We start from the raw sequence: 56,893 nt of genomic DNA, 5'->3' as shown, positions 1-56,893 counted from the left end.
CCCCATAAAAAACGCCCCGTTCTCCATGAGAGCGGGGCGTTTTTTATGGGTGACGTTTTGTGGCGAGGGAGCTTGCTCCCGCTGGCCTGCGAAGCAGGCCCATGATCAATCAGCCACGCGCCTTCTCGATCAATTCGATGTATTCCTCGGCGTTGCGCTGGTCCTGGACCAACGCCACGAAGTCGTTGCCGTGCTCATCCTTGCCATGGAGGTCGTAGCCGGCTTCGACGAAGAAGGTCAGGAACCGCTCGAAATCATCGACCCGCAGGCCGCGGTAGCCCTTGATCAGTTTGTGCAGCGACGGCGAAGTGGCATCGACCGGTTCGAAATTGAGGAACAGCTTGATCTGTTCGTCGCCAATCTCGTCACCAATCACCTGTTTCTTGTCTTTACGCATTGCCGGCTCCAACTCGCACGATTCACGGGGCGGGCAGTTTACCCCCGGCAGGCCCCGAGGCTCAACGCGAGCGTTCGGCCCTGGTGTGCAGATCGGCCCAGATGTGGCCATTGGCGTAGGTGAGGAACTGCACATACACAGTGTTGTTGCGCAGCAGATCAATGACCACCCGGTATTGGGCCTGTGGATAAGTCAGGGTGAGGGTCTTGCTGGCCTCGTCGAAAACCGGCTTCTTCAGGCTTTTGCTTTCGCCGTCGAAGTTGAGGATCACCTGGTTGAGGCTGGCGCCCTTGTTCAGTGGCTTGCCCTTGAGGCGCACCAGCAAGGGTGAGGTGACCGGGATCGGCTGTTGATTGGATTGACGCTGATTGCCCAGCACCACCGAATATTCGGTGACCTGCAGCAATTGCTGCTGTTCGGGCTGTTCCTGGCGCGCCACCAGGTCGTCGGGGGGCAGGAACTGGCTGTGCATCGGTGCGGCCATCGCCGTCAAAGGCAGGCTGGATATCAGCAGTACAGCGGCGCAACGGCGAATCGAGACAGGCATGGCAAGCTCCGGGGTCTTGGCCGGGCACTCTAGCATGAGCCTGGGCGGTAAAAATAACGATCCAGATCAATACATCCGCGCAACGAGCACGGCATACTCAAAGAGCCATCAGCCCCGGTTTAGCGGTGCATGCCTTTGTGGCGAGGGCCAGTGCCAGCCCCTTGCGAGGAGTATTCATGTCTTTCTCCGCCCCACCGTTGTTCGCCGCCTGGCGCCAGAGCTGGCGGGCTGGTTATACCCTTGCGCGCCTGCGCGGCGACCTGGTGGCCGGGCTGACCGTCGGGATCATCGCCATTCCGTTGGCCATGGCCCTGGCGATCGCCGTTGGCGTGCCTCCGCAGCATGGCCTGTACACCGTGCTGGTGGCGGCGCCGCTGATCGCCCTCACCGGTGGCTCGCGCTTCAACGTGAGCGGGCCGACGGCGGCGTTCGTGGTGATCCTGTTGCCCATCACCCAGCAATACGGCCTGGGCGGCTTGCTGTTGTGCACGATGCTGGCCGGCCTGATCCTGATCGCCTTGGGCCTGATGCGGGCCGGACGGCTGATCCAGTACATCCCCTACCCGGTCATCCTGGGCTTCACCGCCGGGATCGGCGTGGTCATCGCCACGTTGCAACTCAAGGACCTGCTGGGCCTGAGCAACGTCGGCCAGGCCAGGCACTACATGGAACAGCTCGGCGAACTGCTCATCGCCCTTCCCGGCGCCCGCCTGGGCGATAGCCTGATCGGCGTCACCTGCCTGGCGCTATTGATCATCTGGCCGCGCTGGGTGCCGAAAGTCCCCGGGCATCTGGTCGCTTTGCTGGTGGGCGCACTGCTGGGGCTGGCGATGGAGCGCTGGGGCTTGCCGGTCGCGACACTGGGCGAACGCTTTGGTTACGTGGTGGAGGGCGTCACCTACCCGGGCATCCCACCGTTTCTGCCAAGCTTCGACTGGCCCTGGCATCTGCCGGACGGCCAGGGCCACCCCCTGAACCTTTCCTATGACCTGATCCGCCAGTTGCTGGGCCCCGCCTTCGCCATCGCCATGCTCGGCGCCATCGAGTCACTGCTGTGCGCCGTGGTGGCGGACGGCATGACCGGCAGCAAGCACGACCCCAATGCCGAGCTGATAGGCCAAGGCCTGGGCAATCTGGTGGCGCCGCTGTTCGGCGGCATCACCGCCACCGCCGCGATTGCCCGCAGCGCCACCAATGTGCGCAGCGGCGCGTCGTCACCGTTGGCCGCGATCATCCACAGCCTGGTGGTGCTGCTGGCGATGGTGCTGCTGGCACCGCTGTTCAGCTACTTGCCCATGGCCGCGCTGGCGGCATTGCTGGTCATGGTTGCCTGGAACATGAGCGAAGCCGGGCATGTGCTGCACACCCTGCGCATCGCCCCGCGCAGCGACGTGCTGGTGCTGCTGACCTGCCTGGGCCTGACGGTGCTGTTCGACATGGTGCTGGCCGTCGCGGTCGGTCTGTTGCTGGCCGCCGGGTTGTTCATCAAGCGCATGAGTGAACTGACCGACAGCGCCGAACTGCCCCGCCACTTCCACCAGGCCTTGCTGGACATGCCCGAGCATGTGCGCTGCTATGGCATCCGCGGGCCACTGTTCTTCGGCGCCGCCGAAAAGGCCTTGGATGTGCTACGCCGTTTCGACCCGGGGGTTCGAGTGGTGATCGTGGAGATGAGTGCCGTGCCGATGCTGGACATGACCGCACTGGCCGCGTTTGAAAACATCCTGAAGGATTACCGCAAGCAGGGCATCGGCCTGATCCTGGTGGCGACCGCGCCGCGGGTACGCCTGAAACTGCGCCGCGCCGGCATCCACCGCGAACAGCGCCAACTGGCCTATGTGAAAACGCTGGAGCAGGCGCGGATCAAGAGTGAGCGCTGGCTGCAAGCCCACTGCGCCTGACCTGTGGCGAGGGGGGCCGCTTCGCAGCCCAGCGGGAGCAAGCTCCCTCGCCACGAAAACGAGCTCCCCCTCGCCACAAAACCTTCGCTGCCTGTGCCCGATGCGGTGCTCAGTCGAACTGCGCCCGCATCCACGACTGGTACTCAGCCACGCCGGCCTCGCCTTCGCGGGGTGCCCAGTGGGCCAGTTCGCCGTCGCCCACCGGGCGGTAGGGACCGGCCTTGCATTCGAACATCAGACTGTCGGCTTCCAGCACCACCAGACCGTGATACACGCCAGCCGGCAGGTCGACGCCCAGGCAATCGCCGCCGGCCTGCAGGACGCGCTTGTCCACCACCGCACCGCCTTCATCGAAGATCAACACCCCCAGCCGCCCTTTGAGCACCAGCAGGGTTTCCGCCTTGTCGGCACTCAGGTGACGGTGCGGAGGGATGTATGTCGAAGGCTGCAAGCCTACCGCCATGCGATGGCAAGGTTCGTCCATCTGATGAAAATTGTGGTGCTGCCGCCCACGCGCGCTGGCGGCGGCTTTCCCGGCCACTTCATCAAACAACGCTTGATCCAGAAAGCTTGGCCGGTTCATCGATTACATCCCCTTGACCGCGAAAATACCGTTCGCGTTGCGCCAGTAGCCTTTGTAGTCCATGCCGTAGCCGAAGATGTAGCGGTCGATGCACGGCAGGCCGACGAAATCGGCCTTCAGGTCCGGACGGGCCTTGCGGTCGTGGTCTTTGTCGATCAGCACGGCGGTGTGCACCGCACGGGCGCCGGCATGCTTGCAGAAGTCGATGATGGCGCCGAGGGTGTGGCCCTCGTCGAGAATGTCGTCGATGATCAGCACGTCGCGGTCGATGAACGAGACTTCCGGCTTGGCCTTCCAGAACAGGTCGCCGCCGCTGGTCTCGTTGCGATAACGGGTGGCGTGCAGGTAGGACGCTTCCAGCGGGAAGTTCAGGTAGGTCAGCAGCTTGCCGGAGAAAATCAGCCCGCCGTTCATGACGCAGAACACCACCGGGTTGGACTCGGCCAGTTGCTCGTTGATCTGTGCGCCGACACGGGCGATCGCCGCTTCGACTTCGGCTTCGGTGTACAGGCAGTCAGCCTCTCGCATGATTTGACGGATATGCTCGAGATCAGCGGACATGGCGCTCTCCAAGGGGGTTGAGGGGGCGGGAGGTTCAGAAAAGCGGGCAAAGGTACGCATCCCGCCCGGCCAGATCAAGCGTTTGTGGACTAACGTTCTGTATTGTCTATAGGACAACACCCTCGGATAGATTAATCTAGGCCGGTTTTTTTGCCCGCCGCCGGAGCCTTCCCCATGCCCATCCTCGAGATCCGCCATCCGCTGATCAGACACAAACTCGGCCTGATGCGCCGCGCCGACATTAGCACGAAGAACTTCCGGGAGCTTGCCCAGGAAGTCGGTGCCCTGCTCACCTACGAAGCCACCAAGGACCTGCCCCTGGAGTCCTATGAAATCGACGGTTGGGCCGGCAAGGTCCAGGTCGAGAAAATCGCCGGCAAGAAAATCACCGTGGTGCCGATCCTGCGCGCCGGCATCGGCATGCTCGAAGGCGTGCTGAGCCTGATCCCGGGCGCCAAGGTCAGCGCCGTGGGCGTGGCGCGCAACGAAGAAACGTTGCAGGCCCACACCTACCTGGAAAAACTGGTGCCGGAAATCGACGAACGCCTGGCCATGATCATCGACCCGATGCTCGCCACCGGCAGTTCCATGGTCGCCACCATCGACCTGCTGAAAAAAGCCGGTTGCCGGGACATTCGCGCGATGGTGCTGGTGGCCGCGCCCGAAGGCATCCAGGCCGTGCAGGACGCGCACCCCGACGTGACCATCTACACCGCGTCCATCGACCACAAGCTCAATGAGCATGGCTACATCATCCCGGGCCTGGGCGATGCCGGCGACAAGATCTTCGGCACCAAGCAGAAGGACGCCTGAGCATGCAGGATGAGTTCAACGATCCGCTCTGGCGCCAGGTACTGTCCGGCGCGCAGATGCTGTTCGTCGCCTTCGGCGCGCTGGTGCTGATGCCCTTGATCACCGGGCTGGATCCGAACGTGGCGCTGTTCACCGCCGGCCTGGGCACGATCCTGTTCCAGGTCGTCACCGGGCGCCAGGTGCCGGTGTTCCTGGCATCGAGCTTCGCGTTCATCACCCCGATCATCCTCGCCAAGGGGCAGTTCGGCCTGGCCGAAACCATGGGCGGGGTGATGGCGGCCGGTTTCGTCTACACCTTCCTGGGCCTGGCGGTGAAGATCAAGGGCACCGGCTTCATTGACCGGTTGTTGCCGCCGGTGGTTATCGGCCCGGTGATCATTTCCATTGGTCTGGCGATGGCGCCGATTGCCGCGAACATGGCGATGGGCAAGGCCGGCGACGGCACCGAACTGATCCACTACCAGACGGCGATGATGATTTCGATGCCCGCCCTGCTCACCACCCTGGTCGTCGCGGTGTTCGGCAAAGGCATCTTCCGCCTGGTGCCGATCATTTCCGGCGTGCTGGTGGGCTTTGCCATGGCCTTTTTCTTCGGTGTCGTGGACACCGCGAAAATCGCCGCCGCGCCTTGGTTCGCCCTGCCGAACTTCACCGCACCGGCGTTCAACTGGCAGGCGATCCTGTTCATCGTCCCGGTGGCCCTGGCGCCGGCCATCGAGCACATCGGCGGCGTGATCGCCGTGGGCAGCGTGACCGGTCGCGACTACCTGAAAAAACCAGGCCTGCATCGCACCCTGTTCGGTGACGGCATCGCCACCACCGCAGCCGGCCTCTTCGGCGGCCCGCCCAACACCACCTACGCCGAAGTCACCGGCGCGGTGATGCTGACCAAGAACTACAACCCGAAGATCATGACCTGGGCGGCCATCTTCGCCATCAGCCTGGCGTTCATCGGCAAGTTCGGCGCACTGCTGCAAAGCATCCCGGTGCCGGTGATGGGCGGGATCCTCTGCCTGTTGTTCGGTTCGATTGCAGCGGTGGGCATGAACACGCTGATCCGCCACAAGATCGACCTGGGCGAAGCCCGCAACCTGGTGATCGTGTCGGTGACCCTGGTGTTCGGCATCGGCGGCGTGCTGGTGGGCACCGGCACCGGCCCGGACGACTTCGGCCTCAAGGGTATTGCGCTGTGCGCGGTGGTGGCGATTGCGCTGAACCTGCTGCTGCCGGGCAATGACGGCTGGAAGCACAAGAAACCGGATGAGCCGCTGATCTGATAGAGGTGCTGTCGGGTCGGGCCTCTTCGCGAGCAAGCCCGCTCCCACAGTGGAACTCGGGTGTACACACATTCTGTGACCATCCAGAATCCACTGTGGGAACGGGCTTGCTCGCGAAAGCGCCCTTGAACTTTATAGCGCCATCGGCGCCCGTTCACACAGAGTGCTCAATGCCTTCGCCCACTGCGGGTCGTCATTGAGGCAGGGCACCAGCACCAACTCCTCCCCGCCCGCCTCGCGGAACTGCTCGCGCCCACGATCACCGATCTCTTCCAAAGTCTCGATGCAATCGGCCACGAACGCCGGGCACATCACCAGCACTTTCTTCACGCCACTTTTGGCCAGTTCTTCCAGGCGCGCTTCGGTGTAGGGTTCGATCCACTTGGCGCGGCCAAGGCGGGACTGGAACGACACGGACCACCGCCCTGGCTTGAGCCCCATCTGCTGGGCAAACAGCTCGGCCGTGCGGATGCACTGGGCGCGGTAGCAGGTTGCAATGACTTCCGGTGGAGCGTTCTTGCAGCAGTCGGCGTCCTTGAAGCAATGAAACCCCGTCGGGTCGAGCTTGGTCAGGTGCCGCTCCGGCAAGCCGTGGAAACTCAACAGCAGATGATCGTGATCCTGCATCAGGTAAGGCTTGGCGCTGGCGACCAGGGCGTCGAGGTATTCCGGCTGGTCGTAGAACGGCTGCAAGACCGAGAACTGCACGTTGAGTTTCTTTTCCCGCACCACTCGCCTGGCTTCCTCGACCACCGTGGTGACGGTGCTGTCGGCGAACTGCGGATACAGCGGCGCCAACGTGATTTTCTGGTGCCCCTGGCTCGCCAGGCGCACCAGCGTCGACTCGATGGACGGCTCGCCGTAGCGCATCGCCAGTTCCACGGGGCCTTGGGTCCACTGGGCGGTCATGGCTTGTTGCAGGCGGCGGCTGAGCACCACCAGCGGCGAGCCCTCGTCCCACCAGATCGAGGCGTAGGCGTGCGCGGACTGCTCGGGACGCTTGACCAGGATCAGCGACACCAGCAAGCGGCGCACCAGCCATGGCAGGTCGATGACGTAAGGGTCCATCAGGAATTGATTGAGGTAACGGCGCACATCGGCCACCGAGGTGGAAGCAGGCGAACCCAGATTAACCAGCAGCAACGCGTGATCGGTCATGCAACGTCCTATTTCAAAGGCGGCTGGACAAGTCATCCAGGGCCGCGGGTAAATCGGTGAAGCGGAATGTGAAACCTGCCGCCTGCAATCGGGCCGGCGTGGCGCGCTGCCCGCCCAGCAACAGCAATGACAACTCCCCCAGCATGACTTTCAACGCCAGCTCCGGCATCGGCACCACGGCTGGCCGGTGCAACGCGCGCCCCAAGGCCTTGGCGAAATCGCGATTGCGCACCGGGTTCGGCGCGCAGGCATTATAAGGACCGCTGGCGTCGTCCTGGTGCAGAAGAAAATCAATCAGGGCGATTTGATCGTCGATATGAATCCATGGCATCCACTGCCTACCATTGCCGATTCGCCCGCCCAGCGCCAGTTTGAACGGCAGCGACAGCCGCGACAAAAGGCCGCCCTCGGCGGACAGCACCAGGCCGGTCCGCACCAGCACCACGCGCAGGCCCAGGGCCTCGGCACGTTGCGCGGTTTCTTCCCAGGCGATGCACAACTGACTGGCGAAATCCTCGCTCACCGGCCCGCAAGCCTCGGTCAACTCGCGTTCGCCGCCATCGCCATACCAGCCCACGGCGGAACCGGACACCAGCACCCGCGGTTTCTGCTCGCAACGTTCCAGCCACGCCAGCAATACTTCGGTCAGGGTGATGCGACTGCTCCACAGCAACATCTTGCGCTTGTGGGTCCAGGGGCGGTCGCCAATCGGCGCACCGGCCAGGTTCACCACCGCGTCCACGGGCTCGACGATGTCATCGAGCCGGGCGATGCCCTTGACCTGCGCCCCGCAGATTTTCGTCACCTCTTCGGGGCGACGACTCCAGACCGTCAAGCGATGCCCCTGTCCCAACCACAGGCGGCAGAGCTGACGCCCGATCAAACCAGTACCGCCGGTCAGCAATATGTGCATGAGATGTTCCTCGCATCGCGTTTTACCCAGCCCATTAGTCTATTTTTATAAGCAGGGATTTTTCGTATCGGACAGGGTCTGTGTTTAACAATAGGACAACCTATCCGAACGCGAACGGTAAAACTTATACCAAAAACCCGAATTGTACAGGTTTAAACGACGGCGTAGTCTGTACAGAAAAGGTAAACGAGGCCCTCATGACTGTACCTATCGCAATCATCGGCACCGGCATCGCCGGACTCTCAGCCGCCCAGGCCCTGACGGAGGCCGGGCACATCGTTCAACTCTTCGATAAAAGCCATGGCAGCGGCGGACGCATGTCCAGCAAGCGCAGCGACGCCGGCGCGCTGGACATGGGCGCCCAGTACTTCACCGCCCGCGACCGGCGCTTCGTCACGGAAGTGCAGCGCTGGCAAGCCAACGGCTGGGCCGCGGAATGGAACCCGCAACTCTACAATTTCCAGGGCGGGCAACTGAGCCCCTCGCCGGACGAGCAGACCCGCTGGGTCGGCACGCCCCGCATGAGCGCCATCACCCGGGCCCTGCTCGGCACGCTGCAAGTGCAGTTTTCCTGCCGGATCACCGAAGTGTATCGCGGCCAGGAACACTGGCATCTGCAGGACGCCGAAGGCTTCACCCACGGCCCCTTCGGCCAGGTGGTGATCGCCACCCCGGCGCCCCAGGCCACCGCACTGCTGGCGGCCGTACCCAAGCTGGCCGGCGTGGCGGCCGGCGTGAAGATGGACCCGACCTGGGCGGTGGCCCTGGCCTTCGAAACGCCGCTGGACACCCCCATGGAAGGCTGCTTCGTACAAGACAGCCCCCTCGACTGGTTGGCTCGCAACCGCAGCAAGCCAGGGCGCGACAGCGCGCTCGACACCTGGGTGCTGCACGCCACCAGCGACTGGAGCCGGCAGCACATCGACCTGTCCAAGGAGGCCGTGATCGAGCACCTGCACGGCGCCTTCGCCGAACTGTTGCACAGCGCCATGCCCGCCCCACACTTCAGCGTGGCCCACCGTTGGCTCTACGCCCGTCCCGCCGGCAGCCATGAATGGGGCGCCCTGGCCGATGCCGACCTGGGCCTGTACGTGTGCGGCGACTGGTGCCTGTCCGGCCGGGTCGAAGGTGCCTGGCTCAGCGGCCAGGAAGCTGCCCGTCGCTTGCACGCCAGCCTGCAGTAAACCGCCTCATCCGCTCCCACCCGCTGCTGTCGAAACGGACAGCAGCCCCTCTTTGAAAAACCATCGCCCATGCCCGCCTGCTCAGGAAAACCGGGTGGGAGCGAGCTCGCCCCACACGTACGAGGACGCCTGGCTGCCCTCAGGTCGGCAAAACCGTTTGACTTGTACAACTTCACCTCTATGATGAAACATATTGTACAAATTTAATAACCTGTACAAGATTATGTCATCCGAGGTGCCCATGCCCAACGAAGCCGTCACCAAACCCAAAATCGCCATCAGTGCCTGCCTCATGGGCGCTGAAGTGCGCTACAACGGCGGGCACAAGCAATCGCCGTTGTGCAGTCGCACCCTGGTCGATTACTTCGATTTCGTGCCGGTGTGCCCCGAAGTCGCCATCGGCCTGGGCATCCCCCGTGAGCCTATCCGCCTGGTAGGCAACCCCACAGCGCCAAATGCAGTGGGCACGGTCAATCGCGAGCTCGACGTCACGCAACCGCTGGCCGATTACGGGCGGCAGATGGCCGGGGAGCTGGATGACATCTGCGGCTACATCTTCATGCAGAAATCCCCATCCTGCGGCTTGGAACGGGTCAAGGTCTACGCCCCCAGCGGGGCGCCTCAGGACGGTGGCGGGCGCGGTGTCTACGCCCAGGCCTTCTGCGAACGCCATCCCGACTTGCCGGTGGAAGAAGACGGTCGCCTCAACGACCCCGTGCTGCGGGAGAACTTCCTCACACGGGTGTTCGCCTATGCCGCCTGGCAGCCCTTGCGTCGCCAGGGCCTGACCCGCCGCGACCTGATCGACTTCCATTCGCGCCACAAATACCTGCTGATGGCCCACAACCCGGCGCAATACAAAGCCCTGGGCAATTGGCTGGGCAACATGGGCAAGGAAGACCCCGATGAACTGGGCCGACGTTACTTCAGCGCGCTGATGAGCGCCCTGAAAAAATGCGCCACCCGCCGCACCCACACCAACGTGCTGCAACACCTGAGCGGCTACCTCAAGCGGGCCATCGGCACGGAGGACAAACAGGAGGTGCAGCACCTCATCGGGCAGTATCGCCTCGGCATCGTCCCCCTGGTGGTGCCGCTGACCCTGCTCAAGCATCACTTGCGCCTGCATCCCGACCCATACCTGGCGCAACAGGTCTACCTGCAACCGCACCCGGAAAACCTCAGCCTGCGAAACGCCATCTGATGAAACGCCCAACCGATTCCAGTGCCAGCGAAGACCTCGGGACGGATTTCGCCGAAGCCTTGGCGCAAGGCTGGCTGCCGATCCGTGAAGTCGCCCGGCAAACCGGCGTCAACGCCGTCACGTTACGTGCCTGGGAGCGTCGCTACGGCTTGATCGTGCCGCACCGCACGCCCAAGGGCCACCGACTGTTCAACGCCGAGCATGTCCAGCAGATCCAGAGCATCCTCACCTGGATCAATCGCGGCGTGGCCGTCAGCAAGATCAAGCCCTTGCTCGACACCCCGCAGCCGGCCGCCGAACCGTTGGAAAACGACTGGCAACGCCAGCGTCACGCCCTGGTGCAGGCGGTAACACAATTGGCCGAGCGGCAGATCGACGACCTGGTCAACCAGGCCATGGCCCTCTACCCGCCCCGGACCGTGTGCGAGCAATTGCTGTTGCCGTTGTTGGCCGAACTGCAGCTGCGCTGGCAGGGCCAGTTCGGGGCGCAACTGGAACGGGTCTTCCTGCACTCGTGGCTGCGCAGCAAGTTCGGCAGCCGGATCTACCACAACAACCGCCAGGTGCGCGGTGCGCCGTTGCTGCTGGTCAACCATTCGGACCAGGTTCTGGAGCCGCACCTGTGGCTTACCGCCTGGCTTGTCAGCAGCGCCGATTGCCCGGTGGAAGTGTTCGACGGGCCGATCCCGCCAGGCGAACTGGCCCTGGCGGTCGAGCGCCTCGGGGCTCGCGGCGTGCTGCTGTACGCCAGCAACGCCATCAACCTGTCGCAACTGCCCCGGCTGCTGGTCGGTGTCGCCTGCCCGATCATCATTGCCGGCCCGGCCGCTTCGATTCACCACGCGCGGTTATCCACCGGTGTGTCGGCGATTGACGTGGCCTGGGCCGAAGACCCGCTATCGGCCTACCACGAACTGAGTCGCCGAGAACTTCTTTGAATGGAAAACAACATGCAATTGATCTGGCTACGCAGTGACCTGCGCCTGCACGACAACACCGCCCTGGCGGCCGCTGCAGCCAAGGGCCCCGTTGTGGCGGTGTACCTGCTGAGCCCGGAGCAATGGCGCGCCCATGACGATGCCCCGTGCAAGATCGATTTCTGGCTGCGCAACCTCGCGTCGCTGGGCGCAGGCCTGGACAACCTGAACATTCCCTTGCTGATCCGCACCGCTGCGCACTGGGACCAGGCGCCGCAGGTGCTGCTCACGCTGTGCCGGGAATTGAAGATCAGCGCCGTTCACGTCAACGAGGAGTACGGCCTGAACGAAACCCGGCGTGATGCCGAGGTCGCCCAGGCCCTGGCCGGGGAAGGCATCGACTTCCACAGCCACCTCGATCAGGTGCTGTTCAAGCCCGGCAGCGTACTGACCAAGACCGGCAATTACTTCCAGGTGTTCAGCCAGTTCCGCAAGGTGTGCTACAGCCGTCTGCACTTTTCGCTACCGGGCCTGGTGCCTGCACCGGTCCGCCAGGCCCCCACCGGCATTGTCAGTGACCCGGTGCCGACGCACGTCGAAGGCTTCGAGCGTCCCGGCCAGGCGCTGAGGACACTCTGGCCCGCCGGTGAGCAGGAAGCCCGGCGGCGCCTCGATACGTTTGTCGATCAGCAGATCGACTATTACCAGAGCGAACGGGACTTTCCCGCCAAACCCGGCACCAGCCAACTGTCGGCCTACCTGGTGGCCGGCGTGGTTTCGCCGCGCCAGTGCCTGCACGCCGCGTTGCAAGCCAATCGGGGCGAGTTCGAGAGCGGCAGCGCCGGCGCGGTCACCTGGATCAATGAACTGCTCTGGCGCGAGTTTTATAAACACATCCTGGTGGGCTACCCACGCGTCTCCCGCCATCGCGCGTTTCGTCTGGAAACCGAAGCCTTGACCTGGCGCGACGCCCCGCAGGAACTGGCCGCCTGGAAGCAGGCCCGCACCGGCCTGCCGATCATTGACGCGGCCATGCGCCAATTGCTGGAAACCGGCTGGATGCACAACCGCTTGCGCATGGTCGTCGCCATGTTCCTGACCAAGAACCTGCTGATCGACTGGCGTGAAGGCGAGCGCTTCTTCATGCAGCACCTGATCGACGGCGACTTGGCGGCCAACAACGGCGGCTGGCAGTGGAGCGCATCCACCGGCACGGATGCGTCACCCTGGTTCCGCATCTTCAACCCGTTGAGCCAGTCGCAGAAGTTCGACTCTGAAGGGCGGTTCATCAAGCACTGGCTGCCGCAACTGAACGATCTGGACAACCAGCAGGTCCATAACCCAAACCGCCGGAACGGGGGCGATCTATTCAGCGCGGTGGACTATCCCGCGCCAATCGTCGATCTTGGCCAGTCCCGCGCGCGGGCCCTGGCAGCGTTCAAGAACCTGCCGAAAAGGCAGGACACTGCCGTTTAGTCGCTGTGCGATTAGCGAACATAAATAATTGGCGTAAACAGTGTTTATTTAGGGCCCAGGCTTATAGTCTTACTAATCACATGGACTTCACGCGAGCCCCCCTATCAACCAGCACGCGGCCTTTCGAAAAAAGGAGTATGGAATGGATCGAAGTTCGCTCCCTCGGTATTGGTTGACCGGTGCCGGCAACGGCATTGGCGCTGCATTGGCCGAAGCGATACTCGAAACCGGCGCCCGCGTGGCAGTCAGTGCCTGCTCGGCACAAGCGTGCGAAGCCCTTTCGGCCCGTTATCCAGGACAAGTCCTCGCCGTGCCCGGCAACCTCAGTGACAGCCAGACCGTACGCGAGATCGGCGAGACAATCGCCCGGCAATGGGGCGCCCTGGACCGGGTGATCCTAAACGCCGGGACCGCCGAATACGTCCACGGGCAGCCCTTAGAACAGACGATGATCGAGCACATCGTGCGCAGCAACCTGCTGGCCGCCAGCTTCTGCATCGAGACGGCCCGGCCATTGCTGGGCACTGGCAGCGATCCGCATCTGGTGGGCCTTACCAGCCCCGTGACCGACCTGACGTCCTTGCAAGCCGCCGGTGGCAGTTCGTTGCGCGAACTGTTCGAGACGGCTCGCCAGACATTGGTGGCCGAGGGGATCGACGTGACGCTGGTCACTCCAGGGGTCGACAGTGCGTCACTGAGCGTCGACGACTGCTTCCCCAAGCCGGCCCATTGGTCGGCGGGCGATGCCGCGGCCTACCTGCTCGGCCAATTGGCAGAACGCCCGGCCGAAGTGACACTCTCGGTCTCGTCCGTGTCGTCACTCTGGCCGCTATCGACTGCCGCCAACGGCCGCCAGGCCCAGGCCGCTCCCGGGGACTCGACGAACCGGTCGCCGATCAAGGGTCAACCCTGAGCGCCCCCGGTTGCCTTACACTGCGCCCATGAAAACCATCCCCCTCCACGACATCGCCACACCCGCCGTCACGTGTTCGACGTGTGCGGCATGCTGCTGCCAGTTGGAAGTGATGCTGATCACCGACACCGGGGTGCCGGCGCGTTTCATCGACACCGATGATTGGGGCGGGGAAGTCATGCGGCGGCTCGACGACGGCTGGTGCGCAGCCCTGGACCGCGACAGCATGATGTGCACGATCTACGAGAAACGCCCACTGATCTGCCGCGAGTTCGAGATGGGGGCACCGGAGTGCATTGAAGAGCGCAAGGCAATTGCGACGGCGTATCGCTAGGACAGACTTATCTAGCCTGGGGCGATAAACCTGTGGCAGCGGGCCTGCCCGCGAAGAGGATTCGCCAGGCACCCTGACGGTGCCTGATCCAACCTCTTCGCGAGCAGGCTCGCTTCCACAGTGAGGGTCTTGCGGTATGACGTTACAGCGGCATTGTGTAGTGAAGCGCGAAGCTTTCCACACCGTCGTTGGTCGACTTGATGCCAGCGTTGGAGTAATGCGTGGCGCGAATGCCCACTTCATGCCCGCCATTGAAGCGCAGGCCGAGGCCGATACGGTCTTCGAACTGGAATGCCGTGCCGAGCTTGTTGCTCTCCAATTCGGTGTTGGCAAACAACGCAACGCCGACACCTGCCTCGATGTAAGGCTTCACACTCTCACCGGCGAATTCATAAACGAATACCGGCGAGAACGACAGGCTGTGGTTGCTGGAAGTCTCGTCACCTTCCCAATAGGTGTAGGCACCGCTCCAGTAGCCGGTAAGACGGCCGACATCGCTCTGCAACCAGCTTTTATCCCAATCGAACTGCATCCCCAAACGATACGTCATGGTCGAATCGCTGGTCTGGCCAATGCCAAACTCCACGCCAGCCGCCTGTGCGGTGTAGGTGTGCCCCAGTAGTGCAGCCGCAAGCGCGGCAAAGCAGAATAAGCGCTTCATTAGAAACATCCTTTTCCGAACAGACTTAGTAGTTAGTTTTTTTGTTACAAACAGACAAAGCTATAGAAATCCGCACTGAAACAGAAGTTCAGCACTTTTTACAGAATTTTCACATTTTCTTACAGGCCGAAGCTTCGCACAACGCCAGACGATTGCCATAGCATTGGTAGGATTTTTCCTAAATGTGTCGGGTCTGCGCTACTCCAGAATTGAGTTTCGCTGGGCGGCCCTTCGGCCAGCAGCGCCCGATCCGCCAGCAGGCGCTGGAGCTGACGGGCCACGGCGGCACCGGTGTCGATCAGGCTGATGTGCGGCGCAATCATTTCCTGGAGCAGCGGCTTGAGGAATGGATAGTGGGTGCAGCCCAGGATCAACGTGTCGCATCCGGCGGCGAGCAACGGTTCGACGTAGTGTTGCAACAGTTGCCGCAGGGCCGGGCTGTGCAGGTCCCCCGCCTCGATCATTTCCACCAGCCCCGGGCACGGCTGGGTGATGACACGCACATCGGCGGCAAAGCGGTCGAGCAGCGCCGCGAATTTGGCGCTCTGCAAGGTGCCCGTGGTGGCCAGCACACCGACGATGCCGCTGCGCGTGGCCGCCGCCGCCGGCTTGACCGCCGGCTCCATGCCGACGATGGGCCACTGCGGGAAGTCGCGACGCAGGTCGGCCACCGCCGCCACCGTTGCAGTGTTGCAGGCCACCACCAGTGCCTTGGCGCCTTGGTCCAGGAGAAAGTCCGCAATGACCGCGCAGCGCTGGCGGATGTATTCCGGGCTCTTCTCGCCGTAGGGAATATGCCCACAGTCGCCAACGTAGAGCAGGGATTCATTGGGCAACAGCCGCCGGATCTCCCCCAGCACCGAGAGCCCGCCAACACCGGAGTCCATCACGCCGACCGGCGCTTCACTCATGACGGCCACCGCAGACGCTGCAACCCGGATCGCGCTTGACCCGCAGTTCGCGAAACCGCGAGCCCAGGGCATCGATCAGCAGCAAGCGACCCACCAGCGGCTCGCCAAAGCCCACCAGCAGCTTCAAGGCCTCAAGGGCCTGCAGGCTGCCGACCAGCCCAACCAGCGGCCCCAGCACCCCGGCTTCGCTGCACGTCAGCTCGGCTTCGCTGCCGTGGCCGTAGAGGCAGTGGTAGCAAGGGCTTTCGGCGCGCCGTGGGTCGAAGACCGACAACTGCCCTTCCAGGCGAATCGCTGCACCGCTCACCAGGGGCTTGCCTGCCGCGACACAAACGGCGTTCACCGCTTCGCGGGTGGAGAAGTTGTCGGAGCAGTCGAGTACCAGATCCACGGTAGCGACCGCGGCGGCCAGGCTGTCGGCATCCATCGCTGCCCGGTGCGGCACCAATCGAACCTCGGGATTGATCGCCGCCAGGCGCCGCATCGCCGAATCGACCTTGCCCAGACCGACGCTGTCGGTGTCGTGGATGACCTGGCGTTGCAGGTTGGTCAGGTCAACCGTGTCGAAATCCGCCAGGTGCAGTTCGCCAACGCCGGCGGCCGCCAGGTACAGCGCCACCGGAGCGCCGAGACCGCCAAGGCCGACGATCAATACACGGCTCTGCTTGAGGCGCAACTGACCGTCGATGTCGACGTGTTGCAGCAGAATCTGCCGGCTGTAGCGCAATAATTCCTGATCGTTCAGCACGGCAGGCACCCCAGGCTGATGCGTTCATGGCCACCCAAGTCCTTGCGGCTGTGGACCTCGCGCAAGCCTTGGGCCTGCAACAGGTCTCGCACCGCCGCGGCCTGGTCGTACCCGTGCTCGAGCATCAGCCAGCCGCCGGGTTCGAGATGGGCCGGTGCCCGGGCAATGATGTCGCGCAGGTCATCCAGCCCGTCCTGGCCGGCCACCAGCGCACTGGCCGGCTCGAAACGCACGTCGCCTTCGGCCAGGTGCGGATCGGTGGCGGCAATGTAGGGGGGGTTGCTGATGATCAGCCCGAACCGCTCGCCTTCCAGCGCACTGAACCAGTGGCTGCTCAGCACCGTGACGTTGCGCAGGTCCAGGCGCTGGCGATTGCGCTCGGCCAGGGCCACGGCCTCCAGCACCCGGTCTACCGCTGTCACCTGCCAGGCCGGGCGCTCGCTGGCCAATGCCAGGGCGATGGCGCCGCTGCCGGTGCCGAGGTCGAGGACCCGCGCCGGTGCGGCCGGCAACAAGGCCAGCGCGGTTTCCACCAGCAGTTCGGTGTCGGGACGCGGGATCAATGTATGGGGGGCGACTTCCAGGTCGAGTTTCCAGAAGCCCTGTTGCCCCAGGATGTAGGCCACCGGCTCGCCGGAACGGCGGCGGCGCAGGTATTCGGAGAACAGCAGCGCGGCTTCGCTCGGCACGATCCGCTCGGGCCAGGTGTGCAGGAAGCTGCGGGACTTGCCCAGCGCAGCCGCCAGCAACAACTCGGTATCCAGGCGCGGCGTGGGTGAATCCGGCAACTCGGCGGCGCGTAACAAACTGGCGATGATGGTCATGTGTTCACCTGTGCTTAATCGCCAATCGCCGCCAACTGGTCGGCCTGGTACTCGGCCAGCAACGGCTCGATGACCGCATCGACCCCGCCGGCAAGAATGTCGTCGAGGGAATACAGGGTCAGGTTGACGCGATGGTCGGTGACCCGGCCCTGGGCGAAGTTGTAGGTGCGGATCCGCTCGGAGCGATCCCCGGAGCCCACCAGCAATTTTCGCTCGCTGGCGATGGCGTTGGCGGCGGCGCTGGTCTGCTGGTCGTTGAGCTTGGCCGACAACCAGGCCATGGCCCGCGCCCGGTTCTTGTGCTGGGAGCGCTCTTCCTGGCACTCGACCACGATGCCCGAGGGCAAGTGCGTGATGCGGATCGCCGAGTCGGTCTTGTTGACGTGCTGGCCGCCCGCCCCGGAAGAGCGGTAGGTGTCGATCCGCAGGTCCGCCGGGTTGATCTCGATGGCTTCCTGCTCGTCCGGCTCGGGCAACACCGCCACGGTACAGGCCGAGGTGTGGATGCGGCCCTGGGATTCGGTGGCCGGCACGCGCTGCACGCGGTGGGCGCCGGATTCGAACTTGAGCTTGCCGTAGACGTTGTCGCCCTCGACCCGGGCGATGACTTCCTTATAGCCGCCGTGTTCGCCTTCGTTTTCCGAGAGGATCTCCACGCGCCAGCCGCGCCGCTCGGCGTAACGCGAATACATGCGGAACAGGTCGCCGGAAAAGATCGCCGCTTCGTCGCCACCGGTGCCGGCGCGAATCTCCAGGAACACGTTGCGCCCGTCGTTCGGGTCCTTGGGCAACAGCATGCGTTGCAGGCGGCTTTCCAGCTCGATCAACTGTTCCTTGGCCTCGCGGACTTCCTCCACCGCCATTTCCCGCAGGTCCGGGTCGCTGTCCTTGAGCAGCGCCTGGGCGCTTTCAAGGTCGCCCTGCACTTTGAGCAAGTGCTTGTAAGCCACGACAATCGGCTCGACCTCCGCGTACTCCTTGGAATAGGCGCGGAATTTGTTCTGGTCGGAAATGACTTCGCCGTCGCCCAACAAGGCGGTCAGTTCTTCGAAACGGTCCTGGAGAATGTCCAGCTTGTTGAGCAGTGACGCTTTCATTGCGTTTTTTTATCCGAAAAGCTATCCGGTGAACCCTCACCGAGGGCAAACAGTTCCTGGGCCATGGCCAGCGCATCGAGACGGCCCTCGGCGGTCAGCTTCTTGAGCTGGACACTGGGGGCATGGAGCAGTTTGTTGGTCAGGCCGCGCGCCAGTTGCACCAACACCTCTTCGGCACTGCCGCCGTTGGCCAGCAGGCGCTGGGCCTTTTGCAGTTCTTCGTCGCGCAGGCGTTCGCTCTGCTGACGGTACGCCTTGAGCACATCCACCGCCGCCAGCTCGCGCAGGCGCACCATGAAGTCCTCGGCGCCGACGGTGATCATCTCTTCCGCCGCCTGGGCCGCGCCCTGCCGGCTCTTGAGGTTCTCGGCCACCACCTCGTGCAGGTCGTCGACGCTGTAGAGGTAGACGTCGTCCAGCTCGCCGACTTCCGGCTCGATGTCCCGGGGAACGGCGATGTCGACCATGAAGATCGGTTTGTGCTTGCGCAGCTTCAGGGCGCTTTCCACCGCGCCCTTGCCCAGGATCGGCAATTGGCTGGCGGTGGAACTGATGACAATGTCGCTGTGCACGAGCTCGGCGGGAATGTCCGACAGCAGCACCGCGTGGGCGCCGAACTGTTCGGCCAGGATACTGGCGCGCTCCAGAGTTCGGTTGGCGACGACGATGCGCTTGACCCCCAGGTCGTGAAGATGACGGGCGACCAGGGTGATGGTCTCGCCTGCGCCGATCAGCAGCGCCTGGCTGCGTTGCAGGTCGCTGAAAATCTGTTTCGCCAGGCTGACGGCGGCAAACGCCACGGACACCGGGTTCTCGCCGATGGCGGTGTCGGTGCGCACCTGCTTGGCGGCGTTGAACGTGGCCTGGAACAGCCGCCCCAGCAGCGGGCCAACGGTTCCGGCCTCGCGGGCCACGGCGTAGGCCGACTTCATCTGGCCGAGGATCTGCGGCTCGCCCAGTACCAGCGAATCGAGGCCCGAGGCCACGCGCATCATGTGACGAACGGCCGCATCGTCTTCGTGCACATAGGCACTGGCACGCAGCTCTTCGAGGCTCAGGTCGTGAAAACCGGCCAGCCAGCGCAGCACCGAATCGGCCGAAACGTGATCCTGTTCTATATAAAGCTCGCTGCGGTTGCAGGTGGAGAGGATCGCGGCTTCGCGGCTGTCGGTCAGTCGGCAGAGCTGCTGCAGGGCCTCAACCAGCTGCTCAGGCGTAAAGGCCACGCGCTCGCGGACGTCTACTGAAGCAGTCTTGTGGTTAATACCAAGTGCAAGGAAGGCCATTCAAGGTCGCTGATGGTGACGTGAAGCCGGCAATTGTCCTACTTCGCCAGATTCAGAACAACCACTCGATCTCTATCGCCCGACACCCGCGCGTAAATCGACGGGGCGGTTATGTTTGACCGAAGGCTTGTGTCATGATGATCCGACCGCAGGTTAGTCGTCCTCTTCCTATATGAATAGATCTTCCGCGTTATTCCTCGCTCTTGCCTTGCTCAGCGGCTGCCAGTCCATGGCCCCCGTGTCGACAGACGGTTCCCCACCGGTCGAAGACAGCACGCAAGCCCCTGAAAAGCCCAAGGTCTACGGCTCGTTCAGCGAAGAAACCATCTTCAGCCTGTTGAGCGCCGAACTGGCAGGCCAGCGCAATCGCTTCGACATTGCGCTGGACAACTATGTGACCCAGGCCATCAATACCCAGGACCCGGGCATCTCCGAGCGGGCGTTTCGCATCGCCGAGTACCTGGGCGCCGACCAGCCCGCGCTGGATACCGCACTGATCTGGGCCAAGAATGCCCCGGACGACCTGGAAGCGCAGCGCGCCGCCGCCGTGCAACTGGCGCGGGCCGGGCGCTACGACGACTCCATGATGTACATGGAGAAAGTCCTGCTGGGCAAGGGCGACACCCATTTCGACTTCCTGGCGCTGTCGGCAGCCGACACCGACCAGGAAACCCGCAACGGCCTGATGAAAAGCTTCGATCGGCTGTTGCAGCGTCATCCGAACAACGGCCAGCTGATTTTTGGCAAGGCCCTGCTGATGCAACAGGATGGCGACACCCAGGGTGCCCTCAGCCTGCTGGAAGACAATCCGCCGGAAGCCGGCGAAGTGGCGCCTATCCTGCTGCGCGCCCGCCTGCTGCAAGGCTTGAATCGCGGTGACGAAGCCCTGCCTCTGCTGGAAAAAAGCATCAAGAAATACCCGGACGACAAGCGCCTGCGCCTCACCTACGCCCGCATGCTGGTAGAGAACAACCGCATGGACGACGCCAAGGTGGAGTTCTCCAGCCTGGTCCAGCAATACCCGGAAGACGACGACTTGCGCTATTCCCTGGCGCTGGTCTGCCTGGAAGCCAAAGCCTGGGACGAGGCCAGGGGCTATCTGGAAGACCTGATCGCAAGGGAAAGCCACGTCGATTCGGCCCACCTGAACCTGGGCCGCATCGCCGAGGAACGCAACGACCCCGAAAGCGCATTGATCGAATACGCCCAGGTCGGCCCGGGCAACGACTACCTGCCGGCCCAGTTGCGCCAGGCCGATATCCTGATGAGCAACGGCAAGACCGCCGAAGCCCAGAGCCGGCTGGCCGTGCAGCGCGACGCCCAGCCGGACTACGGCATCCAGTTGTACCTGATCGAAGCCGAGACCCTGTCGGCCAACAATCAGGGCGACAAGGCCTGGAATGTGCTGCAACAAGCCTTGAAGCAGTACCCGGACGACCTGAACCTGCTGTACACCCGCGCCATGCAGGCGGAAAAACGCAATGACCTGGGCCAGATGGAGAAAGACCTGCGCCTGATCATCCAGCGCGACCCGGACAACGCCATGGCCCTGAACGCCCTCGGCTACACCCTGTCGGATCGCACCACCCGCTATGACGAGGCCAAGTTGCTGATCGAACAGGCCCACCAGATCAACCCGGAAGACCCTGCCGTGCTCGACAGCCTGGGCTGGGTGAACTTCCGCCTGGGCAATCTCGACGAAGCCGAACGCCTGTTGCGTCAGGCCCTGGAGCGTTTCCCCGACCAGGAAGTCGCCGCGCACCTGGGCGAAGTCCTGTGGGCCAACGGCAAACAACGCGAAGCCCGGCAGATCTGGAGCCGCTTCCTCAAGGAGCAGCCCGACAGCCCGATCTTGCGCGGTACCATCAAACGCCTGACCGGATCAGAGACCCTCTAAGACCATGTTTTTGCGCCACTTCATCGTTTTCAGCTTCATCGCCCTGCTCGCCGGTTGCGCGGGCTTCGGTGCCCGTGAATCGGTCCAGGGCCATGGCAACCCGGCCCAGTGGCGCGAGCACAAGACCCAACTGAGCGGCCTCGACGGCTGGCAGATCGACGGCAAGATCGGCATCCGCGCACCGAAGGATTCGGGTAGCGGCACGCTGTTCTGGCTGCAGCGCCAGGACTACTACGACATTCGCCTGTCGGGCCCGCTGGGTCGCGGCGCGGCCCGCCTGACCGGCCGGCCGGGCCAGGTGGCACTGGAAGTGGCCAACCAGGGGCGCTACGAGGCGCCGACGCCCGAAGCCTTGCTGGAAGAGCAACTGGGCTGGAAATTGCCGGTTTCCCACCTGACCTGGTGGGTACGCGGTTTGCCGGCACCGGACAGCAAGAGTCGCCTGACCCTTGACGCCGACAGCCGCCTGTCCAACCTGGAACAGGACGATTGGCAGATCGAATACCTCAGCTATGCCCAGCAGAACGGCTACTGGCTGCCCGAGCGCATCAAACTGCACGGCAGCAACCTCGACGTGACGCTGGTGATCAAGCAGTGGCAACCACGCAAGCTGGGGCAATGACATGACCGCTTCACGCCTGACCCTGCCCTCGCCGGCCAAGCTCAACCTGATGCTGCACATCCTCGGGCGTCGCCCGGACGGTTATCACGAACTGCAAACGATCTTCCAGTTTCTCGACTACGGTGACGAGATCACTTTTGCCGTGCGCGACGACGGCGTGATTCGCCTGCACACCGAGTTCGAGGGCGTGCCCCATGACAGCAACCTGATCGTCAGGGCCGCGAAAAAACTCCAGGAACAATCCGGCTGCGCGCTGGGCATCGACATCTGGATCGAAAAAATCCTGCCCATGGGCGGCGGAATCGGCGGCGGCAGTTCAAATGCGGCGACGACTTTGCTCGGGCTCAACCACCTCTGGCAACGGGGTTGGGACGCCGATCGACTGGCGGCGCTGGGCCTGGAACTGGGGGCCGACGTCCCGGTTTTCGTGCGTGGGCACGCCGCTTTTGCCGAAGGCGTCGGGGAAAAACTCACGCCGGTAGAACCCGAAGAACCCTGGTACCTGGTACTGGTGCCGCAAGTCTCTGTAAGTACAGCAGAAATTTTTTCAGATCCACTGTTGACACGTAACTCTCCTCCCATTAAAGTGCGCCCCGTTCCCAAGGGAAACAGTCGAAATGACTGCTTACCGGTGGTAGCGAGGCGTTATCCAGATGTTCGTAACGCTTTGAATTTGCTAGGTAAATTTACCGAAGCAAAACTCACCGGAACTGGAAGTTGTGTGTTTGGGGGCTTCCCAAGCAAAGCTGAAGCTGATAAAGTCTCGGCCCTTCTTACAGAGACCCTTACAGGGTTTGTAGCAAAAGGAAGCAACGTTTCGATGTTGCACCGCAAGCTGCAAAGCCTGCTCTAAAAGGAATCGAGTGCTGGGCACTCGCAGCAACAGATACAGGGGCGTCGCCAAGCGGTAAGGCAGCAGGTTTTGATCCTGCCATGCGTTGGTTCGAATCCAGCCGCCCCTGCCATTTTCCTATACTCATCCAGGTATACCCTCAGCCTTCAGGTACTGCGCGTGTCCAAGATGATGGTCTTTACGGGGAACGCCAACCCCGATCTGGCTCGGCGTGTCGTACGTCAGCTGCATATCCCTCTCGGTGACATTTCTGTCGGTAAGTTCTCCGACGGCGAAATCACTGCCGAGATCAATGAAAACGTTCGCGGTAAAGACGTCTTCATTATTCAGCCGACCTGCGCTCCGACCAACGATAACCTGATGGAACTCGTCGTGATGGCTGATGCCTTCCGCCGCTCCTCGGCTACTCGTATCACTGCTGTTATTCCTTACTTTGGTTATGCCCGCCAGGATCGCCGTCCGCGTTCCGCACGTGTGGCCATCAGCGCGAAAGTCGTGGCTGATATGCTCACCGTCGTTGGCATCGACCGTGTTCTCACGGTTGACCTGCACGCTGACCAGATCCAGGGCTTCTTCGATATTCCCGTGGACAACATCTACGGCTCCCCCGTTCTGGTGGATGACATTGAAGACCAGCGCTTCGAAAACCTGATGATCGTCTCCCCGGACATTGGCGGTGTCGTGCGTGCACGTGCCGTTGCCAAATCCCTGGGCGTGGACCTGGGTATCATCGACAAACGTCGTGAGAAGGCCAATCACTCCGAAGTGATGCACATCATCGGCGACGTCGAAGGGCGTACCTGTATCCTGGTCGACGACATGGTCGATACCGCCGGCACCTTGTGCCACGCGGCCAAGGCCCTGAAAGAGCATGGCGCAGCCAAGGTCTTTGCCTACTGCACACACCCTGTGCTGTCGGGTCGGGCGATCGAGAACATTGAAAATTCCGTGCTGGACGAACTGGTGGTGACCAACACCATCCCGTTGTCCGCAGCAGCACAAGCCTGTGCGCGTATCCGTCAACTGGATATCGCACCGGTTGTTGCCGAAGCGGTTCGCCGCATCAGCAATGAAGAATCGATCAGCGCGATGTTCCGCTAAGGGCCCTGCCCTCGCGATGACATCTCGTTGACGAAAAGCGCCCCGCCCCGGCATTCACTGTCGGGGCGGGGCTTTTTTGCCCATATCGCCTTTAGCGCTGGTCGCAAACGCTGGGGCGAGTATGGTTATCCTGGAGATACAACATGAACGATTTTACTCTGAATGCTGAAGTGCGTTCCGACCTGGGGAAAGGTGCGAGCCGCCGCCTGCGTCGTCTCGCAAGCCTGGTTCCAGCTGTAGTCTACGGTGGCGACAAAGCCCCTGAGTCCATCAGCATGCTGGCCAAAGACGTTGCCAAACTGCTCGAAAACGAAGCGGCCTACAGCCACATCATCGAGCTGAACGTAGGTGGTTCCAAGCAGAACGTCGTGATCAAGGCCCTGCAACGTCACCCAGCCAAAGGCCACGTGCTGCACGCCGACTTCGTCCGCGTTGTTGCCGGTCAGAAGCTGACTGCTGTTGTTCCAGTGCACTTCATCAACGAAGCTGCTCCGGTCAAGAAAGGCGGCGAAATCTCGCACGTGACTTCGGAAATCGAAGTGTCCTGCCTGCCGAAAGACCTGCCTGAATTCATCGAAGTCGACCTGGCTGACGCCGAAATCGGCACGATCATTCACCTGTCCGACCTCAAGGCTCCTAAAGGCGTTGAGTTTGTTGCCCTGGCACACGGCGATGACAAGGCTGTTGCCAACGTCCACGCTCCACGTGTTGCTCCAGAAGCTACCGAAGAAGGCGCTGCAGAGTAATTTCACTCTGTCGCCGGAGTGACCGGAACCATCGCGGACTGGAACGTAGCGAGACAGCGGGCGAGAACGCGAAGTTTACTTAACGGTAGATCCGCACTGTTCATCCACTGTCGCTTCGAACTGACCGCGACGTTATCCACACTCCAGGAAGGGCCCCTATCGTGACTGCCATAAAACTGATCGTTGGCTTGGGAAATCCAGGCGCTGAATACGAACAGACCCGGCATAACGCAGGGGCCCTTTTTGTTGAGCGCATCGCGCACGCACAAGGCGTCAGCCTGGCAGCCGATCGCAAATATTTCGGCCTGACCGGGCGCTTCTCGCACCAGGGTCAGGATGTTCGCCTGTTGATTCCCACCACCTACATGAACCGTAGCGGCCAGGCCGTGGCGGCATTGGCTGGTTTCTTTCGCATCAAGCCGGAAGAAATCCTGGTGGCCCACGACGAACTCGACCTGCCTCCGGGCGTTGCCAAGCTCAAGCAGGGCGGCGGCCACGGCGGTCACAACGGGTTGCGCGACATCATCGCGCAACTGGGCAATCAGAATACCTTTTACCGCCTGCGGCTCGGCATTGGCCACCCGGGCGTTGCCAGCATGGTTTCAAACTTTGTCCTGGGTCGTGCGCCTCGCGCCGAACAGGAAAAACTCGATGCCAGCATCGACTTTGCCCTCGGCGTGCTGCCGGATATCCTCGCCGGTGAATGGAACCGCGCGATGAAAAACCTGCACAGCCAGAAGGCCTGACACTCACTCCTCGGGGAAACACCATGGGATTCAATTGCGGCATCGTCGGCCTGCCTAACGTCGGTAAGTCCACCCTGTTCAACGCCCTGACCAAATCCGGTATCGCGGCCGAGAACTTCCCCTTCTGCACCATCGAGCCGAACAGCGGCATCGTGCCGATGCCCGATTCGCGCCTGGACGCTCTGGCGGCGATCGTCAATCCCAAGCGCATCCTGCCGACCACCATGGAATTCGTCGACATCGCGGGCCTGGTGGCCGGTGCCTCGAAAGGCGAAGGCCTGGGCAACAAGTTCCTGGCCAACATCCGTGAAACCGACGCCATCGCCCACGTGGTGCGCTGCTTCGAAGACGAGAACGTGATTCACGTCTCCAACAGCGTCGACCCGAAACGCGACATCGAAATCATCGACCTGGAACTGATCTTTGCCGACCTCGACAGCTGCGAGAAGCAACTGCAGAAAGTCGCCCGCAATGCCAAGGGTGGCGACAAGGACGCCGTGGTCCAGAAAGGCCTGCTGGAGCAACTGATTGCCCACTTCACCGAAGGCAAGCCTGCGCGCAGCCTGATGAAAAACATGGGCGCCGACGAGAAGCAGGTGATCAAGGGCTTCCACCTGCTGACCACCAAGCCGGTGATGTACATCGCCAACGTCGCTGAAGACGGCTTCGAAAACAACCCGCACCTGGACGTGGTCAAGGCCATCGCCGAAGAAGAAGGCGCCGTGGTCGTTCCGGTCTGCAACAAGATCGAAGCGGAAATCGCCGAGCTGGACGACGGCGAAGAAAAGGACATGTTCCTTGAAGCCCTCGGCCTGGAAGAGCCGGGCCTGAACCGCGTGATCCGTGCCGGTTACGAGATGCTTCACCTGCAGACCTACTTCACCGCCGGTGTCGAAGAAGTCCGCGCCTGGACCGTCCGCGTCGGTGCCACCGCTCCGCAAGCCGCTGGCGTTATCCACACCGACTTCGAAAAAGGCTTTATCCGCGCCGAAGTCATCGCCTACAACGACTTCATCCAGTTCAAGGGTGAGGCCGGTGCCAAGGAAGCCGGCAAATGGCGCCTGGAAGGCAAGGAATACGTGGTCAAGGACGGCGACGTGATGCACTTCCGCTTCAACGTCTAATGCCTGCCTGCTTGCGTAATCGGAAGTAGGAAAAAGCTCTGCTGCTGTTTGAAAAGCCCCTTCATTGGGGCTTTTCGCTGTCTGGCGACAGGGATGAAACCATCGCGTGGCAGCCAACCCACCGCCACGCGACCGTCTCGAGCAGGCATCAGGTCAACAGATGCCCTGGATCGACCTCTGGCGCGACGCCAACCATCCCTACCCCGGCATCGGGCGCGAAGATCATGTGGTCCTCGTCAAGGCTTTCCCGCCAGTCTCCAGCAAGGCCGATCTGGAACCAGTGGCCCTGTGCATCCGCCTCTACATCCTTCAGGTAGGTGCGATCCGATGCTTGGTTGTAAACCACCTTCAGCGTCGTGCCCGTCCCCTCTCCGAAGCCGGTATAGCCCAGCGCCGATACATCGATCCTGTCGTCGACCGTGAAGCCTTCGATAAGGTCGGTGAAGCTCTGGCTGTCCGTGCGATAGCTGTCCTCGGTGGAGGTATAGCGGAAAATGTCGGCGTTCTGCTGATGATCGGTCCAGAGAGAGAGGTCGGTTCTGTCGCCGCCGTTGAGGCGGTCAGCGCCCCTGCCGCCGATGATGACATCTGCGCCCGCACCGCCGTTGATGCGATCATTACCGTCCAGGCCATAGATGATTTCCGACAAGGCAGAACCGGTGATCGTGTCCTGGGTAGCCGAACCTTCTACAGTGGGCGCGGTGAACACCAGGTGGGTGCCGTTCAACTGCCCCACCCAATTGCCGTCCAGGGCCAACTCAAACCGCTGACCAGCGGCGTCGGCATCGAAGCTCTTGAGGTAGGTGCGCGTGCCGTCGGCGCTGGCCACCACGGCCAAGGTTGCGTCGTGACCATTGCCGATGCCGATGAAGCCCAGGCCTATAAGGTCGATGCGATCCTGGGAGGCATCGAAGTCCAGGATCCGGTCGCTGCTGTTTTGCGTATCGGTACGGAAGCTGTCGCTCAGTTCGGTAAAACGGAAGATGTCAGCGCCAGCGCCCCCTTGCAGAAGATCGCGCCCGCCATTGCCCTGGAGCACATCGTCGCCCGCCAGGCCGTGGATGATCTCGGCGGCATCGGAGCCTTGCAGGATTTCCTCGCCGGCGTCCCCCTCCACATGAAGATTGCCATCCTGGCTGCCGAAGCCGGTATCTACGCTGCCATCCGCGTTCAAGCGAATGACGCTGAAGTCCCCGCTGCTCGTGCCGGCAGCCACGATCTTGCCATCGGCTTGTACCGCCAAGGCCACCGGCGTGTCCGCCTCGAAGGTCACCTTGCCATGGGCACCAAAGCCGGTATCAAAGGAACCGTCAGCGTTAAGCCGCGCCACGGTAGCCCAGGGGTCGCCTGCGACATGGCCCATGACAATGATCTTGCCGTCCGCCTGCAGGGTAACCACCGAGTCTTCGCCGAAGCCCATGGCGGGGCTCAGGTAAAGGACGCCGTTGTCACCGAAATGGCTGTCCCGCTGACCATCAGGGGTGAAGCGCTGCAGGGCGTACGTCGGTTCTCCCATGCCGGCCGCATTGTAGGCCGCTGCGACCACGACACCGCCGTCGGCCTGCACCGCCGTCGAAATCCCTCCGTTGTAGTACGGGTCGGCGGGGATGTTCACTGTCAGCACGCCTTTGTCGCCAAAGCCATCGACGAACGTGCCATCGTCGCCGATCCTCGTCACGGTGGCCTGGTCAAACCCGCGGGCACTGACCTGGAAGGTGCCATCGGTATTGGCCGTCAGGTCGATATCCTTGAAGTCATGGCTGATGCCGACCGTCATGACACCGCCCTGGCCAAAGGTTGCATCGCGCGTCCCATCGCTGTTGTAGCGCTCCACCTGTATACCGGTATTCAGCGCCACGGCGACAAGCACCTTGCCATCGGACTGCACCGCCGTCAGCTCGTAGCGCGACGCTGGGGCTATCGCGGCAGGGACAATGTCGATGCCTGCGTCATGGAAGCCGGTGTCCAGGCTGCCATCGGCGTTCAGGCGAACAACGCAGTGGTTCTGTTCGTAACCGTAGCTTTCCTCGCCGGGCGCCCCGGGGTATCCCCAGGCTAGGTATTCGGTATAGCCGCCAATCAGTATCTTGCCGTCCGGTTGGATAATGATGCTCTGGTTATCGTCGAACAGGCCGTTGAGATCGACCTGGACAGTGCCAGGACCCGTTCTCACGGTATGGGTACTTTCCGTCGTACTGTCGGCGGTTGCCATGGCTTAATCCTTTAAGGGGGAGCTGGACCCGTGACTTTAGTAAAGGGTTCAGGATTTGCACGCTGCGCCGACGCGCCGACGCGCCCCACTCGACGAGCGGCGTGTGCTGGCCGGTTGGCTTCGCTGGTGAGCTCAGGAGCCGGGCCTGGCATGCGGTACCCTGTAGTCGCCCACAAAAAAGCCGCGTTGATTCGCGGCTTTTTTGTGGGCGGGTATCAACCGGCCCTGGGTAATGCCCGTTGAATCGCGGGGCTAGAACAAATAGCCCATGTAGACGGCCGCGCCGCCACCGGCCTGTACGCCGGCGTTCATACCCGCCATGACCAACGCGCCCTTGGCCGACTGCAACAACTGGCGGTTGACTGTGCTATGGGCGATCAGCGAGGTGGCCGGAGTGGAACTCATGGCCACTGACAAGGCCAGCAGCTTGGGATCGAGCCCGAACAACAGGGCGGTGGCCGAACCACCGACCACCAGGCCTGCGCCCACCTCGGTGTACAGGCAAGGTCCGGTGATGTCGTCGTCGGTCAGGTCACGGCTGGCCAAGGCATCGCTGACAAACACCTTGCCAGTGCTGGGAAAGGCCTCTGCCGCGCCGGCCGCGCCCACGCTCTTGCCCTTGATCTGCAAATTGACCTTGCCGAAGCGTGGCAGCCGCGCACCAAACCCGACGCCCAGGCCGACACCGCCGTAGCAGTAGCTGACGTCCTTGCCCTCTGGCGAACGCAGGATGATCGAACCGCCACTGCCCGCCACGATCGCCACGGTGACGCCGCCACCGCTGGCGGTCTGGTATTGCCAGCGACTTTCATTGACCGGGATTGGGATGTTGTAGCTCATACGTTCAAAGTCCTTTATGTGAATGAACCGCACCGCGGCCGCGCTGACGCAAGACGGTGGCCAGGCCGACGAGGGAGAACACCAGACCGATCGCGCCCAGGACCGCCGAAGTGCCCCACAGCGCTCCCAGGTCATCGACGATGGCGCTGCCAGCCGGCTGCTCGGGCAGGTAATGCACGCGCACAGCCTGATCCTGCTGATAGCCAAAGATAAAGCCGCCCTGGGGATAGGATATTTTTTCACCGCTGGCGCTGGTGAAGGCGATCTCAGGGTGCGAGCCGCCGGCATTCAGGCGGCTGACGACGCCGTCGGCGATCTGTGCACGCGCGAGAAACTCGCGGCGCTCAAGGGTGAGATTGATCGTGATGACCAACAGGCCGATACCGATCAGGGCAAACAGCAGGCCCAGCAATACCTTCCCGATGGGTGACGAAGAGTCGTTAGCCATGATTGTCTCGCAATCGTCCTTGAAAGAGGGCCGTCAGGATAACAAGAAGTGTCACGCTGTCGCACCCTCGGCAAGCATTTCGCCAAGCACCTGCCCGTCAGCCCCTGGCGCCTACGCGTCCCTGCGCATCAGGACCCGCGTAACGCGACGCTCCTGCACCTCCACGACGGTCACGTTCCACCCCTCCCAATGCAATTGGTCGCCGATGACTGGCAAGCGATCCAGCAGGCTCATGACCCACCCCGCGAGTGTCTGGTAATCATCGGTCGCTTGCGCCTGGAAACCGACGTGCTCGCGGATCTGGCTAAGATTCAGCGCACCGCTGACCAGATAGCCATCGTCCTGCGCGACGATGTTCGGCCCTTCGATTTCACTGGCGTCCGGCAGCTCGCCGGCGATGGATTCGAGGATGTCGGTCATGGTGAGCAGGCCGATGAAGTCGCCGAATTCGTTCACCACGAACGCAATGTGGGTGGACGCCTTGCGCATCTGCTCCAACGCGTTGAGGATCGTGAAGCTGTCCAGCAGGTTGATGGCCTGGCGCGCCATGGCTTCCAGGTTGGGCGGATTGCCGGCGAGCATTTCCTTGAGCAATTCCTTCTTGTGGATGAAGCCCAAGGGCTCATCCACGCGACCTTCCCGAATCAACGGCAGTCGGGAATACGACGAATGCATCAGCTTCGTGCGGATCGCTTGCGGCGTGTCGTCCAGGTCAATGTGGTCGACCTCCGCACGCGCTGTCATCACCGTGCGGATCGGGCGCTCCGCCAACTGCAGCACGCCACTGATCATGACGCGCTCGCGCCGATCGAACACCTGCTCGACCTCGTCACCGGCGAGCATGTCGGCGATTTCCTCGCCCACTTCTTCGGCACTCAACTTCTGCCCACCGAGCAATCGCATCACCGCATGGGCGGTACGCTCCCGCATCGGCCGGCGACCTTGCAGGCTCTTCTTGCGACGCGCCCGCGCCAACTGGTTGAACAACTCGATCAGGATCGAGAAACCAATCGCGGCGTAGAGGTAGCCTTTCGGGATGTGGAAGCCCAGGCCCTCTGCGGTGAGGCTGAAACCGATCATCATCAGGAAGCCCAGGCAGAGCATGATGACCGTGGGGTGCGAGTTGACGAAACGGGTCAGCGGCTTGCTGGCAACGATCATCAGGCCGATGGAGAAAATCACCGCGATCATCATGACCGACAAGTGCTCCACCATCCCCACGGCGGTGATGACCGCGTCCAGTGAAAAGACCGCATCGAGCACCACGATCTGCGCCACGATCGGCCAGAACAGCGCATAGGCAGCGTTGCCGGAGCGTTGCGCCACATGGCCTTCAAGGCGCTCATGCAACTCCATGGTGGCCTTGAACAACAGGAACACGCCACCGAACAGCATGATCAGGTCCCGGCCCGAGAACGTCTTGCCGAACACCTCGAACAACGGTTCGGTCAGGGTCACCATCCAGGAAATGCTGGCCAACAGGCCCAGGCGCATCAACAACGCCAGCGACAGGCCGATCACCCGGGCACGATCACGCTGCTCGGGCGGCAACTTGTCCGCGAGGATGGCAATGAATACGAGGTTATCGATGCCGAGCACCAGCTCCAGCACGATCAGGGTCAACAGGCCAAGCCAGGCCGTGGGGTCGACGATCCATTCCATGGGGATTATTCACTCCCTCGAAAAGACGTCGCAAAAAGGCGGGGGATGAAATGGAGCAAGCTGCCGGGAGGTTCCACGTGGGCGTTCATATCGACCTGAAAGTAATTGGGGATAAAAATCCTACATAACTTCAGGACACGTCATACGAGCGGAATCATTACAGGATCTGACAAAACCCTGCATCGCACACCGATGCAGGGTTTTGTCATGTCTGGACGAAGGCCCTTGGCTTGGGCCAGAGGGCGGTTGGCGCCCTTCAGGCGCGCTTGACCTTGAAGCGACTCAATACCCGCTGCATCACGCCGGCCCGCTCCGACAGGTCCTTGGCCGCCGTTGCGCATTCCTGTGAGTTGGACTGGTTTTTCTGGGTCACTTCATCGATCTGTTCCAACCCGACGCTGGCCTGCTGCAAGCCCGAAGCCTGCTCGCTGGACGCCTGGTAGATCAGCGAGACGAGGTTGGAGACCGAACTGGTGCCATGGACGATGTTCTTGAGGGATTCGGCGGTCCGGCCGGCAATGACCATGCCGCGTTGGGTCTTGCCGGACGAATCGGCAATCAGCGCCGCCGTCTGCTGTGCAGCTTCGGCACTGCGGGCGGCCAGGCTGCGCACCTCGTCCGCCACGACGGCAAAACCACGCCCGAGCTCACCAGCCCGGGCGGCCTCGATGGCTGCGTTCAACGCCAGCAGGTTGGTTTGCGCGGCAATGTTGTCGATGGTGGTGATGATTGCCGTGATGTCCTTGCCCGAACTGTCGATGTCGGCCATCGCGGCAATCAACTCGCTCATCAGCTTGTCGCTTTCTCCGGCATCGGCGCGGGACGCCTGGGACTGCTCGTCGGCTTTCTTGGCGTTGGCGGCGTTGTCCCGGGTCTGGGCAGCCATTTGCGTCATCACGGCGCTGATCTCGGTGATCGACGAAGCGGAATTGGAAGCCCCCTCGGACAAGGATTGACTCAGGTCGGTGACCTGCGCCGAACTGCCGCTGATTTGCGTGGCGCTGGCCTGGACTTCGCAGATCAACTGGTTGAGGTTGCCGACCATCTTCTCCAGCGATTTGCCAAGGGTATCGTGGGGCGAGGACAGCCGGACCTCCAGATCCAGGTCGCCTTCGGAGATGCGTTCGGCCACCCTGACCTGCCGTTGCAGGCTCTCGGACATGTCATTGAGGGCAATCGACAGTTGCCCGACTTCGTCTTCGGATTTCTGCACCAGGCGCCGGGAGAAATCCCCCAGGCTGATGTTGGCGGCCAGGGCGGCGGCCTCGCGAATCGGCCCGACGATCTTGGCCGCGGCCAGCCACAGGGCCGCCAGGGCCAACAGGGAAATACCCAACCCCACCGACACTTGCCATATGCTGTTGCTGATACTGCGCGACTGCAACTCCTGCTCCAGGGCAATGGCCTGGCTCATGACCACCGCCTTGGGCAGCCGGATGAGCACCGCCCACGGCTTGCCTGTGCGCCCCAGCTCAATGGGCATCAACACTTCGATGTTCTGCGTTTGCGTATTGAGCTGGCCGTCACCACGACCACTCTGGATATCGCGTAACACTTTTTCCCAAGAGTCGGGCAACAGCGTTTTGATGGGCTGCCCGATCAGTTCGGTACGCTGGCTGTCGGCAACCACTAGCCCTTGGTTGCTCATGATCGATACGGAGCCCTTGCCGCCGTAGAGGTCGGCAGACATCTGCTCGCTGAGTTTCTGGATAAAAGCGATGTCGAAGTCCGCCCCCACTACGCCACGGAACTTGCCGTCGGACACGATCGGCACCGATAAGGTGGTCAGCCAGACGTTCTTGCCCTGGACCACGTAAGGGATAGGGTCCAACACGCTTTCCTTCAGGGTGTCGCGCGGGCCGGTGTACCACCCTCCCTTCGGTACGCCGTTGGGATGGCGGTCTGCCGAGTCGTATTCCACCAGGGGTTGCACCGCCACATGGCCGTCGGCGCTGCGTGTCCAGTAAGGCGTGAAACGTCCCGTCAGTGGGTTGTTGCCATCACGTTCATTACGGAACGCGAGATCCTGCCCATCCAGCGCATCCGGCTCCCAGCAGGAATAGGTGCCATTGAACTCGGGATTGTCCTTGAGAACACTGAGCAAGATGCTGTTGACCTGATCGCGCCCCAGTACCAGCGGGCTCTGCGATGCCTTGCTGGCAGCAAAGGTGTTGGCCATGGTGCGGGCCGCATCCAAGGCATTTTGCAGCTTGGCCTGGATGGCATTGGCCCGGGATCCGGCCAGGTTCTGAATTTCCCGGATCGTTGATTTTTCAATCAGCGTCGTCACTTCGCCAGAAACATACTGCTCATTGGAACGAGCGGAAAAGAGTCCGTAGACAACCAGACTGATCGACGAGATGAACAGGCATACGCCCGCCGTGACACAAATACGTGCCTGCAATGACTTGAACTTCATATCAACCCCTGCTGATTCTATAAAGGGCCAGCGTCAACGACGGCGGCATTCCAACTTGTGCACGACGTAGCAAATAACAATCGTTCGCTGCTGCTTGTGCGACGCCCAGGCGAATGCCTTGCAGAGCGCGGCAATACAGCTATCCAGGAACATTTCAACGTGGCAGGTCGGGGCACGAATCCAGCTTTGCGCTTGCACGCTGGACGCGCTGTTCGAATCAAACCGAGGGCCTTATCTCGAGGAACAAGGGCGATCAGGGGCAAGAATGTGAACGCCTGCTTTTGCTGTAAGCACAAGTCACCTTTGAATAAGGCCGCAGAATCCATTCATACCAATAACCACGGCGGCAAATTAACACGGGCCTTATTTCTACAACATCAACTTAAGACTTATACAAATCGGTACTTTGGTCGCAATTGCACAGGGAAGTGGACCTGCTCGCGAAGGCGACGGTACCGGTTGGAGGTGCTGGTTCAGCGAGTCGTGTCGTGGCAAGCGGGCTCGCTCACCCACGGTGCCATTTTTCAGTGCGATGAGGTGGCCCATCGAGGTGCAGCAGCTCTGGAAAGAAATGCCCTGCAAACAGGGTGATAGCCCAACGCCATGGTCTGAATCTTGCCTTGTAAATGCCCTACGACGCGGCCCCTTACAAAGGGGACCGAGAATGGGAAGTTTCGCTACAGAGCTGGCCTACAGAGCCGATTTGGACAAACTTTCGAGGCCTTTTAAAAGGGCACCTGTTTCAGCACGCGTGTAAAAACGCACAAAAACAGTGCGCAGGTGTTCAGGGGAGTATGGGCATGCAGGCTTTTCTATCACCAGGCATCAGATTGTTGGGGCGTTTCGGCTTCGCCCGTAAATTCCAACTGCTTTTCCTGCTTTTCATCCTGCCGCTCATGGGCAGCCTGTGGCTCATCGGCCAGGACTATCGGGACAAACTCAGCCTGATTTCCGGGGAGCGCGCCGGGGTACGCCAATTGCTGGCCCTGGACAACCTGGACAATCTGCTCACCGCCCAGCGCAACCGTGCGGCACGTTGGCGCGCCACGGAAACCAATCGTCAACCGACCCCGGCGACGCTGGCGGCCATGGCGGCGTTCGATGCCGTGCAACCGGCCCTCGTCCAGGCCGCCAATGACCTGGGCACAACCTTGCAAGCCGAAGGTGCCGAGGCCGACACCCTCGCCCGCTTCCAGGCCTTGCACAACAGCCTCAACGGCCTGGATTCGAAGAGCCTCGGCGCAGTGGGCTGGTGGCCGGACGGCTATGATCGTTTCACCGCCGCCCTCAGTTCTTTGCAAGCGTTGCGTGAGCAGATGGTGATGGACAACCGCCTGAACCTCGCCTCCTGGCTGGAAACCTATCTGTTGACCCAGATCTCCACCCAGCAGACCCCGGACCTGATCGAACGGGTCGGTCGCCTGACCAGCGTCGGCCAGGCTTCGGTGGTATCGGGTCAGTTCTCCTTGCAGAGCCGCCTGCAACTGCGAGACCTGCGCAGCCGCATCGGCGACGCCCGGGACCAACTGGTCAAGACCGGCGCGCTGCTGGAAACGCGCCTGCCCAGCGATTTGCAGACCTGGGCCGGCCAGTACCAGGGCAGCCTCAAGAACCTAGATGCCGGCTTGAAAGTGCTGGATGACGGGGTATTCGGTGGTTCCATCACGCTCAAGCCGGACGCCTTCGAGAAACACATGGACACGCTGCTGGCCGACCTGGCGACCCTGCGCCAGCAATCGCTGGTGGCCCTGGATACGCGGCTGGACCACTACCACGGCTCGGCCGTCCGCCAGTTCGCCCTGGTCGCAACGGTGCTGGGCTGCCTGCTGTTGGCGGCGCTCTACCTGTTCGTTTGCCTGCAAGCGTCGATCCGGCGCAGCGCCAGCGGCATCACCCTACTGGCCGAAGCCCTGCGTGACGGTAATCTCAGCCTGCAAGTGCCGGTACAAGGACGCGACGAACTGGCGGCCATCAGCACCGCGCTCAACGTCGCCGTGGTGCAGTTGCGCAACAGCCTGCTGGGGGTGGACCACGAGACGTTGCAGTTGAGCAATGCCGTGCGCACCCTCAACACCCACTCCAGCGGTGCCTTGGGCGAAGTCGAAGCCCAGCAGATGCAGATCAGCCAGATTGCCGCCGCGGCCACACAACTGGCGGCGACGTCCCAGGGCGTCGCGAAAAGTTGTGAGCAGGCCTCCGACAGCGCCCAGCAAACCCGACGCATCGCCACCGACAGCAGCCGCGACAGCCAGCGCACCACCACGAGCATCCAGCAACTCAACCAGCGCCTGAACGACACCGCCGCCGCGCTGGGCCGGGTCAGCGAGCAGGGGCAACAGATCCAACTGGTGGTCGACACCATCCGCGGCGTGGCCGAACAAACCAACCTGCTGGCCCTCAACGCCGCCATCGAGGCCGCTCGCGCCGGGGAACAGGGCCGTGGTTTCGCCGTGGTGGCCGACGAGGTCCGCAGCCTGTCGCAACGGACCCAGTCGTCCACGCAACAGATTGCCGCCACCGTCGACAGCCTGCGCGCCACGGTCGACGAAGCGGTCAGCCTGATGGAAGCGGCCTGTGGCCAGGCCCAGACCGATGCGCAAGCCGTCACCGGCCTGGGCGAACGCCTGGGGGAAATTGCCAGCGCCGTGCAGAGCGTCACCGATACCCTGGCGCAAATCGCCACCGCCGTGGATGAACAGGCCAGCACCGCCGACGAGGTCAGCGGCAATATCCAGCAAGTCGACCAGGCTGCGATGCGCCTCCTGGAAGGCGCCCGCGCGGTGAACCTGGCAGCAGACACCCTGAGCCAGGGAAGCCAGGCCTTGAGTGCCAACACAGGGAGATTTCAACTCGGTTGACGGGCATTTGCAGCGAGGACGGATAAGCAGTTGAAAGCGCAGAGAAATATTTCAGATTTACGCTTGACACTTCTTCGTTAGCGGCGAATAATGCGCGCCACTTGGCTACATAGCTCAGTTGGTTAGAGCATAGCATTCATAATGCTGGGGTCCGGGGTTCAAGTCCCTGTGTAGCCACCAAGTACTAAAAACGGCTTATCGAAAGATAAGCCGTTTTTTTATGCCTCGAGAAAAGCATTGGCCCCAGCCTTTTTGCAGCAGCCGCGAACCCACTCGTTACACGCCCGCTCCGACAGCCGCTGATTTGCGCCACACGCCTCGCATCGCTACAGTCGATCTCCCTACCCCTGGCCCACGGATGGAGCGACACGTGCCCACACATCAGCCATCGAACCTTCAACGCCTGTCAGCCGTTTCGCTGCTGGCTGTAGCCCTGGCCCTCGTCGCCTGCAAGGCCCCACCCTCCTCGACGACACCGGCATTGCCCAGCGCGCCGGAGATCGCTTCCGGCTACCGCACCGACCTGCAAACCCAACATGCCACCCGGCACATGGCGGCCGCGGCCAACCCGCTGGCGGCCGAGGCCGGGCGAGAAATGCTGCGGCGCGGCGGTTCGGCCATCGATGCGGCGATTGCGATGCAAGCAGTGCTGACGCTGGTAGAACCGCAATCTTCGGGCATCGGCGGCGGTGCGTTTATCGTGCTGTGGGATGGCAAGGCCGTGCGCACTTACGATGGTCGCGAGACGGCACCGGCCGGCGCCACGGAAAAGCTTTTCGTGCAAGCCGACGGCAAGCCCATGGGGTTTACCGCCGCCCAGATCGGCGGTCGCTCGGTGGGGACGCCAGGAGTACTACGGGCCTTGGAACTGGCCCATCGCAAACACGGCCGGTTGAAATGGGCGACGCTGTTCGAGCCGGCCATCGCCCTGGCGGAACAGGGTTTCGCGATCTCGCCGAGATTGCATTCAATGATCGCTGCCGATCCGTCCTTGCCGGGCTCACCGGACATGGCGAAGTATTTCCTGAATGCCGATGGCAGCCCGAAAGCGGTCGGCACCCTGTTGAAAAACCCGGCACTGGCCGGTGTGCTCAAGCGCATCGCCAACGAAGGTGCCGACGCGTTGTACCAAGGCCCCGTGGCCGAAGAGATCGTCGCCAAGGTCCGTGCCCATGCCAATCCCGGCAGCCTGTCGCTGGACGACCTCAAAAGCTACACCGCCCAGGAGCGGGCGCCCCTGTGCACCGACTACAAGCGCTGGCAGGTCTGCGGCATGGCGCCACCGTCCTCCGGCGGGATCGCCGTGGCGCAAATCCTCGGCACCTTGCAGGCCCTGGAGCAGCGCGACGGTCGCCTGGCCCTTGCGCCCCTCAAACCCCACAAGACCGATAAGCCGGCCGGCATCGAGCCCGCGCCCGAAGCGGTGCACCTGATCGCCGAGGCCGAACGCCTGGCTTATGCCGATCGCGCGCAATATGTCGCCGACTCGGACTTTGTCCCCGTACCGGTCAAAGGCCTGGTGGATCCCGGCTACCTGGCCAGCCGTGCCAGCCTTATCGGCCCTCGCAGCATGGGTGTCGCCAAGCCGGGCACACCGCCGGGCATCCAGGTGGCTTATGCGCCGGACCGCTCGCCGCTGCGCATCTCCACGTCCCAAGTGGTAGCCGTGGACGATCAGGGGGGCGCCGTGTCCATGACCACCACGGTAGAGTCGGCGTTCGGCTCACACTTGATGGTCCAGGGGTTCATGCTCAACAACCAGATGACCGACTTCTCGTTCATTCCCGAAGAGAACGGGCAAAAAGTTGCCAATCGCGTCGAACCTGGCAAGCGTCCGCGTTCCTCCATGGCACCGACGCTGATCTTCGATCGCCAGAGCGGTGAGTGGATGGCCACCGTCGGCTCACCGGGTGGCTCGCAAATCATCGAATACGTTGCCAAGTCGGTGATCGGCTTGCTGGACTGGAACCTTGACCCGCAAACCGCCATCAACCTGCCCAACTTCGGCAGCCGCAACGGCCCTACCGAATTGGAGCAGGGCCAGTTCAGCCCGACGCTGATCCAGGCACTGAAAGACAAAGGCCACGCAGTCAGCGAAATCGACATGACCAGCGGCACCCAGGCAATCGTCCGGGTGCGTGATGCCCAAGGGAAAGCCGCTTTGGCCGGCGGCGCGGATCCACGCCGCGAGGGTCAGGCGCTGGGAGACTGATCGCCCTCGCCCGGCGGCTGGTAGACCAGCAGGTCGCCAGGCTGGCAGTCCAGGTAGCTGCAAATGGCTTCGAGGGTCGCCAGGCGTATGCCCTTGACCTTTCCTTGTTTGAGCAAGGAAAGGTTGGCTTCCGTTATGCCGATACCGGCGGCCAGGTCCTTGGATTTGACCTTGCGCAGCGCCAGCATCACATCAAGTTGAATCACGATAGGCATGGGGATCTCAAACGAAGGTTCGGTTTTCTGAATCGACTTCACTGGCCTGGGACAGTATCCGGGCAATGATCGCAATACAGGCCGCGAGAAACAAAGCGACAAACGACGGCGCGGTCACGCTGAGGGTCAGCAAGCGCTGGCCGACTGGCGCGTGGATCGTCATCAGCAGGCTGAGGAACGGCTCACAGAGGAAATCCAGCAGGACCCACAACGCGACCGCACGCCCGGTCCTGCCCAGATACACCGCGGCTTCGCTGGAAAAATACAGGCCCTGGGCGTAACGCTTGAACAGTTGACGCAGGTTAGCCAGCCCGAGTGCCAGGGCCAGCAACGGGATACTGGACAAGAGGATGGCGCCCAGTCGTTGCCAACCGGCCAAGTGCATCGCGTCTTCGGACATGCTCGACAACTGACGCTCAGTCAGGGCGAAACCCAGGCCATAGCGTGCGGCCACATCGGGAAACAGCCAGGCGCCAGTGTTGACGACCATCATCACGACAATGAAGACAAGCGTGATGGCGGCCATGCGCTGGCTGTAAGAGGCAAGACGATTCGATGACATGTGAGGGCTCCATCAATAAAGGGAGCCCAAAACATAGCCACGAAATTATCGTATAACAATAATTAATATGTAAAAAACAATAACTTCATAGCATCAGGTGGACAGCTGGTTGGCGAACTGGCTCACCGCATCGACCACCTTCTTGGCTCCGTCCTGGATCTCGACGATCACCGAGCCCGCTTCGGCGGCCAGGGCAAGGCCTTGCTCGGCCTGGTGCTGGCCGTCGGTCATCAGCGCCACGGCGTTGCGCGCCATGTCCTGGTTCTGGCGAACCACGCCGACAATCTCATCCGTCGCCTGGCTGGTACGCGATGCCAACTGCCGGACCTCATCGGCCACGACCGCAAAGCCACGGCCCTGCTCGCCGGCCCGGGCCGCCTCGATCGCGGCGTTGAGCGCCAGCAGGTTGGTCTGTTCGGCGATGCCGCTGATGGTCTTGACGATGGTCCCGATCACCAGGGACTGCTCATTGAGTGCTTCGATGCCTTCGCCGGCGGTTTGCATGTGCCGGGCCAGGTCGCGCATCACGTCCACCGCCTGGGTCACCACCGTGGTGCCGCGCTGGGCGCTGTTATCGGTTTGCAACGAGGTGCTGTAGGCGATGTTGGCGGCCTCGGCGACGGCTTTTTCCTGGTTGACCTGATCGGTGATGTTGGTGGCGAACTTGACCACCTTGTACAACCGCTCGTTGGCGTCGAGCACCGGGTTGTAGGACGCCTCCAACCAGACTTCGCGACCGTTGCTGTCAATGCGCTTGAAGCGACCGGCGACGAACTCACCACTGTTCAGGCGCTTCCAGAAATGCTGGTAAGACGGGCTGTTGTATTCCTCCGGCTCACAGAACATGCGGTGATGCTTGCCCTTGATCTGCGCCAGGTTGTATCCCATGGCATTGAGGAAACGGTCGTTGGCCGACAGCACGTGGCCCTCCAGGTCGAACTCGATCACTGCCGTGGAACGCACGAGCGCACCGATCAGGTTTTCATGCTCGCGCGAACCCTCGATCGTGCGGGTCAGGTCGTTGGAGTACATCGAGAAAAAACGGATCCGCCCCTCGGCATTGAGTACCGGTTGCAGGATCGAACGCAGCCAGGCTTCCTGGCCGTTGCCACGCAAAATACGTACGGCACCGGAAAAATGCTCGCCACGGGTCAGCGCCGTCTTGAAGCGAAGCTGGAACTCGTTGGATCTCAGGTAGGCCGGGACCAGGTCCTCGACCGGACGGCCGATCAGGTCCTGGCTCCGGTACTGCATTTGATCGAGAAAGTTCTGATTGACCGTCTGGATGCGTCCGTCGACATCCAGGGTCATGGCCAGCATTTCTCGATCCAGGCTTTCCTTTACCTGCATGAGACTGGACAGTTCTTGGCGAAGAGCCAACAGCTCCTGCTTCAGGCGATTGTTGAACATAGAGCATGCTCCAGGCAGGAGAGTTGACAGTTCCTTTCCCTTGCCATCGGCCCGGCAAATCTTTTCTGAAGAGTACCGTTGGTCGGCGGTGAATATTCCTGCCGGCTCGCGAACCACGGCCCCGCTTTCATGGTCAGTGGATTGTTCTACCGTTGTCGGAGCCTCACCGCTCCAGAGCCCCCTCAAGACCAATCATAAGAATCGAGGTAACGACCGTGACCACCGACATCGAAGACAGCCGTAGCGCCCGCTTCGCCTTGCGCTGTTCCAGTTTCGCCGAGCGCTGGTTCCCCGACTCCTGGGTCTTCGCCGCGCTGGCGGTATTGGTGGTCGCCGTGGCAACGCAATTCATCGGTGCCACGCCCACGGCGGCGGCCATGGCCTTCGGCGATGGGTTCTGGAGCCTGATCCCGTTCACTATGCAGATGGCCTTCGTGGTCATCGGCGGCTATGTGGTCGCCAGCTCGCCGCCGGCCGTGAGGTTGATCGATCGCCTGGCGCGGATCCCGGGCAATGGCCGCTCCGCCGTCGCCTGGGTGGCGTTGATCTCGATGGTCGCGTCGTTGCTCAATTGGGGGCTGTCGCTGGTATTCGGCGGCTTGCTGGTGCGCGCCCTCGCCCGTCGCACCGAGTTGAAGATGGATTATCGCGCCGCCGGTGCCGCCGCCTATCTTGGACTGGGGGCGGTGTGGGCCCTGGGGCTGTCGTCGTCGGCCGCGCAGTTGCAGGCCAACCCGGCGAGCCTGCCGCCGTCGATCCTGTCGATCACCGGGGTGATTCCATTCACCCAGACCATTTTTCTCTGGCAGTCCGGGGTGATGCTGCTGGCGCTGATCGTGATCTCGTTAATCGTCGCCTACGCGACCGCCCCAGGGCCGAACAGCGCCCGCGACGCCGCCGCGTGCGGCATCGATCCGAGCTTCAGCATGCCGGCGTTGCAACCTCGCACCCGGCCCGGCGAATGGCTGGAGCACAGCCCGCTGCTGACCATCGCGCTGGTGCTGCTGGCCGCGGGCTGGCTGTTCCATGAGTTTTCGACGAAGCCGGCGATCAGCGCCATCTCCGGGCTCAATACCTACAACTTCCTGTTCCTGATGCTGGGGGCGCTGCTGCACTGGCGGCCCCGCAGTTTTCTGGACGCCGTGGCCCGCGCGGTGCCGACCACCACCGGCGTGCTGATCCAGTTTCCGCTGTACGGCTCGATCGCGGCGTTGCTGACCACCGTCAAGGGCACTGATGCCCAGACGCTGGCCCACCACATCTCGACCTTTTTCGTACAAGTCGCGTCCCATGACACCTACGCGTTGCTGATGGGCGTCTATTCGGCGGTGCTGGGATTCTTCATTCCCTCGGGCGGTGGCAAGTGGATCATCGAGGCGCCCTACGTCATGCAGGTGGCGAATGACCTGAACTACCACCTGGGCTGGGCGGTGCAGATCTACAACGCGGCCGAAGCCTTGCCGAACCTCATAAACCCCTTCTACATGCTGCCGCTGCTGGGCGTGCTGGGGCTCAAGGCCAGGGACCTGATCGGGTTCTCGTTCGTGCAATTGCTGGTGCATACGCCCCTGGTGCTGGCGCTGTTGTGGGCGCTGGGAACGACGTTGTCTTATTTGCCGCCAGTGATGCCATAAAGCCATAAAAAACGCTGATATTTCCCTTGGCCCACTGTTTCTTCGGCTCGGTCTGTTTCAGTATGGAGACACCCTATCGAGGGGTCTCCACGCTGAAAAGGATCTGAGCATGTCAAAACTCGCCGTATGTTCTCTTGCCGCCCTGGCCTTCAGTGCCGCCGCCCACGCGGCCGATATCGATGTACAGCTGGGCAGCACCGAACGCGTCACCCGCCTCTTCGCCTACCCCAACAACTGCAACGTCATTTGCTTCCGCAACTGGACCCTGGAGCAGACCGTCGAGCACTACCTGACCCAGAGCGTGCAGCGCGACGGCTATGGCACGGCCAAGGTCAGCGTCAAACGCGACAAGGACAAGGTTTACGCCCACATCAGCGGAGTGCCCAAGGGCTATGGCCAGCCGTTGACGGCGCTGCTCAATGCCGGAGACCTGGCCTACACCGGCGCGACGAAACTCAACAGCGAGAAGAAATGGGCCTACAACTGGTACCTGTTCCTACCTCTGGGCATGGCCCTGGAAAACCGCAAGAGCATCGAGCTGCTGCACTTCCCGCCGGATTACTCCCTGACCCAGGCCCAGGATTACCTCGAGTCGGCCACCACTGACCGCTGGGCCTCGCTGCTGACCGACAACGGCATCCCCGCCGCGCAGACGCCGGGCTACCAGACCATCATCGACATCGCCCCCATCGCGGCCCCGTCCAACGCCGGTCAGACCCTGGAAGGGCTCTACGGTTACTTCAACGCCTACCAGACCACCATGGTCAAGCAGTTGACACAGACCGCCGGCGGCGCCTCGCTGCCCATGGTGGCCTTCGGCGCTCCCGTGCGGAACTGGATCAAGACCCAGTACGGCCAAACCGTGAACGTGCTCGGCCTGGCAACCATCACGCCGGCTGGCGGCACCCCGGTCCCGGTGCTGGGCTCCAACCACCCGAGCTATATCTGGTATGCCGCCGACAAGGACAACTACGACGGGGATGAAGCCAAGGCCGATGCGGCGGGCCTGAAGGTCATGGGCCAGGACCTGAGCGCGGCCTGCTGGCAAGCCGGCATGGGCAGCAAACCGGGCACCGACCCGACCACGCAGTTGAACCAGTGCACGCAGACCTGGCAAGTCACGCAAAAGGAGAAGACCTGCGAGCTGTTCTACACCACGATTCGCAAGCTGACTCCGGAAGAAGCGGCTAAAACCTGCGATACGCCGGCGATCAAGACACAACTTCCGCAACTCAAGGCACCGATGCCGTTGCCTGCCGAACCGGTATAAGCCCAAAGCCCTTTGCCTCTGTCAGCGCGCGCTGACAGGGGCAAGCGCTCGGCGCGCCTGTCAGAGTTGACAGTAGCCATCAGGCAGGACTTGGGGGAAGCTGTGGAGTACGACGAGTGTTGGCAGGATCGCCGGCGCTGAAAGCTTACCTTGCAGACAAGGACAGTCATGACTACTTCCAGTCCATATCAAGCCCGTTCGCGGATCGGGGATTGCATCTATCCCCAAAAGGCACTCAGTACGCGGCTGCAGTATCCCTCGGTCCGGGATTTTCAAATCCTGCGGACAGCGGACGGCCGCGGTTTCGCCGTCATCACTCAACGAAACTTCGCCCCGATGGAACGCATCTGCCGGGTTTCGGGGCTGCTGGTGGGCCGACGAGGCCCGCACACACTGCAGGTATTGCCGGATGTGCACATGTACGACCCGCACTTCGCCGGCCTGTTGGAGCATTCCTGCAACCCGAACGTCTTTCTCGACATGAGCGAATTGTGGCTGTGGGCCCTGACCCGCATCGTCAGGGGCGACAGCCTGACCACCGACCACGCCAGCACCGAACAGAAGCTGTATCGCCAGTTTGCCTGTCGGTGCGGTTCGTCCAACTGTCACGGTTGGATCACAGGTTATGACGAACCGCCCAACGAGCAGGGGATGAAGTTCCTACAGCAATGGCGCCATCGGTGTCATCGCGATTGACCCACCGACGTCACGGCGCGCCGACGGGACGCAACCGATACTGCGGCGGCAACTGCTCGAAACCACTGATGGTGGTGTCCAGGCTTTTCCAGCGCCCGTCCTTGATGCCGTAGATGCAACCGTGGATCGACAGCTTCTGCCCGCGATGCCAGGCGTTCTGGACAATGCTGGTATGGCCGACGTTGGCCACCTGCTGGATCACGTTGAGCTCGCACAGGCGATCCACGCGCTCCTCTTCGGTGGGCAATTGGGCCAGCGTCTCACGGTGCTCGTAGTACAGGTCGCGGATCGAGCGCAGCCAACCGTCGATCAGGCCCAACTGGCGGTCCTGCATCGAAGCCCGCACGCCACCACAGCCGTAGTGGCCGGTCACCAGGATGTGCTTGACCTTCAGCACGTCCACCGCGTACTGGATCACCGACAGGCAATTGAGGTCGGTGTGCAGCACCACGTTGGCCACGTTGCGGTGGACGAACAGGTCGCCCGGCAACATGCCGACGATTTCGTTGGCGGGCACCCGCGCGTCGGAACAGCCGATCCACAGGTACTCCGGGGTCTGCTGGCGAGCCAGCTTGGCGAAGAAGTCAGGATCCTCCTGCTTGATCGCATCGGCCCAGCGCGCGTTGTTATCAATCAGATCTTGTAATTCGTTCATGCTTCTTGCCCTCGAGAATAGTGCGCAACTTTGACAGCCGACCGGCTGTCGAGGTCACTTCGGTGATGCCGTTGGAATTCTCGGCACGGCGGCGGGTCCACCCAGTAACACAGTATGAGGAATTGCCATGAATGATTCACGACGTCCCTTCGACGCAGCGCAACCGGAACCGATCGACGACAACGAAGACCGCATGGGCTCGATGCACGAGCTGGCCTTCGACGACGAACAGCCCAGCGCGAAGATCGGCGACGAGTTGCCGGAAACCGAGCGCGAACACCTGATGCCCCGTGAGCGGGTGCGCGAAGCGGGCCTGACCGGCGCCTCGACGGATGATCACCAGCCGACCGACGACGACCTGAGCCCCGAGACCCTGATTCGCGAAGACGGCGCCCGGGATGCCCTCGAAGCGGGCGACGATGGCCAGGCGGATTGGGACCTGAGCGTGGTGGATGAGGATGACATCGGTGGCGGCGATGGCCTGGACGAGGCCGAAATGGCCGATATCGATCCGCTGGATGGCAAGCGCTAGACCTCTCATGTGGGAGCAGGCTTGCTCGCGAAAGCGGTGTGTCAGTCAAAAATTCGTTAGCTGATATGCCGCATTTCGCGAGCAAGCCCGCTCCCACAGGGGCATGCGTCATGCCCCTTGGAACATCAATCCACCAGCGTACACGCCATGACCACTGCGTCTTCACGCCCGCCCACCGCCGGGTAGTAATCGCGGCGGCGGCCGATTTCGTTGAAACCGTAGCGCTCATACAGCCGGAACGCCGTGCGGTTGCTATCGCGCACTTCCAGGAAGCATTCCCGGGCCTCGGCCTTGTAGGCGATGGACATGAGGTGTTCCAGCAGGCGCAAGCCCAGGCCGCGGCCCTGGTTTTCCGGCTTGACGGTGATGTTGAGCAGGTGCGCTTCATCCAGGATGACCTGGACCACGCCATGACCCACCTGCTGCTGGCCTTCGAACATCAGCCAGATCTGGTACTTGCCCAGCCCGTCGAGAAAGATGCCCCGGGTCCAGGGGTGACTGTAGGCGGCGTATTCGATTTTCAGCACAGCGTCGAGGTCCGCCTCGGTCATCGGGCGGAACGATACAGCGTCACTCATTCGATTCTTTCCAACGCGCCATCAGCCGGCGCATGGCTTGCCAGACGTCAGCCTTGCGCTGTGGCGTTTCCATTAACAGTTCCAGCCCGGGCAACGCCCAAGCCGAGCCCAGGCCTTCGACCTGCAGTTCGCGATTGAATGCCTGCGCGTCCGCCTCGCCGGCGAACTTCACCGCCGGCAGGCCGATCAGCCACAGGCACACGCAGGGCTCGTCCTCGAGCCGGGCCGAGACAAATCCCTGGACGAAATCCCGCGCCGCCTCCGGCCCCTGGTCCAGGGCCCCGCGCGACAACAACGGCCAGCGCACCGGCTCGCCGATGATCTGCGGGCTGTCCGGCAGGCCGGCGGCGCGCAGCATGTCCTTGAGCAGCAGATAGGCCGGGTCTCGGCTCTGGAACGGCTCGCCGGTGGGCAACTCCACCAGCAACAGGCAACGCCCGGCCCGCAGCAATTGCAAGGCGAAACGCGGTGGCGCGACCGGAGGGGCCTTGACCGGGGCCGGAGCCTCTTCGGCCTCCTCCATCGGTTTGGCGGGGCTACGAACCGCCGCCTGGCTCGGACGTGGCACTTCGATTTTCGGCCGCTCGGGTTTAGGCCGCTCGGGCGTCGGCACCGACGATTCGACCGGCGCCCTGGCCACCGGCATCGCCGGCACCGGCGCAACGTCCAGCGGCTCGGGCGTGTCCAGCAGCTCGGGCCGCGACGGGGCGGCGAAGGGCAATTCGGTACGCGGCAGCCAGCTGACCACCTGCATGGCGGTCAGATAGGCGCGGCGACGGGACTCGATAAGCAAGGGTCGGCCACTTGTGGATAACGGAAAGTGGGAGGGATTCTACCGCCCTTCGACGCGGATCGCTTCCCTGTTGAGCCAATAGTTGGCCGATCCGTACGACAGTCCGTCTCGGGGGTGAATCGCAACCGGCCCGATGCAGTACAATCGCCGCTTTTAATTGCCAACCCGACGGCCATTGCGATGATCGAACCCAAGCGCGTCTTGCGCGCCCTCGCTGAACACTGGGCATTGCTGGAACCTTTGTGCGAGCACTTCGACCAGGGCACCCTGAGCCTCAACGAACTGCGTTCACAACTGGCCGCCCAACAACTGGACAGCACGCCCCAGGACATCACCAATCTGCTGGACGTGTGGATCCGCCTGGACATCCTGGTGCCGGTGGCAAAAAGCCCGAACCGCTTCGAGCTGAATGCCCAGATCCACGACTTCCTCGCCTACCTGCGTCGCGAACACCGCCTGGGCCTGTGCCTGGAGATCGAAGCCTACCTGCGCCACCTCGAACGCCTGGCCGGCTATATCCAGGACGCCTTCGACGTGCGCGACGGCAATGACCTAGCCCGCCAGTTGCGCCTGCTGGACATGCGCGTGCGGGACGTCCTGAAAAAACTCACCAATGACGAACAGGCCCTGGTGGCCGTGGCCGAACGCGCCAAGACCAGCGACCGGCAGATCCCGCTGCGCCAGCGCTACGCCGAAGTGCTGGCAACCTGGGACGAATACGTCGAGCCGATGATCCAGCTGGTAAACGCCGACGGTGCCTTCGAGCAAGGCGTGCGCAAGGTCGAGAACGTGCTGTTGCGCATGCTCACCGAACAACAGCGCCTCGGCCACCTGGTGGACGACGACATGCTGCTGCGCACCCACGCCCGTATCCTCGAGATGCAGACCAGCGCCCAGTTGACCCTGCGTCATGCCCGTGAACTGTTGCTGCCGCTGCGCGAAGAAGCCCGCCGTCACAACGCCGTGACCCGTGGCGCCGCGTTGGCCCTGGCCGCCATCCGCCGCAAAGGCCTCGATGCCGTGCCCCAGGCGGCCATGCCGCTGTTCACCCGGCCGCAAAGTACCTTCCTCGGCAGTGCCGGCCAGGTGGAAGCCTATGTCTACGCCCTGGCCCGCTTCGAGCCGAAACCGGCGCGCTTCCCCAAGTCCCACAAGACCCACAAGGGTGGCGACGCCCCACGCGCGCCGCGCACCGCACGCGAGATGGTCGAGCGCTGCGAAGAGGCGCTGCCGATGCCGGACCTGATGACCTGGCTGCTGGAGCAGGAGCCGGACAGCGCCACCGACGAATTGCTGTACTGGTTCTCGCGCCTGTCGCGGGAAAAACGTTTCAAGCGCGAGCGTCTGGAACGCCGCGAATACCACACTCACGAGCATCAGGTCAGCCTGCGCTCCTTCGCCCTGCTCTCGGCCCGCGACAACGCTGCCGAGGATTCTGCGAGCATCCCCCATGCATCTTGATCTATCCGAACTGTCCCAGCTGGCGCCGATCTTCCGCGAGCTGTTCAAGGGCTACCACGTCAGCCGGCGCGACCCGGAGTTGTACGCCCAACTGTCCAACTTCCAGGACCAGTACCGCACCTTGTTCAAGGCCCTGGGCTTCGAACTGGTGTGCGACACCCGCGGCTTTTATTACTTCGTGCCGGACCTGGCCGCCGCCGCGGTGAACAAGACCGCCCAGCGCCTGGCCCTGTTCACGTTCATCCTGGTCGAACACCTGGCCGACCAGGGCCGCGACCCGATCGCCGTACTCGACGGCGGCAGCCTGGGCCGCGATGAGCTGCCGTCGCTGCTGGAAAAGTACCGTGACCTGTTCATCCAGGCCGAAGTCCAGACCCAGGAAGAACTGGAAGAAAAAATCATGCGCCGCATGACCCAGCTGGGTTTCGCCAGCGAAGACAACGGCGTGTACCGCTTCTTGCCGCCGATGCACCGCTTCCTCGACGTCTGCCTGTCGGTCCAGCAGGACCGTGACCTGGCCGCCAGCGTGCACAGCGTGCTGCCGTTGCCGGCGCCGGTGCTGATCGACGAAGACAGCGACGAGAAACTGCTGCAGACCGACGACCCGCTCGACCTGGCCCCTTTTGAAGACGAGAGCGAAGAAGATGCACTGGCCCGCGCCATTGCCGAAGAACAGGAGACCGACGCATGAGCCAGGAACGCTACGGCATCCGCCGCTTCGCCCTTTTGAACACCGCCGGCTACAGCCTCGGCCTGTTTCCGCTGGAAGAACCGCTGTCGGTGTATGGCGCGAACAACCTCGGTAAATCCGCCTCGATCAACGCCTTGCAGTTCCCGATTCTGGCGCGCATGTCGGACATGAGCTTCGGCAAGTACAGCCTGGAACAATCCCGGCGTTTCTACTTTGCCTCGGACACCAGCTACATCCTCGTGGAAGTCGCCCTGCCCCATGGCCCGCACGTCATCGGCGTGGTCGGTCGCGGCCCCGGCGGCGGTTTCGGCCACCAGTTCTTTGCCTACGCCGGCAAGCTGGACCTGGCTCACTATCAGAAAGATGACACCTGCCTGCGCCAGAAGGAGCTGTTCACCAACCTTGAGCGCGAAGGCCTGAAAGCCTATGAACTCAAGCCGGATGAGCTGCGCCGCCTGCTGGTGGGTGGCCACACCTCGATTCCCCTGGACCTGACGCTGATCCCGCTGCGCTCCACCAGCGAGCAGAGCCTCAAGACCTTCCGCGCACTGTTCATCAACCTGCTGCACATGCGCGAAATCACCGCGGCCAAGCTCAAGCAGCTGTTCCTCGACGCGTTCGAACACAGCCTGCGCTCCGGCAGCGTGGACTACATCGCCGCGTGCGAAGAAGCCTTCCGCGACGTACGACGCATGGAACAGGACTACAACTCCCTGGTGGCCGCCGGCCCATTGGTGGAAGCCCTGGCCAATGGCGTGAAGCAGCGCGACATCCTGCGCGGCAAACTGCATCGCCTGTCGCCGCTGCTCGACTCGCTGCTCGGCACCTGGTCGGACTACGCCAGTGCGCGCAAGGAAGAGTTGACCCTCCAGGCCGAACACTACCGCAACGAGCAGGACTCACTGCAAAACGACCAGCGCGGCGGCACCCAGGAACTGATGCGCCTGGAGCGGGAAATAACCGGCATCCAGCGCTGGCTCGGCGAACTCTCGGTGCTCAAGCATCGGTTTGCCCTGGTCGATGACGTCAAGCTCCTGGAGCAGCAGTTGCTCGCCGCCAAGGACGCCCACGACGAACTGGCCGGCGCCCTGGCCCAGTCCCGGCAGTTCAGCGCCGAGGACCTGGACGAGCGTCTGCGGGACCTGGAAAAGCGCCTGAAGTCAGTCAAGCAGCAACTCGATCACGCCGACAACAACAGCTATGCGCGCCTGCGCGAGGAGTTCTCCCAGCAGGACGTCGAACGCCTGATGCGCCTGTTCAACAGCGCCCTGTTCAGCCTGCCACTGGGCGAACACGGCATCGCGCTGGACGAGGACGGCCAATGGGTCAAATCCCTGGAACTGATCCTCGACGGCTTCAAGGGTGAGCGCTTCGAAGTACCGGGCCTGGCCATCGACCTGTCTCACATCGAACCTCCCGCCTTGCAGGCACTGGCCGACCGTGCCGCGTTGCGCGACCAGAAGGAACGCCTGGAAAAAGAACTCAAGCAGCTCAAGACACAGCAGGCCGTCGCGGCCGACCGTGCGGCAAGCAAGACCCAGACCGAAGCGCTGTACCAGCAGGTCCTGGACGCGCAGAAAGCCCTGGAAGACTTCCGTCGCACCCAGACACTGAGCGCCGAGGAAGGCGAGAAACTGGAACAACTGGCGCAGATGGAAGCCGCCCAGGACGAGCTCAAGCGTTCCAGCGATGCCTTCACCGAACGTGTCCAGCAACTCTCCGCCAAGCTGCAATTGGTGGGCCGCCAGATCGCCGACATGGAAGCCAAGCAGCGCACTCTCGACGACGCCCTGCGTCGCCGCCAGTTGCTGCCGGCGGACCTGCCGTTCGGCACGCCGTTCATGGACCCGGTCGACGACTCCATGGACAACCTGTTGCCGCTGCTCAATGACTACCAGGACAGCTGGCAAGGCCTGCTGCGGGTCGATGGCCAGATCGAAGCGCTGTACGCCCAGGTACGCCTCAAGGGTGTCGCCAAGTTCGACAGCGAAGACGACATGGAGCGGCGCCTGCAACTGCTGATCAACGCCTATGCCCACCGTACCGACGAAGCCCTGACCCTGGGCAAGGCACGGCGCGCGGCGGTGACCGACATCGCCCGGACCCTGCGCAACATTCGCAGCGACTACGACAGCCTCGAACACCAACTGGCCCTGTTCAACCGCGAGATCAACAAGCGCCAGGTGTCCAACCTGCAGAGCTTCCGTATCGTCCTGGCGCCGAACAAGGAAGCCCTCAAGCACATCGACCAGATCATCCACAGCGCCGGCCAGTACGAGGAAGGCGAAACCCTGTCGGTGTTCGACCTCAGCCAGAGCGCGGAACAGGACAACAAGAACGAAGAGGCCAAGGAATACCTGGCGCGCCTGGTGGCGGCGAACCACAACCAACTCGGCCTCAAGGACCTGTTCGAACTGGCCTTCGAGATCACCAAGGTCAATGGCCAGCCCGTCATCCACACCGACATCGACGGTGCGGCGTCCAACGGCACCACCATGACCATCAAGGCGCTGACCAACATGTACCTGTTGCTGCACCTGATGGACCGTGAACAGGCCGGTCGCGTGCGCTTGCCGTACTACCTGGACGAAGCGGCGGACATCGACGAGAAGAACCAGGCCGCATTGCTGGAAACCAGCCTGCAACTGGGCTTCGTGCCGATCCTGGCGAGCGTGAAGCCGCAGGTCTGCGCCAGTGTCGCCATCGATCTGGAAGGTGGCAGCGGCCCGAGCGGGATCTACATCGACGAGGCGGACTGGAAGTACATCCGTCGCCGCGATGCGGTCAAAGCCACGGTGAACGCACAGGCCGACGAGCCGGAGCTGGACCCGGTGTGAGGTGAATCGCCGGGCATGAAAAAGGCCGCGATCCATGGATCGCGGCCTTTTTTATTGCTCGGTGTTTTTGTTCAGGCCCCTTGGCGAGCGGGTGATCCCTTGAGGGAGCGAGCCTGCTCGCGAATCCCTACTTATCGATCTTGATCTTGGGTGCCCAGGTCAGCCATTCATCTTCGAATTTATCGAACAGCGCGAAGGTCTGCTCCGGTCGTGCCGGGCTGCCCATCCGCTCGCCATCCGGCGTGGCGAAGGCGATGCCGCCTTGGAGCAGTGTCTCCAGCGATTCGGTGCGCACCGTTGCGCCTTTGAACAAACCGAAGTCCAGGCCAAAGCCACTGCTGTTCCAGAATCGCGTGCCGCTGCGCACCAATGGCGCGTACTTGGGTTCGATCAGGATATGGATCAATACCCGATCCGCGGTCTGGCCCAATTCATATCCCGTGACCTTGCCCACCGTGATTTCGCGGTAGGTCACCGGCACGCCGATCTTCAACGAGCCACGGCGAGCCGCACTCAATACCAGGCTCAGGCCGGCTTCTGGCACGGCCGTTTCCGGTGGATTGGCAAGGGCCACGAAGTTCTTCTGTGGCCCCAGGTTCTTCGCCGAAGGTTGCACCTCGATGTACTGGCCGCTTACCAAGGTCTCCAGGTTGGAGGTCTTCATCAAGCCCAACTCGGGCTTGACCACCCAGAACTGCGAACCGACCCGGGCGATGCGCTCCGGCACTTCGGTGATCCGCGCGCTGAGCAGCACCGATTGCATATCGGCGCTCAGATCCACCGTTTCGATCTTGCCCACATCCAACCCTTTGAAACGGATCGGCGTGCCGCTGCGCAAGCCATCGGCGTGATCGACCTTGATCGTCACCAGAGTGCCTCGCTGTTGTGCCGCTTCACGGTCTTCGAACAGGCGGAAGCGTGGGATCCGCCGTTTCAGCGGCACATTCGGCTCCGGAGTCTCAAAGGAAATCCCGCCGGCCATCAGGCTTTGCAGGGACTCGCTCTTGACCTGGATACCGCCCGTCAAGCCGCCCGTGAGGGTGATGCCACTGGCGTTCCAGAAACGTGTCGAGCCGTTGACCAGTCCTTCGTATTCCTTCTCGATGTGCACACCGATGATCAACTGCTTTTTCTTGCGTGAGAACTGGTAGCTCTGCACCGAACCGACCTTGACCTGTTTGTAGAGGATCGGGCTGCCGACCTCCAGCGACCCCAGGTTCTCGGTGAGCAGGACCAGGTGCAGCCCGGGTGAACGCAGGTCCAGCGGCGGCGCCTTGGCCCGCGCCTCGAACTCACGCTGCGGGGCGCCCCCCTTGTCCCCAGGGCGCACGGCAATGTAGTTACCCTTGACCAACGCTTCCAGGCCGGTGATCCCCGCCAGGGAGATCGATGGCTTGACCACCCAGAACTGGGTGCCGGTGACCAGGTAATCTTCAGCCAGCGGATCCATGGTCAACTCGGCCGTGGCGCTGGACAGGTCCGGATCGACCTTGAGGTTCTTCAGGCTGCCGACCTGGATGCCTTTGTACATTACCGGCGTACGGCCGGCCTGCAAGCCTTCGAAGTCGCTGAGCTTGACCTTCACGCGGATGCCCGCGGCAGCGGCGTCAAAGTCTTCGTAGAGCCTGAACGGCAGGCTCGGGTCTGTCGGCGGACTGTCCTTGCGGCCTTCGGGCGTGGCGAATGCAATACCACCGGCTACGATGCTCGCCAGGGACTCACTACGCACCTTTACGCCCGACAGGTTGGCGTCGATGCTGATGCCGCTGGCGTTCCAGAAACGCGTGTGCTTGCGCACCAGGCTGGCATAGGTCGGCTCGATGAACACCTTGATCTCGACGGTGCTCTGATCCTCGGACAGCAGGTAGCTTTTCACCTGGCCGACCTGGATCTGTTTGTAGAACACCGGACTGCCGCGGTTCAGCGAACCCAGTCGGTCGGCCTTGATGGTCAAGTGCAACCCCGGCTTGGAATCCGACAGCGGCGGTTCCTCCGCCAAGGCCTTGAACTTGCGGGTCGACTCCCCTTCACCCGGGCTGATCGCCACGTAGTTGCCCGACACCAGGGTTTCCAGGCCGGTGATACCGGCCAGGCTGACGCTCGGCTTGACCAGCCAGAAACGCGTTCCGGTCTTCAGGTATTGCTCGACGTCCTTGTTCATCTCAACGGTGGCGATCACGCCTTTGGAGCTGCCTTCATCGTCCAGCGTCAGGGTCTTCACCTTGCCCACCGACATGCCCTTGTAGACGATTTCGGTCTTGTTGGCCTGGATGCCTTCGCCGCTTTCGAAGCGTACGTTGATCTCGATCCCGGTGTCGTTGTAGGCCCGCCAGCCGAGCCAGCCGCCGATGATCAGGGCAATCAACGGCAGGATCCAGATGGCCGACCAGTTCGAAGCCGGTCGGGTTTTTGCGGTAGGCAAATCAGTCATGGTCGTTATCCGACTCCGTGTTATCCCAGATCAGTCGGGGATCGAAGGTTACTGCGGCAATCATTGTCAAAATCACTACGCTGGCAAAAGCGATGGCCCCCAGCCCGGCTTCGACACTGGCAAGGCGACCGAAATTCACCACCGCCACCAGGATGGCGATCACAAAGATATCCAGCATCGACCAGCGGCCGATGAACTCGATGAAACGGTACATGAGGATGCGCTGGCGCGCCGACATCGGCTGGTGCCGTTGTACGGAAAACAGCAACAGGGCAATCCCCACCAACTTGAACGTGGGCACAACGATACTGGCGATGAACACCACTGCGGCGATAGGGATCATGCCGTGCTGCACCAGCTCGATAACGCCGGCCATGATCGTGCTCGGGGCACCCTGGCCCAGCGAGTTGATGGTCATGATCGGCAGCAGGTTGGCCGGAATATAAAGAATCGCGGCAGTGATCAACAACGCCCAGGTCCGCATCATGCTGTCCGGACGACGGGGATGAACCCGTGCGCCGCAACGGGTGCAGGTTTGCTTGACGGTCTCAGGGTCCTGTCGATTCAACTCATGGCATTCCGTACAGATCAGAATGCCTGCATCAATCGCCCGCATGGTCATCCTCTCCTGATAACGCTTGCCAGATCTGATGCGGTGACATCGCCACCTCCAACCAGACCTGGACCAGCAACAAACTGATAAAGCACACCAGGCCGAGCCCTACGGTAATGGCCGCCATGTCCGCCAGCTTGACGATGGCCACCAGCACGCCCATGAGATAGACCTCGAGCATCCCCCAGTCGCGCAGATGGTGATAAATGCGATACAGCAACAGCCCGTAGCTGCGCCCGATATTCAGGCGAATGGTCAACAACACAAGCAACTGACAAAGCAGTTTGAGGAGCGGAATGCCCATGCTGCACAGGAACACCACCACCGATATGCCCTGCATGCCCGTATCGAACAGGCCGACTACACCGCTCCAGACGGTGTCCTGGGAGGACTGCCCGAGCAGGTTGAGCTGCATGATGGGTAGGAAGTTGGCCGGCACGTACAACAGCAGTGCGGCGATCACCAGGGCGAGACTGCGTTCGACGACATTGTGGCGGTGTGCGTAAAGCTCATATCCGCAACGGGGACACTCGGCTTTTTCGCCATGGGCCAGCCGAGGCTTGCGCATCAACAGGTCGCATTCATGGCATGCCACCAGATCGTTCAGGGGTAGATCTGACAATCTCTCGGTGTCTGACGGATCGGGCATAAAGCGCTCTGGCTCAGCTAAGGAAGGACTATTCTAGTGCCCTCGCTGGTAAATAACCGTGCAAATTTATCACGAGCTTCCACTGGTGTTTTATTGCGGGCAAAACAAAACCCCAACTGCTTTCGCAATTGGGGTTTCGGAATTTAATCTTGACGATGACCTACTCTCACATGGGGAAACCCCACACTACCATCGGCGATGCATCGTTTCACTTCTGAGTTCGGGATGGGATCAGGTGGTTCCAATGCTCTATGGTCGTCAAGAAATTCTTGAGCCAGCGCGCTTTTCAGCGTTCCAGCAAATCGGGTATGTGATCGGGTGTGAGCCGCAAACTTTCGGTTCGTTTCGTCTTCACCACACCGCAATCTGGCTTTCTAAGCGCAAATTGCTTGGGTGTTATATGGTCAAGCCTCACGGGCAA

Annotated in this window: 50 protein-coding genes, 2 tRNA genes, 1 rRNA gene and 3 pseudogenes; 27 read left to right on the top strand and 29 right to left on the bottom strand. The window is 62.3% G+C overall.

What is annotated here, in order from left to right; genetic code table 11:
• Positions 1-109: 109 nt before the first annotated feature.
• A complete protein-coding gene (locus AD664_RS15450) occupies positions 110-397 on the bottom strand; it encodes a PA4642 family protein (RefSeq protein WP_042732370.1) in 288 nt (95 codons plus the stop codon).
• A 61-nt stretch (positions 398-458) separates the two neighbouring features.
• Positions 459-944, bottom strand: coding sequence for a hypothetical protein (locus tag AD664_RS15445; protein ID WP_053147691.1), 486 nt, complete (start codon positions 942-944; stop codon positions 459-461).
• 176 nt (positions 945-1,120) lie between these two features.
• Here AD664_RS15445 and dauA point away from each other — a divergent pair, with 176 nt between their 5' ends.
• Positions 1,121-2,845 carry a C4-dicarboxylic acid transporter DauA gene (gene dauA, locus AD664_RS15440; RefSeq protein ID WP_053147688.1) on the top strand — a complete coding sequence of 575 codons (1,725 nt, stop codon included), beginning with the start codon at positions 1,121-1,123 and terminating at the stop codon, positions 2,843-2,845.
• Between the two features lie 109 nt (positions 2,846-2,954).
• On the opposite strand, the gene AD664_RS15435 is transcribed toward dauA, so the two are convergent.
• Positions 2,955-3,428: a WbuC family cupin fold metalloprotein gene (locus AD664_RS15435; protein ID WP_053147686.1), complete on the bottom strand. Its 474-nt coding sequence runs from the start codon at positions 3,426-3,428 to the stop codon at positions 2,955-2,957.
• A gap of 3 nt (positions 3,429-3,431) precedes the next feature.
• Entirely contained in the window at positions 3,432-3,989 is a 558-nt protein-coding gene (locus AD664_RS15430; RefSeq protein ID WP_042732257.1) for a hypoxanthine-guanine phosphoribosyltransferase, read from the bottom strand.
• 174 nt (positions 3,990-4,163) lie between these two features.
• Here AD664_RS15430 and upp point away from each other — a divergent pair, with 174 nt between their 5' ends.
• Together upp and AD664_RS15420 are read left to right on the top strand one after the other, a co-directional pair.
• The gene (gene upp, locus AD664_RS15425) at positions 4,164-4,802 is read left to right on the top strand and encodes a uracil phosphoribosyltransferase (protein WP_042732256.1); all 639 of its coding nucleotides are present in this window, start codon (positions 4,164-4,166) and stop codon (positions 4,800-4,802) included.
• Between the two features lie 2 nt (positions 4,803-4,804).
• Entirely contained in the window at positions 4,805-6,079 is a 1,275-nt protein-coding gene (locus tag AD664_RS15420) for a uracil-xanthine permease family protein (RefSeq protein ID WP_053147684.1), read from the top strand.
• A gap of 132 nt (positions 6,080-6,211) precedes the next feature.
• On the opposite strand, the gene hemH is transcribed toward AD664_RS15420, so the two are convergent.
• Positions 6,212-7,237 (bottom strand): ferrochelatase, encoded by a 1,026-nt coding sequence (gene hemH / locus AD664_RS15415; protein WP_053147682.1) that lies wholly within the window; start codon positions 7,235-7,237, stop codon positions 6,212-6,214.
• A 13-nt stretch (positions 7,238-7,250) separates the two neighbouring features.
• A complete protein-coding gene (locus tag AD664_RS15410) occupies positions 7,251-8,150 on the bottom strand; it encodes a TIGR01777 family oxidoreductase (RefSeq protein ID WP_053147680.1) in 900 nt (299 codons plus the stop codon).
• A gap of 197 nt (positions 8,151-8,347) precedes the next feature.
• Between AD664_RS15410 and AD664_RS15405 the strand changes: the two genes are divergently transcribed.
• From AD664_RS15405 to AD664_RS15380, 6 genes are all read left to right on the top strand, one after another.
• Positions 8,348-9,334 carry an NAD(P)/FAD-dependent oxidoreductase gene (locus AD664_RS15405; protein WP_053147678.1) on the top strand — a complete coding sequence of 329 codons (987 nt, stop codon included), beginning with the start codon at positions 8,348-8,350 and terminating at the stop codon, positions 9,332-9,334.
• A 241-nt stretch (positions 9,335-9,575) separates the two neighbouring features.
• Positions 9,576-10,538, top strand: coding sequence for a 2-thiouracil desulfurase family protein (locus AD664_RS15400; RefSeq protein WP_053147707.1), 963 nt, complete (start codon positions 9,576-9,578; stop codon positions 10,536-10,538).
• The gene (locus AD664_RS15395) at positions 10,538-11,476 is read left to right on the top strand and encodes a MerR family transcriptional regulator (protein ID WP_053147676.1); all 939 of its coding nucleotides are present in this window, start codon (positions 10,538-10,540) and stop codon (positions 11,474-11,476) included. The genes AD664_RS15400 and AD664_RS15395 overlap by 1 nt, the downstream gene beginning before the upstream one ends.
• A gap of 12 nt (positions 11,477-11,488) precedes the next feature.
• Entirely contained in the window at positions 11,489-12,931 is a 1,443-nt protein-coding gene (gene phrB / locus AD664_RS15390) for a deoxyribodipyrimidine photo-lyase (protein ID WP_053147705.1), read from the top strand.
• A 142-nt stretch (positions 12,932-13,073) separates the two neighbouring features.
• Entirely contained in the window at positions 13,074-13,844 is a 771-nt protein-coding gene (locus AD664_RS15385; protein ID WP_053147675.1) for an SDR family oxidoreductase, read from the top strand.
• Positions 13,845-13,872: 28 nt separating this feature from the next.
• Positions 13,873-14,178, top strand: coding sequence for a YkgJ family cysteine cluster protein (locus AD664_RS15380; protein WP_053147672.1), 306 nt, complete (start codon positions 13,873-13,875; stop codon positions 14,176-14,178).
• A 142-nt stretch (positions 14,179-14,320) separates the two neighbouring features.
• On the opposite strand, the gene AD664_RS15375 is transcribed toward AD664_RS15380, so the two are convergent.
• The 6 genes from AD664_RS15375 to hemA form a co-directional block, all read right to left on the bottom strand.
• Positions 14,321-14,839, bottom strand: coding sequence for an acyloxyacyl hydrolase (locus tag AD664_RS15375; protein WP_053147670.1), 519 nt, complete (start codon positions 14,837-14,839; stop codon positions 14,321-14,323).
• A gap of 119 nt (positions 14,840-14,958) precedes the next feature.
• Entirely contained in the window at positions 14,959-15,750 is a 792-nt protein-coding gene (gene murI / locus AD664_RS15370; RefSeq protein WP_053147668.1) for a glutamate racemase, read from the bottom strand.
• Entirely contained in the window at positions 15,743-16,498 is a 756-nt protein-coding gene (locus AD664_RS15365; RefSeq protein WP_053147703.1) for a molybdopterin-synthase adenylyltransferase MoeB, read from the bottom strand. Before AD664_RS15365 ends, murI begins: the two co-directional genes overlap by 8 nt.
• Positions 16,492-17,322 carry a peptide chain release factor N(5)-glutamine methyltransferase gene (prmC, locus tag AD664_RS15360; protein ID WP_053147666.1) on the bottom strand — a complete coding sequence of 277 codons (831 nt, stop codon included), beginning with the start codon at positions 17,320-17,322 and terminating at the stop codon, positions 16,492-16,494. The genes AD664_RS15365 and prmC overlap by 7 nt, the downstream gene beginning before the upstream one ends.
• A gap of 14 nt (positions 17,323-17,336) precedes the next feature.
• The gene (prfA, locus tag AD664_RS15355; RefSeq protein WP_053147664.1) at positions 17,337-18,419 is read right to left on the bottom strand and encodes a peptide chain release factor 1; all 1,083 of its coding nucleotides are present in this window, start codon (positions 18,417-18,419) and stop codon (positions 17,337-17,339) included.
• Positions 18,416-19,705, bottom strand: a complete 1,290-nt coding sequence (hemA, locus tag AD664_RS15350) for a glutamyl-tRNA reductase (RefSeq protein WP_042730410.1) — start codon at positions 19,703-19,705, stop codon at positions 18,416-18,418. The genes prfA and hemA overlap by 4 nt, the downstream gene beginning before the upstream one ends.
• 172 nt (positions 19,706-19,877) lie before the next feature.
• Between hemA and AD664_RS15345 the strand changes: the two genes are divergently transcribed.
• The 8 genes from AD664_RS15345 to ychF all read left to right on the top strand — a co-directional run bounded on the left by AD664_RS15345 (position 19,878) and on the right by ychF (position 26,794).
• Positions 19,878-21,602: a tetratricopeptide repeat protein gene (locus tag AD664_RS15345; RefSeq protein WP_053147662.1), complete on the top strand. Its 1,725-nt coding sequence runs from the start codon at positions 19,878-19,880 to the stop codon at positions 21,600-21,602.
• 4 nt (positions 21,603-21,606) lie between these two features.
• Positions 21,607-22,224, top strand: a complete 618-nt coding sequence (gene lolB / locus AD664_RS15340) for a lipoprotein insertase outer membrane protein LolB (RefSeq protein ID WP_042730408.1) — start codon at positions 21,607-21,609, stop codon at positions 22,222-22,224.
• A 1-nt stretch (position 22,225) separates the two neighbouring features.
• Positions 22,226-23,077 carry a 4-(cytidine 5'-diphospho)-2-C-methyl-D-erythritol kinase gene (ispE, locus tag AD664_RS15335; protein WP_053147660.1) on the top strand — a complete coding sequence of 284 codons (852 nt, stop codon included), beginning with the start codon at positions 22,226-22,228 and terminating at the stop codon, positions 23,075-23,077.
• Between the two features lie 37 nt (positions 23,078-23,114).
• Positions 23,115-23,189, top strand: a tRNA-Gln gene (locus AD664_RS15330).
• 47 nt (positions 23,190-23,236) lie between these two features.
• Positions 23,237-24,178, top strand: a complete 942-nt coding sequence (locus AD664_RS15325; RefSeq protein WP_003171603.1) for a ribose-phosphate pyrophosphokinase — start codon at positions 23,237-23,239, stop codon at positions 24,176-24,178.
• A 143-nt stretch (positions 24,179-24,321) separates the two neighbouring features.
• Entirely contained in the window at positions 24,322-24,924 is a 603-nt protein-coding gene (locus tag AD664_RS15320; RefSeq protein WP_042730406.1) for a 50S ribosomal protein L25/general stress protein Ctc, read from the top strand.
• A gap of 161 nt (positions 24,925-25,085) precedes the next feature.
• Entirely contained in the window at positions 25,086-25,670 is a 585-nt protein-coding gene (gene pth, locus AD664_RS15315) for an aminoacyl-tRNA hydrolase (protein WP_047735973.1), read from the top strand.
• 23 nt (positions 25,671-25,693) lie between these two features.
• The gene (gene ychF / locus AD664_RS15310; RefSeq protein ID WP_053147658.1) at positions 25,694-26,794 is read left to right on the top strand and encodes a redox-regulated ATPase YchF; all 1,101 of its coding nucleotides are present in this window, start codon (positions 25,694-25,696) and stop codon (positions 26,792-26,794) included.
• Between the two features lie 148 nt (positions 26,795-26,942).
• Here ychF and AD664_RS15305 read toward each other — a convergent pair whose 3' ends face one another.
• The 6 genes and pseudogenes from AD664_RS15305 to AD664_RS28195 all read right to left on the bottom strand — a co-directional run.
• A complete protein-coding gene (locus tag AD664_RS15305) occupies positions 26,943-29,006 on the bottom strand; it encodes a calcium-binding protein (RefSeq protein ID WP_053147656.1) in 2,064 nt (687 codons plus the stop codon).
• Positions 29,007-29,258: 252 nt separating this feature from the next.
• Positions 29,259-29,846, bottom strand: a complete 588-nt coding sequence (locus AD664_RS15300) for a hypothetical protein (protein WP_047735976.1) — start codon at positions 29,844-29,846, stop codon at positions 29,259-29,261.
• A 4-nt stretch (positions 29,847-29,850) separates the two neighbouring features.
• The gene (locus AD664_RS15295; protein WP_053147652.1) at positions 29,851-30,294 is read right to left on the bottom strand and encodes a DUF3592 domain-containing protein; all 444 of its coding nucleotides are present in this window, start codon (positions 30,292-30,294) and stop codon (positions 29,851-29,853) included.
• A gap of 111 nt (positions 30,295-30,405) precedes the next feature.
• On the bottom strand, positions 30,406-31,956 hold the full coding sequence (locus tag AD664_RS15290) for a TerC family protein (protein ID WP_053147650.1): 1,551 nt from the start codon (positions 31,954-31,956) through the stop codon (positions 30,406-30,408).
• Positions 31,957-32,212: 256 nt separating this feature from the next.
• The gene (locus AD664_RS28200; RefSeq protein ID WP_371260962.1) at positions 32,213-33,001 is read right to left on the bottom strand and encodes a methyl-accepting chemotaxis protein; all 789 of its coding nucleotides are present in this window, start codon (positions 32,999-33,001) and stop codon (positions 32,213-32,215) included.
• A gap of 111 nt (positions 33,002-33,112) precedes the next feature.
• A pseudogene (locus AD664_RS28195) lies at positions 33,113-34,135 on the bottom strand (HAMP domain-containing protein); the annotation flags it as partial.
• Positions 34,136-35,175: 1,040 nt separating this feature from the next.
• Between AD664_RS28195 and AD664_RS15280 the strand changes: the two are divergent.
• The 3 genes from AD664_RS15280 to ggt all read left to right on the top strand — a co-directional run bounded on the left by AD664_RS15280 (position 35,176) and on the right by ggt (position 39,445).
• Positions 35,176-37,233: a methyl-accepting chemotaxis protein gene (locus AD664_RS15280; protein WP_053147702.1), complete on the top strand. Its 2,058-nt coding sequence runs from the start codon at positions 35,176-35,178 to the stop codon at positions 37,231-37,233.
• A gap of 103 nt (positions 37,234-37,336) precedes the next feature.
• Positions 37,337-37,413, top strand: a tRNA-Met gene (locus tag AD664_RS15275).
• A 190-nt stretch (positions 37,414-37,603) separates the two neighbouring features.
• Entirely contained in the window at positions 37,604-39,445 is a 1,842-nt protein-coding gene (gene ggt / locus AD664_RS15270) for a gamma-glutamyltransferase (protein ID WP_256207105.1), read from the top strand.
• Here the strand turns inward: ggt and AD664_RS15265 are convergent.
• From AD664_RS15265 to AD664_RS28185, 4 genes and pseudogenes are all read right to left on the bottom strand, one after another.
• Positions 39,427-39,660 carry a helix-turn-helix transcriptional regulator gene (locus AD664_RS15265; RefSeq protein WP_042729258.1) on the bottom strand — a complete coding sequence of 78 codons (234 nt, stop codon included), beginning with the start codon at positions 39,658-39,660 and terminating at the stop codon, positions 39,427-39,429. The two genes, ggt and AD664_RS15265, sit on opposite strands and share 19 nt — an antisense overlap.
• A gap of 7 nt (positions 39,661-39,667) precedes the next feature.
• The gene (locus AD664_RS15260; protein WP_053147644.1) at positions 39,668-40,222 is read right to left on the bottom strand and encodes a DUF2975 domain-containing protein; all 555 of its coding nucleotides are present in this window, start codon (positions 40,220-40,222) and stop codon (positions 39,668-39,670) included.
• A 93-nt stretch (positions 40,223-40,315) separates the two neighbouring features.
• Positions 40,316-40,747, bottom strand: a pseudogene (locus AD664_RS28190) (methyl-accepting chemotaxis protein); the annotation flags it as partial.
• A gap of 108 nt (positions 40,748-40,855) precedes the next feature.
• Positions 40,856-41,533: pseudogene (locus AD664_RS28185) on the bottom strand (PAS domain-containing protein); the annotation flags it as partial.
• 314 nt (positions 41,534-41,847) lie between these two features.
• Between AD664_RS28185 and AD664_RS15250 the strand changes: the two are divergent.
• The 3 genes from AD664_RS15250 (at position 41,848) to AD664_RS15240 (ending at position 45,232) form a co-directional block, all read left to right on the top strand.
• The gene (locus AD664_RS15250; RefSeq protein ID WP_042729255.1) at positions 41,848-43,266 is read left to right on the top strand and encodes a short-chain fatty acid transporter; all 1,419 of its coding nucleotides are present in this window, start codon (positions 41,848-41,850) and stop codon (positions 43,264-43,266) included.
• 109 nt (positions 43,267-43,375) lie between these two features.
• Complete coding sequence (locus tag AD664_RS15245) at positions 43,376-44,536, top strand: hypothetical protein (protein ID WP_042729254.1); 1,161 nt, start codon at positions 43,376-43,378, stop codon at positions 44,534-44,536.
• 168 nt (positions 44,537-44,704) lie between these two features.
• The gene (locus AD664_RS15240; RefSeq protein WP_053147642.1) at positions 44,705-45,232 is read left to right on the top strand and encodes a hypothetical protein; all 528 of its coding nucleotides are present in this window, start codon (positions 44,705-44,707) and stop codon (positions 45,230-45,232) included.
• A 10-nt stretch (positions 45,233-45,242) separates the two neighbouring features.
• On the opposite strand, the gene can is transcribed toward AD664_RS15240, so the two are convergent.
• Positions 45,243-45,887, bottom strand: a complete 645-nt coding sequence (can, locus tag AD664_RS15235; RefSeq protein ID WP_042729252.1) for a carbonate dehydratase — start codon at positions 45,885-45,887, stop codon at positions 45,243-45,245.
• A 127-nt stretch (positions 45,888-46,014) separates the two neighbouring features.
• Between can and AD664_RS15230 the strand changes: the two genes are divergently transcribed.
• A complete protein-coding gene (locus AD664_RS15230) occupies positions 46,015-46,419 on the top strand; it encodes a hypothetical protein (RefSeq protein ID WP_053147641.1) in 405 nt (134 codons plus the stop codon).
• Positions 46,420-46,544: 125 nt separating this feature from the next.
• Here the strand turns inward: AD664_RS15230 and rimI are convergent, their stop codons facing one another.
• Both rimI and AD664_RS15220 read right to left on the bottom strand, forming a co-directional pair.
• Positions 46,545-46,997: a ribosomal protein S18-alanine N-acetyltransferase gene (rimI, locus tag AD664_RS15225; protein WP_053147639.1), complete on the bottom strand. Its 453-nt coding sequence runs from the start codon at positions 46,995-46,997 to the stop codon at positions 46,545-46,547.
• Complete coding sequence (locus AD664_RS15220) at positions 46,990-47,790, bottom strand: energy transducer TonB (RefSeq protein WP_083454206.1); 801 nt, start codon at positions 47,788-47,790, stop codon at positions 46,990-46,992. The genes rimI and AD664_RS15220 overlap by 8 nt, the downstream gene beginning before the upstream one ends.
• 180 nt (positions 47,791-47,970) lie before the next feature.
• Between AD664_RS15220 and mksB the strand changes: the two genes are divergently transcribed.
• From mksB to mksF, 3 genes are read left to right on the top strand one after another with little or no spacing between them, the layout of a single operon-like run.
• Positions 47,971-49,251 (top strand): Mks condensin complex protein MksB, encoded by a 1,281-nt coding sequence (mksB, locus tag AD664_RS15215; protein ID WP_053147635.1) that lies wholly within the window; start codon positions 47,971-47,973, stop codon positions 49,249-49,251.
• Entirely contained in the window at positions 49,241-49,942 is a 702-nt protein-coding gene (gene mksE, locus AD664_RS15210; protein WP_024778194.1) for an Mks condensin complex protein MksE, read from the top strand. Before mksB ends, mksE begins: the two co-directional genes overlap by 11 nt.
• On the top strand, positions 49,939-52,779 hold the full coding sequence (mksF, locus tag AD664_RS15205; RefSeq protein ID WP_053147633.1) for an Mks condensin complex protein MksF: 2,841 nt from the start codon (positions 49,939-49,941) through the stop codon (positions 52,777-52,779). Before mksE ends, mksF begins: the two co-directional genes overlap by 4 nt.
• A 127-nt stretch (positions 52,780-52,906) precedes the next feature.
• Here mksF and AD664_RS15200 read toward each other — a convergent pair whose 3' ends face one another.
• From AD664_RS15200 to rrf, 4 genes are all read right to left on the bottom strand, one after another.
• Positions 52,907-55,210, bottom strand: coding sequence for a PqiB family protein (locus tag AD664_RS15200; protein ID WP_053147631.1), 2,304 nt, complete (start codon positions 55,208-55,210; stop codon positions 52,907-52,909).
• Complete coding sequence (locus tag AD664_RS15195) at positions 55,203-55,826, bottom strand: paraquat-inducible protein A (protein WP_053147629.1); 624 nt, start codon at positions 55,824-55,826, stop codon at positions 55,203-55,205. Before AD664_RS15195 ends, AD664_RS15200 begins: the two co-directional genes overlap by 8 nt.
• A complete protein-coding gene (locus AD664_RS15190; RefSeq protein ID WP_047735988.1) occupies positions 55,813-56,472 on the bottom strand; it encodes a paraquat-inducible protein A in 660 nt (219 codons plus the stop codon). Before AD664_RS15190 ends, AD664_RS15195 begins: the two co-directional genes overlap by 14 nt.
• 147 nt (positions 56,473-56,619) lie before the next feature.
• A 5S ribosomal RNA gene (gene rrf, locus AD664_RS15185) occupies positions 56,620-56,735 on the bottom strand.
• Positions 56,736-56,893: the final 158 nt, after the last annotated feature.

Source organism: Pseudomonas sp. P97.38 (assembly GCF_001269745.1).
Lineage (GTDB): Bacteria > Pseudomonadota > Gammaproteobacteria > Pseudomonadales > Pseudomonadaceae > Aquipseudomonas > Aquipseudomonas chlororaphis_E.
The sequence above is the reverse complement of the archived record's forward strand: the minus strand, read 5'-3'. Positions and strand labels throughout refer to the sequence as shown.

What these genes read in the sequence shown, in the direction of transcription:
- AD664_RS15385 (WP_053147675.1), top strand. Translation starts at nt 13,074, where the DNA reads ATGGATCGAAGTTCGCTCCCTCGGTATTGGTTGACCGGTGCCGGCAAC.
- lolB (WP_042730408.1), top strand. Translation starts at nt 21,607, where the DNA reads ATGTTTTTGCGCCACTTCATCGTTTTCAGCTTCATCGCCCTGCTCGCC.
- AD664_RS15200 (WP_053147631.1), bottom strand. Translation starts at nt 55,210, where the DNA reads ATGACTGATTTGCCTACCGCAAAAACCCGACCGGCTTCGAACTGGTCG.
- mksE (WP_024778194.1), top strand. Translation starts at nt 49,241, where the DNA reads ATGCATCTTGATCTATCCGAACTGTCCCAGCTGGCGCCGATCTTCCGC.
- AD664_RS15300 (WP_047735976.1), bottom strand. Translation starts at nt 29,846, where the DNA reads ATGAGCTACAACATCCCAATCCCGGTCAATGAAAGTCGCTGGCAATAC.
- AD664_RS28200 (WP_371260962.1), bottom strand. Translation starts at nt 33,001, where the DNA reads ATGGTCGGCAACCTCAACCAGTTGATCTGCGAAGTCCAGGCCAGCGCC.
- AD664_RS15240 (WP_053147642.1), top strand. Translation starts at nt 44,705, where the DNA reads ATGACTACTTCCAGTCCATATCAAGCCCGTTCGCGGATCGGGGATTGC.
- AD664_RS15345 (WP_053147662.1), top strand. Translation starts at nt 19,878, where the DNA reads ATGAATAGATCTTCCGCGTTATTCCTCGCTCTTGCCTTGCTCAGCGGC.
- AD664_RS15290 (WP_053147650.1), bottom strand. Translation starts at nt 31,956, where the DNA reads ATGGAATGGATCGTCGACCCCACGGCCTGGCTTGGCCTGTTGACCCTG.
- AD664_RS15320 (WP_042730406.1), top strand. Translation starts at nt 24,322, where the DNA reads ATGAACGATTTTACTCTGAATGCTGAAGTGCGTTCCGACCTGGGGAAA.
- prfA (WP_053147664.1), bottom strand. Translation starts at nt 18,419, where the DNA reads ATGAAAGCGTCACTGCTCAACAAGCTGGACATTCTCCAGGACCGTTTC.
- murI (WP_053147668.1), bottom strand. Translation starts at nt 15,750, where the DNA reads ATGAGTGAAGCGCCGGTCGGCGTGATGGACTCCGGTGTTGGCGGGCTC.
- AD664_RS15430 (WP_042732257.1), bottom strand. Translation starts at nt 3,989, where the DNA reads ATGTCCGCTGATCTCGAGCATATCCGTCAAATCATGCGAGAGGCTGAC.
- ispE (WP_053147660.1), top strand. Translation starts at nt 22,226, where the DNA reads ATGACCGCTTCACGCCTGACCCTGCCCTCGCCGGCCAAGCTCAACCTG.
- mksB (WP_053147635.1), top strand. Translation starts at nt 47,971, where the DNA reads ATGATCGAACCCAAGCGCGTCTTGCGCGCCCTCGCTGAACACTGGGCA.
- rimI (WP_053147639.1), bottom strand. Translation starts at nt 46,997, where the DNA reads ATGAGTGACGCTGTATCGTTCCGCCCGATGACCGAGGCGGACCTCGAC.
- prmC (WP_053147666.1), bottom strand. Translation starts at nt 17,322, where the DNA reads ATGACCATCATCGCCAGTTTGTTACGCGCCGCCGAGTTGCCGGATTCA.
- AD664_RS15395 (WP_053147676.1), top strand. Translation starts at nt 10,538, where the DNA reads ATGAAACGCCCAACCGATTCCAGTGCCAGCGAAGACCTCGGGACGGAT.
- phrB (WP_053147705.1), top strand. Translation starts at nt 11,489, where the DNA reads ATGCAATTGATCTGGCTACGCAGTGACCTGCGCCTGCACGACAACACC.
- AD664_RS15400 (WP_053147707.1), top strand. Translation starts at nt 9,576, where the DNA reads ATGCCCAACGAAGCCGTCACCAAACCCAAAATCGCCATCAGTGCCTGC.
- upp (WP_042732256.1), top strand. Translation starts at nt 4,164, where the DNA reads ATGCCCATCCTCGAGATCCGCCATCCGCTGATCAGACACAAACTCGGC.
- ychF (WP_053147658.1), top strand. Translation starts at nt 25,694, where the DNA reads ATGGGATTCAATTGCGGCATCGTCGGCCTGCCTAACGTCGGTAAGTCC.
- dauA (WP_053147688.1), top strand. Translation starts at nt 1,121, where the DNA reads ATGTCTTTCTCCGCCCCACCGTTGTTCGCCGCCTGGCGCCAGAGCTGG.
- AD664_RS15195 (WP_053147629.1), bottom strand. Translation starts at nt 55,826, where the DNA reads ATGCGGGCGATTGATGCAGGCATTCTGATCTGTACGGAATGCCATGAG.
- hemA (WP_042730410.1), bottom strand. Translation starts at nt 19,705, where the DNA reads ATGGCCTTCCTTGCACTTGGTATTAACCACAAGACTGCTTCAGTAGAC.
- AD664_RS15305 (WP_053147656.1), bottom strand. Translation starts at nt 29,006, where the DNA reads ATGGCAACCGCCGACAGTACGACGGAAAGTACCCATACCGTGAGAACG.
- AD664_RS15410 (WP_053147680.1), bottom strand. Translation starts at nt 8,150, where the DNA reads ATGCACATATTGCTGACCGGCGGTACTGGTTTGATCGGGCGTCAGCTC.
- hemH (WP_053147682.1), bottom strand. Translation starts at nt 7,237, where the DNA reads ATGACCGATCACGCGTTGCTGCTGGTTAATCTGGGTTCGCCTGCTTCC.
- AD664_RS15420 (WP_053147684.1), top strand. Translation starts at nt 4,805, where the DNA reads ATGCAGGATGAGTTCAACGATCCGCTCTGGCGCCAGGTACTGTCCGGC.
- AD664_RS15380 (WP_053147672.1), top strand. Translation starts at nt 13,873, where the DNA reads ATGAAAACCATCCCCCTCCACGACATCGCCACACCCGCCGTCACGTGT.
- AD664_RS15260 (WP_053147644.1), bottom strand. Translation starts at nt 40,222, where the DNA reads ATGTCATCGAATCGTCTTGCCTCTTACAGCCAGCGCATGGCCGCCATC.
- AD664_RS15445 (WP_053147691.1), bottom strand. Translation starts at nt 944, where the DNA reads ATGCCTGTCTCGATTCGCCGTTGCGCCGCTGTACTGCTGATATCCAGC.
- AD664_RS15375 (WP_053147670.1), bottom strand. Translation starts at nt 14,839, where the DNA reads ATGAAGCGCTTATTCTGCTTTGCCGCGCTTGCGGCTGCACTACTGGGG.
- AD664_RS15245 (WP_042729254.1), top strand. Translation starts at nt 43,376, where the DNA reads ATGTCAAAACTCGCCGTATGTTCTCTTGCCGCCCTGGCCTTCAGTGCC.
- AD664_RS15405 (WP_053147678.1), top strand. Translation starts at nt 8,348, where the DNA reads ATGACTGTACCTATCGCAATCATCGGCACCGGCATCGCCGGACTCTCA.
- AD664_RS15190 (WP_047735988.1), bottom strand. Translation starts at nt 56,472, where the DNA reads ATGCCCGATCCGTCAGACACCGAGAGATTGTCAGATCTACCCCTGAAC.
- AD664_RS15280 (WP_053147702.1), top strand. Translation starts at nt 35,176, where the DNA reads ATGCAGGCTTTTCTATCACCAGGCATCAGATTGTTGGGGCGTTTCGGC.
- AD664_RS15295 (WP_053147652.1), bottom strand. Translation starts at nt 30,294, where the DNA reads ATGGCTAACGACTCTTCGTCACCCATCGGGAAGGTATTGCTGGGCCTG.
- AD664_RS15435 (WP_053147686.1), bottom strand. Translation starts at nt 3,428, where the DNA reads ATGAACCGGCCAAGCTTTCTGGATCAAGCGTTGTTTGATGAAGTGGCC.
- AD664_RS15230 (WP_053147641.1), top strand. Translation starts at nt 46,015, where the DNA reads ATGAATGATTCACGACGTCCCTTCGACGCAGCGCAACCGGAACCGATC.
- mksF (WP_053147633.1), top strand. Translation starts at nt 49,939, where the DNA reads ATGAGCCAGGAACGCTACGGCATCCGCCGCTTCGCCCTTTTGAACACC.
- AD664_RS15265 (WP_042729258.1), bottom strand. Translation starts at nt 39,660, where the DNA reads ATGCCTATCGTGATTCAACTTGATGTGATGCTGGCGCTGCGCAAGGTC.
- AD664_RS15450 (WP_042732370.1), bottom strand. Translation starts at nt 397, where the DNA reads ATGCGTAAAGACAAGAAACAGGTGATTGGTGACGAGATTGGCGACGAA.
- can (WP_042729252.1), bottom strand. Translation starts at nt 45,887, where the DNA reads ATGAACGAATTACAAGATCTGATTGATAACAACGCGCGCTGGGCCGAT.